Source organism: Streptomyces axinellae, from assembly GCF_039532135.1.
Classification (GTDB): domain Bacteria; phylum Actinomycetota; class Actinomycetes; order Streptomycetales; family Streptomycetaceae; genus Streptomyces; species Streptomyces axinellae.
This window is the reverse complement of the sequence record NZ_BAAARJ010000013.1, coordinates 111,388-168,396: the sequence shown is the minus strand read 5'-3', so window position 1 is coordinate 168,396 and position 57,009 is coordinate 111,388. Positions and strand designations below refer to the sequence as shown.

General features: G+C 71.1%; 47 protein-coding genes, 1 tRNA gene and 1 pseudogene (1 of these 49 only partly in view). 29 read left to right on the top strand and 20 right to left on the bottom strand.

Going from position 1 to position 57,009, the window contains the following annotated elements; genetic code table 11:
* The first annotated feature begins 85 nt into the window (after positions 1-85).
* From ABD339_RS20615 to ABD339_RS20595, 5 genes are all read left to right on the top strand, one after another.
* Positions 86-823 (top strand): response regulator transcription factor, encoded by a 738-nt coding sequence (locus tag ABD339_RS20615; RefSeq protein ID WP_344567865.1) that lies wholly within the window; start codon positions 86-88, stop codon positions 821-823.
* A gap of 167 nt (positions 824-990) precedes the next feature.
* On the top strand, positions 991-2,433 hold the full coding sequence (locus tag ABD339_RS20610; RefSeq protein ID WP_344567864.1) for a HAMP domain-containing sensor histidine kinase: 1,443 nt from the start codon (positions 991-993) through the stop codon (positions 2,431-2,433).
* A gap of 70 nt (positions 2,434-2,503) precedes the next feature.
* Positions 2,504-3,403 (top strand): mycothiol synthase, encoded by a 900-nt coding sequence (gene mshD / locus ABD339_RS20605; protein ID WP_344567863.1) that lies wholly within the window; start codon positions 2,504-2,506, stop codon positions 3,401-3,403.
* A 423-nt stretch (positions 3,404-3,826) separates the two neighbouring features.
* The gene (locus ABD339_RS20600) at positions 3,827-6,211 is read left to right on the top strand and encodes an RNA degradosome polyphosphate kinase (RefSeq protein ID WP_344567862.1); all 2,385 of its coding nucleotides are present in this window, start codon (positions 3,827-3,829) and stop codon (positions 6,209-6,211) included.
* A gap of 99 nt (positions 6,212-6,310) precedes the next feature.
* Positions 6,311-7,468 (top strand): CHAD domain-containing protein, encoded by a 1,158-nt coding sequence (locus ABD339_RS20595; protein WP_425576041.1) that lies wholly within the window; start codon positions 6,311-6,313, stop codon positions 7,466-7,468.
* Between the two features lie 153 nt (positions 7,469-7,621).
* Here the strand turns inward: ABD339_RS20595 and ABD339_RS20590 are convergent, their stop codons facing one another.
* A complete protein-coding gene (locus tag ABD339_RS20590; RefSeq protein ID WP_344567861.1) occupies positions 7,622-8,806 on the bottom strand; it encodes a hypothetical protein in 1,185 nt (394 codons plus the stop codon).
* A 290-nt stretch (positions 8,807-9,096) separates the two neighbouring features.
* Between ABD339_RS20590 and ABD339_RS20585 the strand changes: the two genes are divergently transcribed.
* Positions 9,097-9,309 carry a hypothetical protein gene (locus ABD339_RS20585; protein WP_344567860.1) on the top strand — a complete coding sequence of 71 codons (213 nt, stop codon included), beginning with the start codon at positions 9,097-9,099 and terminating at the stop codon, positions 9,307-9,309.
* A 260-nt stretch (positions 9,310-9,569) separates the two neighbouring features.
* Here ABD339_RS20585 and ABD339_RS20580 read toward each other — a convergent pair whose 3' ends face one another.
* A complete protein-coding gene (locus tag ABD339_RS20580) occupies positions 9,570-9,926 on the bottom strand; it encodes a hypothetical protein (protein ID WP_344567859.1) in 357 nt (118 codons plus the stop codon).
* Positions 9,923-10,135 (bottom strand): hypothetical protein, encoded by a 213-nt coding sequence (locus tag ABD339_RS20575; RefSeq protein WP_344567858.1) that lies wholly within the window; start codon positions 10,133-10,135, stop codon positions 9,923-9,925. Before ABD339_RS20575 ends, ABD339_RS20580 begins: the two co-directional genes overlap by 4 nt.
* A 128-nt stretch (positions 10,136-10,263) precedes the next feature.
* On the opposite strand from ABD339_RS20575, the gene ABD339_RS20570 reads away from it, so the two are divergent.
* From ABD339_RS20570 to ABD339_RS20560, 3 genes are all read left to right on the top strand, one after another.
* A complete protein-coding gene (locus ABD339_RS20570; RefSeq protein WP_344567857.1) occupies positions 10,264-11,097 on the top strand; it encodes a helix-turn-helix domain-containing protein in 834 nt (277 codons plus the stop codon).
* The gene (locus tag ABD339_RS20565; protein WP_425576040.1) at positions 11,072-11,278 is read left to right on the top strand and encodes a DUF397 domain-containing protein; all 207 of its coding nucleotides are present in this window, start codon (positions 11,072-11,074) and stop codon (positions 11,276-11,278) included. The genes ABD339_RS20570 and ABD339_RS20565 overlap by 26 nt, the downstream gene beginning before the upstream one ends.
* An 877-nt stretch (positions 11,279-12,155) precedes the next feature.
* Positions 12,156-12,740, top strand: a complete 585-nt coding sequence (locus ABD339_RS20560) for a CHAD domain-containing protein (RefSeq protein ID WP_344567856.1) — start codon at positions 12,156-12,158, stop codon at positions 12,738-12,740.
* A gap of 914 nt (positions 12,741-13,654) precedes the next feature.
* Here the strand turns inward: ABD339_RS20560 and ABD339_RS20555 are convergent.
* The 5 genes from ABD339_RS20555 to ABD339_RS20535 all read right to left on the bottom strand — a co-directional run bounded on the left by ABD339_RS20555 (position 13,655) and on the right by ABD339_RS20535 (position 18,794).
* Positions 13,655-15,178, bottom strand: a complete 1,524-nt coding sequence (locus ABD339_RS20555) for a hypothetical protein (protein ID WP_344567855.1) — start codon at positions 15,176-15,178, stop codon at positions 13,655-13,657.
* 136 nt (positions 15,179-15,314) lie between these two features.
* A complete protein-coding gene (locus ABD339_RS20550) occupies positions 15,315-15,626 on the bottom strand; it encodes a hypothetical protein (protein ID WP_344567854.1) in 312 nt (103 codons plus the stop codon).
* A gap of 106 nt (positions 15,627-15,732) precedes the next feature.
* Entirely contained in the window at positions 15,733-17,475 is a 1,743-nt protein-coding gene (locus ABD339_RS20545) for a hypothetical protein (protein ID WP_344567853.1), read from the bottom strand.
* A 777-nt stretch (positions 17,476-18,252) separates the two neighbouring features.
* The gene (locus tag ABD339_RS20540) at positions 18,253-18,585 is read right to left on the bottom strand and encodes a hypothetical protein (RefSeq protein ID WP_344567852.1); all 333 of its coding nucleotides are present in this window, start codon (positions 18,583-18,585) and stop codon (positions 18,253-18,255) included.
* On the bottom strand, positions 18,582-18,794 hold the full coding sequence (locus ABD339_RS20535) for a hypothetical protein (RefSeq protein ID WP_344567851.1): 213 nt from the start codon (positions 18,792-18,794) through the stop codon (positions 18,582-18,584). The genes ABD339_RS20540 and ABD339_RS20535 overlap by 4 nt, the downstream gene beginning before the upstream one ends.
* A gap of 143 nt (positions 18,795-18,937) precedes the next feature.
* On the opposite strand from ABD339_RS20535, the gene ABD339_RS20530 reads away from it, so the two are divergent.
* Positions 18,938-19,756, top strand: a complete 819-nt coding sequence (locus ABD339_RS20530; RefSeq protein ID WP_344567850.1) for a helix-turn-helix domain-containing protein — start codon at positions 18,938-18,940, stop codon at positions 19,754-19,756.
* Complete coding sequence (locus ABD339_RS20525) at positions 19,746-19,952, top strand: DUF397 domain-containing protein (RefSeq protein WP_344567849.1); 207 nt, start codon at positions 19,746-19,748, stop codon at positions 19,950-19,952. Before ABD339_RS20530 ends, ABD339_RS20525 begins: the two co-directional genes overlap by 11 nt.
* A 1,459-nt stretch (positions 19,953-21,411) precedes the next feature.
* Here the strand turns inward: ABD339_RS20525 and ABD339_RS20520 are convergent.
* From ABD339_RS20520 to ABD339_RS20510, 3 genes are all read right to left on the bottom strand, one after another.
* Entirely contained in the window at positions 21,412-22,032 is a 621-nt protein-coding gene (locus tag ABD339_RS20520; RefSeq protein WP_344567848.1) for a hypothetical protein, read from the bottom strand.
* Between the two features lie 85 nt (positions 22,033-22,117).
* Entirely contained in the window at positions 22,118-22,750 is a 633-nt protein-coding gene (locus ABD339_RS20515; protein WP_344567847.1) for a hypothetical protein, read from the bottom strand.
* A 1,175-nt stretch (positions 22,751-23,925) separates the two neighbouring features.
* Positions 23,926-24,813 carry a class I SAM-dependent methyltransferase gene (locus ABD339_RS20510; RefSeq protein ID WP_425576039.1) on the bottom strand — a complete coding sequence of 296 codons (888 nt, stop codon included), beginning with the start codon at positions 24,811-24,813 and terminating at the stop codon, positions 23,926-23,928.
* Between the two features lie 635 nt (positions 24,814-25,448).
* Here ABD339_RS20510 and mshA point away from each other — a divergent pair.
* Together mshA and ABD339_RS20500 are read left to right on the top strand one after the other, a co-directional pair.
* The gene (gene mshA / locus ABD339_RS20505) at positions 25,449-26,741 is read left to right on the top strand and encodes a D-inositol-3-phosphate glycosyltransferase (RefSeq protein ID WP_344567937.1); all 1,293 of its coding nucleotides are present in this window, start codon (positions 25,449-25,451) and stop codon (positions 26,739-26,741) included.
* Entirely contained in the window at positions 26,734-27,336 is a 603-nt protein-coding gene (locus ABD339_RS20500; RefSeq protein WP_344567846.1) for a type III secretion system chaperone family protein, read from the top strand. The genes mshA and ABD339_RS20500 overlap by 8 nt, the downstream gene beginning before the upstream one ends.
* 52 nt (positions 27,337-27,388) lie before the next feature.
* On the opposite strand, the gene ABD339_RS20495 is transcribed toward ABD339_RS20500, so the two are convergent.
* Entirely contained in the window at positions 27,389-28,834 is a 1,446-nt protein-coding gene (locus tag ABD339_RS20495; protein WP_344567845.1) for an MDR family MFS transporter, read from the bottom strand.
* Between the two features lie 258 nt (positions 28,835-29,092).
* Between ABD339_RS20495 and ABD339_RS20490 the strand changes: the two genes are divergently transcribed.
* Both ABD339_RS20490 and ABD339_RS20485 read left to right on the top strand, forming a co-directional pair.
* Entirely contained in the window at positions 29,093-29,947 is an 855-nt protein-coding gene (locus ABD339_RS20490; protein WP_344567844.1) for a 3-hydroxybutyrate dehydrogenase, read from the top strand.
* 11 nt (positions 29,948-29,958) lie between these two features.
* Positions 29,959-32,364, top strand: a complete 2,406-nt coding sequence (locus ABD339_RS20485) for a GAF domain-containing protein (protein WP_344567843.1) — start codon at positions 29,959-29,961, stop codon at positions 32,362-32,364.
* Here ABD339_RS20485 and ABD339_RS20480 read toward each other — a convergent pair.
* Positions 32,326-33,948, bottom strand: coding sequence for an MFS transporter (locus tag ABD339_RS20480; protein WP_344567842.1), 1,623 nt, complete (start codon positions 33,946-33,948; stop codon positions 32,326-32,328). The two genes, ABD339_RS20485 and ABD339_RS20480, sit on opposite strands and share 39 nt — an antisense overlap.
* Positions 33,949-34,051: 103 nt before the next feature.
* Here ABD339_RS20480 and ABD339_RS20475 point away from each other — a divergent pair, with 103 nt between their 5' ends.
* The 3 genes from ABD339_RS20475 (at position 34,052) to ABD339_RS20465 (ending at position 38,302) form a co-directional block, all read left to right on the top strand.
* Complete coding sequence (locus tag ABD339_RS20475; protein ID WP_344567841.1) at positions 34,052-34,810, top strand: phosphoglyceromutase; 759 nt, start codon at positions 34,052-34,054, stop codon at positions 34,808-34,810.
* A gap of 1,432 nt (positions 34,811-36,242) precedes the next feature.
* Positions 36,243-37,535: a sensor histidine kinase gene (locus tag ABD339_RS20470; RefSeq protein ID WP_344567840.1), complete on the top strand. Its 1,293-nt coding sequence runs from the start codon at positions 36,243-36,245 to the stop codon at positions 37,533-37,535.
* A complete protein-coding gene (locus ABD339_RS20465) occupies positions 37,532-38,302 on the top strand; it encodes a response regulator (RefSeq protein ID WP_344567839.1) in 771 nt (256 codons plus the stop codon). Before ABD339_RS20470 ends, ABD339_RS20465 begins: the two co-directional genes overlap by 4 nt.
* 249 nt (positions 38,303-38,551) lie before the next feature.
* Here ABD339_RS20465 and ABD339_RS20460 read toward each other — a convergent pair whose 3' ends face one another.
* Together ABD339_RS20460 and phoU are read right to left on the bottom strand one after the other, a co-directional pair.
* Positions 38,552-38,713 carry a hypothetical protein gene (locus ABD339_RS20460; protein WP_344567838.1) on the bottom strand — a complete coding sequence of 54 codons (162 nt, stop codon included), beginning with the start codon at positions 38,711-38,713 and terminating at the stop codon, positions 38,552-38,554.
* 270 nt (positions 38,714-38,983) lie between these two features.
* The gene (phoU, locus tag ABD339_RS20455; protein ID WP_344567837.1) at positions 38,984-39,688 is read right to left on the bottom strand and encodes a phosphate signaling complex protein PhoU; all 705 of its coding nucleotides are present in this window, start codon (positions 39,686-39,688) and stop codon (positions 38,984-38,986) included.
* A gap of 194 nt (positions 39,689-39,882) precedes the next feature.
* Here phoU and phoR point away from each other — a divergent pair, with 194 nt between their 5' ends.
* Together phoR and phoP are read left to right on the top strand one after the other, a co-directional pair.
* On the top strand, positions 39,883-41,184 hold the full coding sequence (gene phoR, locus ABD339_RS20450) for a two-component system sensor histidine kinase PhoR (protein WP_344567836.1): 1,302 nt from the start codon (positions 39,883-39,885) through the stop codon (positions 41,182-41,184).
* Positions 41,181-41,861: a two-component system response regulator PhoP gene (gene phoP, locus ABD339_RS20445; RefSeq protein WP_344567835.1), complete on the top strand. Its 681-nt coding sequence runs from the start codon at positions 41,181-41,183 to the stop codon at positions 41,859-41,861. The genes phoR and phoP overlap by 4 nt, the downstream gene beginning before the upstream one ends.
* A 126-nt stretch (positions 41,862-41,987) precedes the next feature.
* Here the strand turns inward: phoP and ABD339_RS20440 are convergent, their stop codons facing one another.
* Entirely contained in the window at positions 41,988-42,713 is a 726-nt protein-coding gene (locus tag ABD339_RS20440; protein ID WP_344567834.1) for a DUF461 domain-containing protein, read from the bottom strand.
* Between the two features lie 717 nt (positions 42,714-43,430).
* Between ABD339_RS20440 and ABD339_RS20435 the strand changes: the two genes are divergently transcribed.
* From ABD339_RS20435 to ABD339_RS20400, 8 genes are all read left to right on the top strand, one after another.
* A complete protein-coding gene (locus tag ABD339_RS20435) occupies positions 43,431-43,913 on the top strand; it encodes a CarD family transcriptional regulator (protein WP_016472332.1) in 483 nt (160 codons plus the stop codon).
* A gap of 369 nt (positions 43,914-44,282) precedes the next feature.
* Positions 44,283-45,077: a 2-C-methyl-D-erythritol 4-phosphate cytidylyltransferase gene (gene ispD / locus ABD339_RS20430; protein ID WP_344567833.1), complete on the top strand. Its 795-nt coding sequence runs from the start codon at positions 44,283-44,285 to the stop codon at positions 45,075-45,077.
* On the top strand, positions 45,067-45,570 hold the full coding sequence (gene ispF / locus ABD339_RS20425) for a 2-C-methyl-D-erythritol 2,4-cyclodiphosphate synthase (RefSeq protein ID WP_344567832.1): 504 nt from the start codon (positions 45,067-45,069) through the stop codon (positions 45,568-45,570). Before ispD ends, ispF begins: the two co-directional genes overlap by 11 nt.
* Before the next feature lie 1,103 nt (positions 45,571-46,673).
* Positions 46,674-47,723, top strand: a complete 1,050-nt coding sequence (locus ABD339_RS20420) for a zinc-binding dehydrogenase (RefSeq protein WP_344567831.1) — start codon at positions 46,674-46,676, stop codon at positions 47,721-47,723.
* Positions 47,724-47,936: 213 nt separating this feature from the next.
* A complete protein-coding gene (locus ABD339_RS20415; RefSeq protein WP_344567830.1) occupies positions 47,937-48,338 on the top strand; it encodes a PPOX class F420-dependent oxidoreductase in 402 nt (133 codons plus the stop codon).
* Positions 48,339-48,470: 132 nt separating this feature from the next.
* Positions 48,471-49,874 carry a cysteine--tRNA ligase gene (gene cysS / locus ABD339_RS20410; RefSeq protein ID WP_344567829.1) on the top strand — a complete coding sequence of 468 codons (1,404 nt, stop codon included), beginning with the start codon at positions 48,471-48,473 and terminating at the stop codon, positions 49,872-49,874.
* 135 nt (positions 49,875-50,009) lie between these two features.
* Positions 50,010-50,924, top strand: a complete 915-nt coding sequence (gene rlmB, locus ABD339_RS20405) for a 23S rRNA (guanosine(2251)-2'-O)-methyltransferase RlmB (RefSeq protein ID WP_344567828.1) — start codon at positions 50,010-50,012, stop codon at positions 50,922-50,924.
* Between the two features lie 126 nt (positions 50,925-51,050).
* The gene (locus ABD339_RS20400) at positions 51,051-53,048 is read left to right on the top strand and encodes a DoxX family protein (RefSeq protein ID WP_344567827.1); all 1,998 of its coding nucleotides are present in this window, start codon (positions 51,051-51,053) and stop codon (positions 53,046-53,048) included.
* A 265-nt stretch (positions 53,049-53,313) separates the two neighbouring features.
* On the opposite strand, the gene ABD339_RS20395 is transcribed toward ABD339_RS20400, so the two are convergent.
* The 3 genes from ABD339_RS20395 to ABD339_RS20385 form a co-directional block, all read right to left on the bottom strand.
* A complete protein-coding gene (locus tag ABD339_RS20395; RefSeq protein ID WP_344567826.1) occupies positions 53,314-54,027 on the bottom strand; it encodes a nucleotidyltransferase family protein in 714 nt (237 codons plus the stop codon).
* A gap of 198 nt (positions 54,028-54,225) precedes the next feature.
* The gene (locus ABD339_RS20390) at positions 54,226-54,654 is read right to left on the bottom strand and encodes a hypothetical protein (protein WP_344567825.1); all 429 of its coding nucleotides are present in this window, start codon (positions 54,652-54,654) and stop codon (positions 54,226-54,228) included.
* Between the two features lie 467 nt (positions 54,655-55,121).
* Positions 55,122-56,258 carry an ABC transporter ATP-binding protein gene (locus tag ABD339_RS20385; protein ID WP_344567824.1) on the bottom strand — a complete coding sequence of 379 codons (1,137 nt, stop codon included), beginning with the start codon at positions 56,256-56,258 and terminating at the stop codon, positions 55,122-55,124.
* Between the two features lie 184 nt (positions 56,259-56,442).
* Here ABD339_RS20385 and ABD339_RS20380 point away from each other — a divergent pair.
* A tRNA-Thr gene (locus ABD339_RS20380) sits at positions 56,443-56,519 on the top strand.
* A gap of 103 nt (positions 56,520-56,622) precedes the next feature.
* Here the strand turns inward: ABD339_RS20380 and ABD339_RS20375 are convergent.
* Positions 56,623-57,009: pseudogene (locus ABD339_RS20375) on the bottom strand (site-specific integrase) (it continues 863 nt past the right edge of the window).

Here is a 57,009-nt window from a genome sequence, read left to right as displayed (position 1 = left end):
CGCCCCGGACCCGGACCCGCCGGCCACCGCACCCGCCGTACCGGCCTGGGCCGAAGCGGGCGGCGAGGGTGCCAAGCTTGGGGCCATGCCCGCTGAGTCCATGCCCTCGCCCGAGTCCCGGAAGATCCTCATCGTCGATGACGAGCCCGCCGTGCGCGACGCGCTGCGCCGCAGCCTCAGCTTCGAGGGGTACGCCACCGAGCAGGCGGCGGACGGCGCCGAGGCGTTGGAGAAGGCCGAGGAGTACCAGCCCGACCTGATCGTGCTGGACGTCCTCATGCCCCGGATGGACGGCCTCACCGCCGCCCGGCGGCTGCGCGCGGCCGGGCAGCGGGTGCCGGTGCTGATGCTGACCGCCCGGGACACGGTCGGCGACCGTGTGACCGGACTGGACGCGGGGGCGGACGACTACCTTGTCAAGCCGTTCGAGCTGGACGAACTCCTCGCCCGGGTCCGCGCCCTGCTGCGGCGCAGCTCCTACGCGCGGGCCCAGGCGCTGGCCGAGGCCGAGGAGGGGCCGGAGACGCTGTCCTTCGCCGATCTGCGGATGGATCTGCGCACCCGCGAGGTGACCCGGGGCACGCGGCAGGTGGAGCTGACGCGTACCGAGTACACGCTGCTGGAGATGTTCCTCGCCCACCCCCGGCAGGTGCTCACCCGGGAGCAGATCCTCAAGGCGGTGTGGGGCTTCGACTTCGAGCCCTCGTCCAACTCCCTGGACGTCTACGTGATGTATCTGCGGCGCAAGACCGAGGCCGGGGGCGAGGGGCGGCTGGTGCACACGGTGCGCGGGGTGGGCTATGTGCTGCGGGACGACGCGTGACCTCTGATCCGCCCCCGTCTTCGTCTCCGTCTTCGTCTCCGTCTTCGTCTTCGCCCCCGCCCTCGTCCGAGGACCGGCGTACGTTCCCGGACCGCTTCCTGCGCGGTCGCGGTCGCGGTCGCGGTCCCGGCCCTGGCGGCGGGGGCGGGGGCGGGCGCGCCGTCTCCATGCCGCTGCGCGGCAGGCTGGCGCTGCTGGCCGCTGCCACGGTGGCGCTGGCGGTGGCCGCCTGCGCGGTGGCCTGCTGGTTCCTCGTCCGCGCGCAGCTGCTGAACTCGCTGGACGACTCGCTGCGTGACAACTCCGTGCCGCCGAGCACCGTCGTGGACCGGGTGCAGTCCGGGCAGTGCTCGCCGCCCGACCAGCCGTCGCCCAACCCCTTCGGTGCCACCGTGCAGGTCGTGGACGCCTCCGGCACCAACTGCGTGATCGTCGGCAACAAGCTGGACGTCAAGGACGCGGACATCGCCGTCGCCAAGCGGGAGCGCCGCGAGGTCATCCATGAGACGCAGGCCGCCAACGGCACCGGGTACCGGGTGCGCACCACGCCTGTGGCGGGCACCGGGCTCGCGGTGTCGCTGGCCAGGCCGATGACGGAGATCGAGGAGTCGCTGCGCAAGCTCGCGCTCATCCTCAGCCTGGTCGGCGGCGCGGGCGTGCTGGGCGCCGCCGGGGCCGGGGTGGCGCTGGCCCGCGCCGGGCTGCGCCCCGTGGACCGGCTGACGGAGGCCGTCGAACACATCGCGCGCACCGAGGACCTGGCCGTCCGTATCCCCGCCGAGGGGGACGACGAGATCGCGCGGCTCTCCCGCTCGTTCAACGCCATGACCGAGGCGCTGGCCTCCTCGCGGGAGCTTCAGCAGCAGCTCATCGCGGACGCCGGGCACGAGCTGCGCACCCCGCTGACCTCGCTGCGCACCAACGTCGATCTGCTGGTGCGCAGCGAGGAGACCGGCCGCCCGCTGCCCGAGCAGGACCGCAGGGAACTGCTCGCCTCCGTCAAGGCGCAGATGGCCGAACTCGGGGAGCTGATCGGCGACATCCAGGAGCTGTCCCGCCCCCAGGCCGGGCCCGCCGAGCAGGAGCGGGCCCAGATCGTGGGGCTGCACGACACGGTGGCGCGGGCCGTGGAACGGGTGCGTCCGCGCGGGCCGCGGGTGACGCTGACGACGGAGCTGTCGCCCTGGTACGTGCGTGCCGACCCGGCGGCGCTGGAGCGCTCCGTGGTCAACCTGCTGGACAACGCGGTCAAGTTCAGCCCGGCGGGCGGCACGGTGCGGGTCACGCTGCGGCAGGGGTGGCTGAGCGTGCGCGACGAGGGTCCCGGTGTGCCCGCCGAGGAACTCCCGTACGTCTTCGACCGGTTCTGGCGCTCCCCGTCCGCGCGGAGCATGCCCGGCTCGGGGCTCGGCCTGTCGATCGTGGCCCGTACGGTGCGGCAGGCCGGCGGCGAGGTCGAACTGCGGCTGCCCCGGGACGGCCGCCCCGGTACCGAGGCCGTACTGCACCTGCCGGGCGCCCCCACGGCCCCGCCCGACCTGTCGGACCCGCCAGGGCCGCCGCCCGAGCCCTCGTCCGGTCCGGACGCGAAGCACCCGGGAGCGGGCTGAGAGCAGGGGCTTCCGGCGCCGGGGCGCCCGGCAGCACCGCCCGCGCCGCCGCGGCCGTAGGGTCGTCCCCATGAGTGACGTGGATGTTGTGGACGAGGTGCCCGCGGAGGTCGTACGCGAAGTCCTCGCGCTGATCGATACCGCGGCCCGCGAGGACGGCCAGCCCGCCGTCTCCGAACAGGGCAGGCTCCAACTGCGCGGCGGCCCCCGGGAGGGCGTGCGCCACCTCCTGCTGCACGCCGGGGACGGCGCCCTGGCCGGTTACGCCCAGCTGGAGGACACCGACCCGGTCGAAGCGCCCGTCGGCGAGCTGGTCGTCGCGCCCGACCACCGGGGCAACGGCTACGGCCGGCGGCTCGGCCAGAGCCTGCTCGACCTGTCCGGCAAGCGGCTGCGCGTGTGGGCGCACGGTGGGCACCCGGCGGCCCGGCACCTGACCCGGACCCTGGGGCTGACCCTCTTCCGCGAGCTGCGTCAGCTGCGGCGCCCGCTGACGGGCCTGGACCTGCCCGAGCCCGTCGTACCCGACGGGGTGAAGGTGCGCACCTTCCGCCCCGGCGAGGACGACGCGGCCTGGCTCGCCCTCAACGCCGAGGCGTTCGCGCACCACCCCGAACAGGGCGGCCTCACCCAGCGCGACCTGGACGACCGCAAGGCCGAACCCTGGTTCGACCCCGCCGGGTTCTTCCTCGCCGAGCGGGACGGCGAACTGGTCGGCTTCCACTGGACGAAGGTGCACGAGGAGGCGGACCTCGGCGAGGTCTACGTCGTCGGCGTCAGCCCCCGCGAGCAGGGCGGCGGCCTGGGCAGGGCCCTCACCGCCGTCGGCCTGCGCTACCTGTCCTTCGAGCGGGGCCTGCCCACGGCGATGCTGTACGTGGACGCGGACAACACGGCCGCCGTACGGGTCTACGAGCGCCTCGGCTTCCGCACCCACGAGGTGGACCTGATGTACCGCACGGAGACCTGAGCGGTCCGCTTCTACCTGTGCACGGCGCCCCGCCGTGGGGCCTTTTGTTTGTTGCCGTTCGCGGGGTGCGCCGTGGTCGCTCGCGCCGTTCCCCGCGCCCCTTTCGGGGCGGGCCCCGGTTTGAGGGGCGCGGGGAACGGCGCGCTCAGGCGGGTACGGGCCGCAGACAGGGGGCGGGGTCGGCCCCCGCGGCGGGGTGCGGCCCCGAAGGGGTGGGGGAACCGGTAGGCCGGGAGGCCGTGCCCGCCCGGACGAGGCGGCAACCTGGGGACCCCCGGGATGCCATGTGCGCGTAACCGGCGATTCAACCTCGCTTGCGACGCTCACCCAATGGCCCGCTCCCTCGCGACAGAGAGCTTCGACCCCCCACCCCCCGGTGCACGGAACCCGCTCCGTGTCACCGGCACGCGGAACAATGGAGGCATGAGCCAGCACGCTCCGCGCAGTACGCCCGCCTCGCAGGGTGCCCCCGTTCCCCAGCCCTCGGTCGGTTCGATCGCGGCACACCGCACCGGCACGGGCACCGGCGGTGTGCCCGGCGCCGGCCCGCACCTGGGTGCGGGCCTGGGTCTGGAGCCGGACATCGACTCCGATGTGGATCTCTACGAGGAGGGCCAGGGGCCCAGGGAGGCCGCCGGGGATCTGCCCGCCGACCGGTTCCTGGACCGCGAGCGCAGCTGGCTCGCCTTCAACGAACGTGTTCTCGAACTCGCCGAGGACGCCGAGACCCCGCTTCTCGAAAGGGCCAACTTTCTGGCGATCTTCGCCAGCAATCTGGATGAATTCTTCATGGTGCGGGTCGCCGGTCTCAAGCGCCGGATCGCGACCGGTGTCGCCACCCGCAGCGCCTCCGGCCTTCAGCCGCGCGAGGTCCTGGACCTGATCTGGAACCGTTCGCGTGAACTGATGGCCCGTCACGCGGCGTGCTACCAGCAGGACATCGCGCCCGCGCTGGCCGACGAGGGTCTGCATCTGCTGCGGTGGCACGAGCTGACGGAGCAGGAGCAGGCCCGCCTGTTCACGCTCTTCCGGCAGCAGGTCTATCCCGTGCTCACCCCGCTGGCCGTCGATCCCGCGCACCCGTTCCCGTACATCTCCGGGCTGTCGCTCAACCTCGCGGTGGTCGTCCGCAATCCCGTCAGCGGGCACAACCACTTCGCGCGGGTGAAGGTCCCCCCGCTGCTGCCGCGCTTCCTGGAGGCGTCGCCGCACCGCTACGTCCCGCTGGAGGACGTCATCGCGGCGCATCTGGAGGAGCTGTTCCCCGGCATGGAGGTGCTGGCGCACCACATGTTCCGGGTGACGCGCAACGAGGACCTGGAGGTGGAGGAGGACGACGCAGAGAACCTTCTCCAAGCCCTGGAGAAGGAGTTGATGCGGCGCCGTTTCGGGCCTCCGGTGCGGCTGGAGGTCGAGGAGTCGATCGACCCGTACGTGCTGGATCTGCTGGTGCGCGAGCTGAAGGTGAGCGAGGCGGAGGTGTATCCGCTGCCGGGTCCGCTGGACCTGACGGGCCTGTCGGGGGTCGCCTCGGCACTGGACCGGCCGGAGCTGAAGTACCCCAAGTTCGTGGCGGGCACCCACCGCGACCTGGCGGAGGTCGAGTCCGCCTCGGCGCCCGACATCTTCGCGGCGCTGCGCGAGCGCGACGTTCTGCTGCACCATCCGTACGACTCGTTCTCCACTTCCGTACAGGCGTTCTTGGAGCAGGCCGCGGCCGACCCGGATGTGCTGGCCATCAAGCAGACGCTGTACCGGACGTCCGGAGACTCGCCGATCGTCGATGCGCTGATAGACGCGGCGGAATCCGGCAAGCAGGTGCTGGTGCTGGTGGAGATCAAGGCGCGCTTCGACGAGCAGGCCAACATCAAGTGGGCCCGGAAGCTGGAGGAGTCGGGCTGCCATGTGGTCTACGGGCTGGTGGGGCTCAAGACGCACTGCAAGCTGTCGCTGGTGGTGCGCCAGGAGGGCGAGACGCTGCGCCGCTACGCGCATGTCGGCACCGGCAACTACCACCCCAAGACGGCACGCCTGTATGAGGACCTGGGGCTGCTGACGGCCGACCAGCAGGTGGGCGCCGACCTGTCCGACCTGTTCAACCGGCTGTCCGGATATTCCCGCCGGGAGACCTACCGCCGCCTGCTGGTCGCGCCCCGTTCGCTGCGGGACGGGCTGGTCTCCCGTATCCAGAAGGAGGTCACCCACCACAGGGCGGGCCGCCCCGCGTATGTGCGCATCAAGGTCAACTCGATAGTGGACGAGCGGATCTGCGACGCGCTCTACCGCGCCTCCATGGCGGGCGTCCCCGTGGATGTGTGGGTGCGCGGCATCTGCGCGCTGCGGCCGGGCGTGCCGGGGCTGAGCGACAACATAAGGGTGCGCAGTGTGCTGGGCCGCTTCCTGGAGCACTCGCGGGTCTTCTGTTTCGGCAACGGCGGCGAGTCCGAGGTGTGGCTGGGCAGCGCGGACATGATGCACCGCAATCTGGACCGCAGGATCGAGGCGCTGGTACGGGTCACCGACCCGGCACACCGCGCCTCGCTCAACCGGATGCTGGAGACCGGCATGTCCGAGGCCACCGACTCCTGGCATCTGGGCCCGGACGGCGACTGGACGCGGCACGCGTACGCCGAGACGGCCGACGGAGCGGACGGAACCGATGGAGCGGACGGAACCGACGGGGCGGCAGGGACCGGTGGTGGCGCGGCCGACGGGACCGGCGGGCGGGTCACGGCGGGGCAGCGCCTGCCCAACGTCCAGGAAATGCTCATCGAGGGGCGGCGGCGCAGGCGTGGACCAGCGACATGAGAAGCGCGTCCGCGGCACGCACGGTGACGCGGCGCGCGTGGAGCACGCAGACAGCACAGACAACACAGACAACATCAATTCCGCGGCAAAGGGGCTGTGATGGCGGGGCGGAGCCGGGACTCGGTTGTCGAGTCCGGGCACGGGACGGAGGCCACGGCGACGATGACGGCGATGCGGGCGGCGGACACGGCCTCCGACGTGCTCGGCGACTACCTCCGGGCCCGTGCGGCCGAATTCCTGCGCGGACTGCGCGTACACGCGGAGAGCGCGGGCAGTGCGGAAGGGGCGGCACGGGCCGCCGAGGCGGTGGACTCGTTGCGCGCCGCCGCTCGCAGGCTGAACGGAGCCCTGCACACCTACCGTCCGCTGCTGGATCCGTCCTGGGCCGACCAGTTGCGCGGCGAACTGAGCTGGCTCTCGGGCACCCTGGCCCGCGAATACGCGTACGCGGGGCAGTTGGAGCGGCTGCTGGGCGCCTTGCACCGGCTGGCCACCGGCGCCCCCACCGGGACCGTCGCCCCCACCGGGGACGGCGCCCCCACCGGGGACGGCGCCCCCACCGGGGACGGTCCGCTGCCGGTAGGGGCCGCCCGTGCGGGCGCGCTGCTGGACCGGCGCCTGACGCTCTCCCGCACCCGCGCCCACTCGGCCGCGCTCCAGGCGCTTGGCTCGGCCCGCTTCCACGCTGTCGCCGACGCGGTGGCGGTGCTCGCCTCCGAGGTGCCCTTCCGCACCGACGCCAAGGTGGCGGCCGACCAGTCGGCCGCCACCGTGCTGCCCCCGTTGGCCGAACAGGCCCGCGCGCACCTGTCCGAGGCGGTGGGAGCCTTGCCGCTGACCCGCGCGGGAGCGCCGTACAACGCGGACGCGCTGACCCGTTCCCTGGCCACCGAGGCACGGCAGGACGCCGCCTGGCACCAGGTGCGGGTCATGCTGCGGCTGCACCGTTACGCGCGGGAGGTGCTGGGGCAGCCCGCCGACGCCGACCCGCGCCTGCTGCCCGCCGGAGCGGCGCTGGAGAGGCACCGGGACGCGGCCGAGGCGGCGGCAGCGGCGGCATCGGCCGCCGGGACCCCGCGTATCGCGCCCGCCACCGCGTACGCGCTCGGCGTCCTCCACGCCGACCAGCGGCACGAGGTGGAGGCGGCCCGCTTCGTCTTCGGCCGCCTCTGGGGCCAGTCGCACACGTCACCTACGCCGCCCCCGCCGCCCGCGCCTTGTGCGCGGGAGCCGCGCGAGGAGGGGCGGGCCTCGTGATCAGGGCGGATGCGGAGTGACCGATGCCTCGGTGAGGGGGGTTGCTGGAGGTGCGGGAGGCGGCTTCCCGGGTGAGGGCGGAGGAGCTTCGCGCGGAGAAAGAGCCGATCCGTGCCTGGTCTGCCGTGTACGGGCTCGTTGAGTCGGCTTCGCTCATCGCCTCTGCTTTTTCTCCCTGGTTCCGGGAGGCTGGAACGTTGCCGGAGGCTGGAACGGGGTTTGCTCGGCGGCTCCCGACGGGCCGGCAGGCCAGTACTGGGGACCGGTGGGGAGGTTGGCCCATGCCGGCACCGGATTCACCAGATACGGGTATCCATCCGCGCCGTAGTAGCCACCGCCCGGGTCGGTCGTCCTGTGCGCAGCAGGAGCATCCAAGGGGGGCGGGGCCATCGGAGCAGTGACTGGCAGTCCCCCCATGCCCTGGGGTATCGCAGCAGGCTCGCAGGGATACCCCAGCGGCGGATCGGTGAACGGGGCATAGTGCTCAGGGATTTCCATGGGGTGCCACGGGTGCGCCTGCTCGTTGTCGGCCCTTTCGGCCCACCCGGCGCTTTCTGCTTGCGTGGTGGTGCCCTCGATCATCCATTTGTCCCCCCGCCGGACGGGTTGCAGGCCATGCAGTTTCAGCGCCTCTCTCAGTCCGGCCTCCAACGCCTCTTTGCGCCCCCGGTTTCGCATCGCGTGCAGGAATTGGCCGATGGGGACATTGAAGGTGAATGTGTCGTCGACCACTATCTGCTGACAGTCCCTGTGCTTGGGTGGGTTTCCCGGTTCCCGGGCGTTCAGGGCGGCCGCGTAATCCTCGTCCCTCCACGTGGTCCTTTTTCCGGTCTGCGGGATCTTCCACAGACCTTCTGAGTTTTTCCAGGGCTGCAGGCCATGCAGTTCCAGCGCCTCGATCAGGACCGCCTTCAATGCCGTTCCGCGTCCCTGGTGTCGCAGCGAGTGGAGGAATTGGCCGAGGCGGACGTTGGCGCTGCCGCCGCCGATGTCTACCGTCTCGTTCTTCTTGGGCAGGTCTCCCGGCTCCAGGGCGTTCAGCGCGGCGGCGTATTGCTCGTCGCTCCACCTGGTCCTTTTTCCGGTCTGCGGGATCTTCCACCGGTCGTCTGAGTTTTTCCAGGGCTCCAGGTCATGCCGTTTCAGCGCCTCTATCAGGCCCCGCCCCAACGTCTTGCGCCCCCGGCTTCGCAGCTGGCTCAGGAATGTGCCGAGGGGGACGTCGACGGTGCGGCCGCCGATGTCTAGCTCCACCTTGCCCGTCTGCTGGGGCAGGTGTCCCGGCTCCAGGGCGTTCAGCGCGGCTGCGTAGTGCTCGTCGGTACATATTTTCGGCACGGTTCAATTCCTTCCAGTTCCATTAAAAACTGCCTGTACGGGGTGCTTTCTGTTTACCTGGCCGTCTGCCGGACAGTCCGCATAAGCGAAGCGGGTGGGGTGGTTATTGCCGGCGTGGTTCTGGTCGATGATGGCTGACGGCCTCGGTGGAGGGGCACATACGGGCGCGCTCCGGCCCTGGGCGGGCGGTGCGAATCGTCCGGCCGTGCCGGGCTGGCCAAAGCCGCCGTAGCTTCCGGCGTGACCGCAACCATGGGATTGTCCGTACCCCCTAGGGCTGCTGGGAGGGCGTGTCCGCCGGCCTGGACGCGGACGGTCTCAGACTCGGTTCCAAGAAGCCGGTCCTGCGGCGGGTGGGCGGCCTCTGCCGCCGCGAGTTCGGCAGCGATCCGCTCCTTCTCCGCGCGAAGCTCCTCCGCCCTCACCCGGCAGCCGCCACCCGCTCCTCCAGCAACCCCCTCACCGGTGGCATCGTCACCTCCGCACCGCCGAGAACGAACTGATTGTCCGAACTCTCCCGCGACCACACCGAAACCATGCCCGAACAACGGGAACTCAACGCTCACATCCGGAAAGACAACGGCTTCTCAAACAGGTCAACTACTGTCCCCCGGGGCGGCGGTGCGGCCCGTTCACCGCCAACGACCAGGAGGACGCCCTCCTCTGGCTTTCCCGGCCCCGCACGCGCCCGCGACCGCCTCACCCACGACCAGGACCGCGACCTGGGAACCGACCTGCTGGCCGCCCTCAGCCGGACCTGCTCTCACAGGTAGAGCCGCACCCCGCAAGTGCCGCAGTGCGTACGGCCGTTGCGCACCACCGTCACCTGATGCGGGCAGCCGGGGGAGGCCCCGCGCGCGCCCGGCGGCTCCACGAGCCGCACCGACTCCGGTGCGGCGACGTACTCCAGACCGCCGCCCTGCGGCCGGATGAACACCGCCACCGCGCCCTTCGGGGCGGAAGCGCCGAACGCGCTCCCGCACGCGCCGCCGTACGCGTCGCGGGACAGTTGGGGATCGACGTAATCCACCACCACATCCATCAGGATCCCGACGATCCCGGACTCCACATCCCGCACCATCGCTCCCCGCCACCGCTGGAGAGCCGCCACGTCCGTCATCGCGCCGCCGCTCCCCTCAGCAGCACGGCCGCCAGGTCCCGGGCGACGGGCGCGGAGATCTCGCCCAGCACCACCAGCCCGTGCGTGGAGGTGCGCCGCATGTCCATCGCCGGAAACTGAATCCCGGCCACCTTGAGGGCTGCCGCGAGCTCCAGTCTGGCGTCCGTCGCTTCGCCGATCTTCCTGTGCGCCCGCGTCCGCGCGTCCACGCCCATGTCCTCACACCTCTCCACTGCTCCGCTGTGTATCGATCCGCTTACAGCGTGCGCATGGGATCGCTAGGCTTCCAGGGGGGGAGGGCTTGACAAACGCCGGATCAACCAGAGGAGTTGGGGGCATGGCCGAACGGACCCACCTGACGCCGCGCCAGAAGTACGGCGAGGAACTGCGTCGCAGGCGGCTCGCCGCCGGGATGACACAGCAGGAGCTGGCCGAAAAGGTCATCTGCTCCCACACGCTCATCAGTCACATCGAAGCCGGCCGCAGGCTGCCGCAGCCGGAGGACGCGCGGCGGCTGGATCAGGTGCTGGGGGCGGACGGGTGGTTCGAGCGTTGGCTGTTGGATCTGGAGAACCGCTACGCCGACCACTTCGCGGAAGCGGCTGAGCTGGAGCAGCAGGCGGTCGAGATCAAGGAATACGCGGCGACCCTGGTGCCGGGTCTGCTCCAGACCGAGACATACGCGCGGGCGGTCTTCCGGGCGTTCAGCCCGAACTACCGTGCGGAGGAGCTCGAACGGCGGGTTGTCAATCGCATAGAGCGAGCCCGAGTTCTGGACAACCCGGCGTCTCCTGTCGTGTGGACGGTGCTCTGTGAAGGCGTGCTACGGAGGCGCGTCGGTGGAGGGGCTGCCATGGCCCATCAGCTGGGCGAGATCGCAGACCATGCCGAAGCCGGCCGCATCCGGCTGCACGTCATCCCCTTCTCCACCGGTGCCCATGCGCTGATGGAGAGCATGGTCTCGCTCATGACCTTCGCCGACATGGCGCCTGCGGCGTACGTCGAGGGACTGCTCACCGGCCAGCTCATGGACGAACCATCTCGCGTGCGCAACTGCCAGGCCGCCTATTACCTTGCACTGGGCGACGCCTTGTCACATCGGCAATCTCTGGCCCTGGTCAGGGCCGCAGCAAGGGAGCACGAACATGGTGAACGAGTACAGCATCCGTGAGGCCGCCGGGTTGGGCGGCTGGCGCAAGTCCAGCTACAGCGGGGGTAGCAACGGAAGTTGCCTGGAGGTCGCCGACGGCCACGACTTCGGTGTTCCGGTGCGGGATTCGAAGGATCCGCACGGGCCCGCACTCGTCTTCGGGGCTGCTGCGTGGTCCTCGTTCGTCAACGCGCTGCGATAGGAGAGTGCGGGGGCGCTGTCCACCCTCACGTGGGCAGTGCCCCCCGCATCGAGCAGTTCGGTTGGGAATCGGCCGGTGCTGACGTTCTCACTCGGCGCTGCCTGCCAGGGGCCTGCCTCGTCCCCCTCGGGGTTTTCGACCGGCTACTGCTTCCTTCCGGACTTCTTCAGGGCAGCGACGCGCTCGGAGTAGCTGCCGCCTGTGGTGGACGATCGCACGGTCGTGTCTGACGTGGTGTACGGGCTAGTGGGCTGCGTACTACGGTCAGCTATCGGTGCGCCATGGTCGCCGACCGAGCCCCTCTTGTGCCTGAGGGGCGGCCGAGGTGCAGTCCCTTGCGCCACCGTTCCTGTCCCCTGCGTGTATTGCGGGACCGGGTCTGCGGCAGGTCCCTGCGGCTGTCGGCCGGGCTGTGCCTCTGACGGAGCGTTTCGCAAGTCATCTGGATACTGCCGGGTCGGGGAAGTGAAAACAGAGGTCGAGGACCCCATAGTGGGCGACTGTATAAAGTCATTCGCCCTGCTGTACCTCCTGTCCAAATACTCGTCTGTTACCAGTCGACTGGGCTGCCCCGGGTCCTGCTGATCAGGCATGAGTGCCACTCTCCCTCTGGAATTTCGGAGTACGGGGCAACGTGACGCCCTGCACGTCAACATCAACCGGGCGGGTCACGGCGGGCCGGCGCCTGCCCAATGTCCAGGAAATGCTCATCGAGGGGCGGCGCAGGCGTGGACCGGCGACATGAGACGCGCGCCGGTGGCGCGGAGCGCCCGGGGCGGACAGGGCGCTCAGGGCGGACAGGGCGCCCGGGGCGGACAGAGCGCTCAGAGGGCGGGGAACGCGGAGAACGCATGAACTGGGCGGCAAAGGGGCTGTGATGGCGGGGCGGAGCCGGGACTCGGTTGTCGAGTCCGGGCACGGGACGGAGGCCACGGCGACGATGACGGCGATGCGGGCGGCGGACACGGCCTCCGACGTGCTCGGCGACTACCTCCGGGCCCGTGCGGCCGAATTCCTGCGCGGACTGCGCGTACACGCGGAGAGCGCGGGCAGCGCGGAGGGGGCGGCACGGGCCGCCGAGGCGGTGGACTCGTTGCGCGCCGCCGCTCGCAGGCTGAACGGAGCCCTGCACACCTACCGTCCGCTGCTGGATCCGTCCTGGGCCGACCAGTTGCGCGGCGAACTGAGCTGGCTGTCGGGCACCCTGGCCCGCGAATACGCGTACGCGGGGCAGTTGGAGCGGCTGCTGGGCGCCTTGCACCGGCTGGCCACCGGCGCCCCCACCGGGACCGTCGCCTTTGTCAGCACGTCTGCCAACGTATTTACGCGCGTGCTCCTTCGCAGGGTGTCCAGGAATTGGCCGATGGGGACGTCGGCGGTGCGGCCGTCGATTTCCACCTGCTCCTTCTCCCCCTGCTTGGGCAGGTGTCCCTCTTGCCTGGCGTCCAGCGCGGCTGCGTAGTGCTCGTCCTTCCACATGATTTGTGTTCCGGCCTGGGGGATGAACCACCGGCCGTTTACTTCCTGGGGCGACAGGTCATGCTTTGACAGCGCCTCTTTCAGCACGTCTCCCAACGGATTTACGCGCCCCTTGCTTCGCAGTGTGTTCAGGAAGATGCCGATGGGGACGTTCTCGAGGCGTTCGCCGATCATCACCTCCTGTTTCTCCGTGGACCCAGGCGGGTTTCCCTTCTCCCGGGCGTTCAGTGCGGCCGCGTAATCCTCGTCCCTCCACGTGGTTTTTTTCTGGATCTGTGGAATCGTCCACCGGTCGTCTGGTTGTTGCTCGGGCGGCAGGCCATGCTGTTGTAGCGCCGCTGCCGGCTCGGCTCCAAATGGGGGGACATCGGCGAGTCTGCCGCCGATCTCCCACTGCGTGTCCGGCTGATCGGGCAGGTCTACTGGATTCCAGAGGTTCAGTGCGGCCGCGTATTCCTCGTCGGAATATTCATTCGGCATGGTTCATCCCTTCCCGTTCCATGTGAAGCCGCCTGTATGGGCGCTTTCTGTTCACCTGACCGACTGCCGGGCAGCTCGGGGGCCTTCGGGCCGGGCCCGGGCCTGCTTGCTGCGGCACATCCCCCCCGCATCCGTTCACGACGCGGCCCCGGAATCCGGCCCGACCTCACTGCTCCTGCCGGAAGCGACGGCGCGACGGCGCTCACCGGGCCACCACGAGAAATAGACGTGGCACGCTGCCAAGGCGGAATCCGGAGCAAGCCGAAGAAGCTTGGGGGGCTGGAGCTTGAGCACGCCCGCCGACTGCGGAGTCGGTGGAAACGGCGAGCCGGCCTCCATGAAGCACCGCTCAGACTCAGCTGCTGCCACCTCACCCATTGACAACTCAACTCATTGCGTTAGCCGCTGTGAATTCGCTCATGTCCGTTTCCGCTTTCTCGGGCTGTTGGGGGGCTGGTGCGGAGTTGGCTCGGTGGTCCGCGTCGGGGCGGCGGGCCAGTGCCGGTGGCCGTCGGGGAGGTTGGCCCATGCTGGCACCGGATTCACCAGATGTGCACTCCGGTCGGGATAGTCACCGCTCAGGGTGGTCGTTCCCCGCGCGGCAGAAGCGTTCCAGGCGGGCGGAGCCACTGGAGCAGTGAACGACTGCGAGGGCGCCTGCTCGTTGGCGGACCGTCCGGCGCTTTCTGCTTGCGCGGTGGTGACGATCTTCCATGTGCCCTCCTGCAAGGTGGGCGACAGGTCATGCTGTTTCAGCGCGTTTGTCAGCACCTCTTCCAACGCCCTTTTGCGCCCATTGTTTCGCAGGTTGTGCAGGCATTTGCCGATGGGGACGTTCTGGGGACGGCCGTCAATCATCACCTTCTGTTTCTCTGTGGGCCCGGGCAGGTTTTCCTTCTCCCAGGCGTTCAGTGCGGCCGCGTAATCCTCGTCCCTCCACATGGTTTTTTGCGGGACCTGCGGGAGCTTCCACCGGCCGTCTACTTCCCGGGGCCACTGGTCATGCTTTGACAGCGCATTTGTCAGCACGTCTTCCAACGCCTTTTTGCGCCCTCTGGTTCGCAGATTGTGCAGGCATTGGCCGATGGGGACGTTCTGGGGACGGCCGCCGATCATCACCTTCTGTTTCTCTGTGGGCCCGGGCAGGTTTTCCTTCTCCCAGGCGTTCAGTGCGGCCGCGTAATCCTCGTCCCTCCACATGGTTTTTTGCGGGACCTGCGGGATCGTCCACCGGCCGCCTAGTATTTGTCCGGGCGGCAGGCCATGATCTGTCAGTGCCTGTGTCAGTACTTCTCTCAACGGATTTACGCGCCCTTCGTTTCGCAGCGTGTGCAGGAATTGTCCGATGGGGACTTTCTCGAGGCGGGATCCGATCATCACCTCCTGTGTCTCCTTGGACCCGGGCAGGTTTTCCTTCTCCCAGGCGTTCAGCGCGGCCGCGTAATCCTCGTCCCTCCACCTGGTTCTTTTCGGGACCTGCGGGAGCTTCCACCAGCCGTCTCCTTCCAGGGGCGACAGGTCATGCTTTGACAGCGCATTTTTCAGCACGTCCCCCAACGCCTTTTTGCGCCCTTTGTTCCGCAGATTGTGCAGGAATTGGCCGATGGGGACGACGAGGCGTTGGTCGCCGATCATCACCTCCTGTTTCTCTGTGGATCCGGGCAGGTTTCCTTCCTCCCGGGCGTTTAGCGCGGCCGCGTAATCCTCGTCCCTCCACGTGGTTTTTTTCCGGGTCTGCGGAACTGTCCTCCAGTCGTCTGGTCGTTGCTCGGGTGGCAGGTCATGCTGTTGTAGCGCCGCTGTCGGCTCGGCTCCAAATGGGAGGAGATCGGCGAGTCTGCCGTCGATCTCCCACTGCATGTCCGGCTGATGGGGCAGGTCTACCGGATTCCAGAGGTCCAGTGTGGCCGCGTATTCCTCGTCGGAATATTCATTCGGCATGGTTCATCCCTTCCCGTTCCATGTGAAGCCGCCTGTATGGGCGCTTTCTGTTTCCCTGACCGACTGCCGGACGGCCCGGGGCCCTCGGACCGGGCCCGGGCCTGCTTGCTGCGGCACATCCCCCCCCCGCATCGGTTCACGACGCGGCCCCGGAATCCGGCCCGACCTCACTGCTCCTGCTGGAAGCGACGGCGCGACGGCGTTCACCGGGCCACCACGAGAAACAGGCGTGGCACGCTACCGAGACGGAACCCGGAGCAAGCCGAAACAGCATGGAGAACCGGAGATTGAGCACGTCTTCCATGATTCCGAGGACGACGTCCTGCGGCACACGGTCACCGTTGCCCCCGGCCGCGTCGGCCCCCTGGCACGTCACGAGCCCGGGGGCCTCCGGATGCCAGAACTCGCGGGTGAACTTCGGCAGGTAGTCGGTGCGGTCGCTGCGCAAGAGCGGGTGCGGTCGGCGCCGCTGAGGGCACCGCCGGTAGTGCCGCCGTTCGCCCGCGCCTGGTCTCGCGTGTCTGCTGTGCACGGGCTCGTTGAGGCCGCTTCGCTCATCGCCTCCGCTTTGTCGGCCTGTTCTCGGGAGGCTGAACCGGGGTTTGCCCGGCGGCTGGCGGCGGGCCGGCAGGCCGGTTCTCGCCCCCGCTGGGGGGGTAGGCCCCTGCTGGCTGACCGTTGGGGAGGTTGGTCCATGCCGGCACCGGATTCACCGGATACGGATATCCACCCGCGCCGGAGTAGCCACCCGCGCCGGAGTAGCCACTGCTCAGGGTGTTCGTCTGCGCAGCAGGATCATCCCAGGGGGGCGGGGCCACCGGAGCAGTGACCGGCAGTCCCTCCATGCCCTGGGGTATCGCACCAGTCCTGCTGCTGTCCCCCAGCGGCGGATAGGTGAACTGGGCAGAGTACTCAGGGAAACCCACCGGGTTCCACGGGAGCGGCGCCTGCTCGTTGTCGGACCGTTCGGCCCATCCGGCGCTTTCTGCTTGCGTGGTGGCGCCGCCGATTATCCATTTGTTCCCCTGCCAGGTGGGCGACAGGCCATGCAGTTCCAGCGCCGCTTTCAGCCCCTCCTCCAACGCCTTTACGCGCCCCTCATTTCCCATCCTGTTCAGGAATCGGCCGATGGGGACATTGAGGGTGAACTTGTCGACCACTATCTCCTGCGTTTCCTTCTGTTTGGGCAGGTCCCCCAGCGGCCAGGCGTTCAGCGCGGCCGCGTAGTGCTCGTCGCTCCATAGGGTCTTTTGTCCGGTCAGCGGGATCGTCCACTGGCCGTTTTCGTTTTTCCAGGGCGGCAGGCCATGCAGTTCCAGCGCCGCTTTCAGTCCCGCCTCCAACGCCTTTACGCGCCCCCGGCTTCGCAGCTTGTTCAGGAATTGGCCGATGGGGACGTTCTCGGGGACGCCGTCGATCTCTACCCTCTGCGTCTCCTCTTGCTTGGGCAGGTCCCCCAGTGGCCAGGCGTTCAGCGCGGCCGCGTAGTGCTCGTCGCTCCATGTGGTCTTTTTTCCGGTCTGCGGGATCGTCCACTTGCCGTCTAGTCTTTGCAAGGGCGTCAGGCCGTGGGCTTTCAGCGCCTTTGCCAGCCCCGCCTCCAACTCATTGCGTCCCTGGTGTCGCAGCCTGTTCAGGAATTGGCCGATGGGGACGTTCTCAGGGACGCCATCGATCTCTACCCGCTGCGTCTCCTCTCGCTTGGGCAGGTTTCCCGGCCGCCGGGCGTTCAGCGCGGCCGCGTAGTGCTCGTCGCCCCACATGGTCATTTTTCCGGTCTGCGGGATCCTCCACTGGTCTTTTTCGTTTTTCCAGGGGGGCAGGCCGTGCCGTTCCAGCGCCTCTATCAGGTCCTTCCCCAACTCTTCTTTGCGCCCCCGGCTCCTTCGCAGCTGGGCCAGGAGTTGGCCGAGGGGGATGTCGACGGTGAAGTCGCCGATGTCAATCTTCACCGTTTCCTTCTGTTGGGGCAGGTGTCCCGGCTCCAGGGCGTCCAGCGCGGCCGCGTATTGCTCGTCGCTCCACATGGTCTTTTGTCCGGTCTGCGGGATCACCCAATGGTCTTTTTCGTTTTTCCAGGTCGGCAGGCCGTGCCGTTCCAGCGCCTTTTTCAGGCCCTTCCCCAACTCCTGTTTGCGCCCCCGGCTTCGCAGTAGTGCCAGGAATGTGCCGATGGGGATGTCGACGGTGCCGCCGCCGATGTCTACCTCCTGCTTCTCCGTGTGTTTGGGCAGGTGTCCCGGCTCCCGGGCGTTCAGCGCGGCTGCGTATTGCTCGTCGGAATATTTTGACGGCACGGTTCATTCCTTCCATTCCATTGAAAAACTGCCGGTTCGGGGGCTTTCTGTTTACCTGGCCGCCTGCCGGACAGCCCGCATCAAGCGAAGCGGGTGGTGGTTATTGTCGGCGTGGTTCTGGTCCCGATGGTGGTTGGCGGCCTCGGTGGAGGGGGCACGTACGGGTGCGCCCCGGCTCTGGGCGGGCGGTGTGAATCGTCCGGCCGCGCCGGGCTGTCCAAGCCGCCGTAGCCTCCGTCGTGACCGCAACCATGGGCTTGTCCGTACCTGCTAGGGCTGCTGGCATGGGCGGGTTCGCCGGCCTGGACGCGGACGGTCTCGGACCCGGCTTCAACTGGTCCTGCGGCGGGTGGGCGGCCTCTGCCGCCGCGAGTTCAGCAGCGAGCCGTTCCTTCTTCGCGCGAAGCTCCTCCGCCCTTACCCGGCAGCCGCCTCCCGCTCCTCCAGCAACGCTCTCACCGATGGCCTCGGCACTTCCGCGTCGCCGAGAACGAACTGATTGTCCGAACTTCCCTTCGACCACGCCGAAATCATGCCCGAACATTAGGAACTCAACGCTCATATCGGGAAAGACAACGGCTTCTCAAGGAGGTCAGCTACTGGTCCGCCGAGGCGGCGGGCGGCACCTTCACCGCCGACGACGAGGTGGACGCTCTCCTCCGGCTCCCTCCGGTCCCGGCCCGCACCCGCCTCACCCACGACCGGGACCGCGACCTGGTGACCGACCTGCTGACGGCCCTCGGCCTGCCCCCCCCCACAGGTAGAGCTGCCCCGCCCTCACAGGTAGAGCTGCACCCCGCAAGCCCCGCAGTGCGTACGGCCGTTGCGCAGTGCCGTCACCGGGTGCGGGCAGCCGGGGGAGGCCCCGCGCGCGCCCGGCGGCTCCACGAGCCGCACCGCCTCCGGCGCGGCGGCGTACTCCAGACCGCCGCCCTGGGGCCGGATGAACACCGTCACCGCCCCCTTCCGGGCGGAGCCGGCGCACGTCCCGCGTGGCTGCTGGGGATCGACGTAGTCGACCACGACATCCATCAGAATCCCCACGAGCCCCGTCTCCTCATCCCGCACCATCGCTCCCCGCCACCGCTGGAGAGCCGCCACGTCCGTCATCGCGCCGCCGCTCCCCTCAGCAGCACGGCCGCCAGGTCCCGGGCGACGGGCGCGGAGATCTCGCCCAGCACCACCAGCCCGTGCGTGGAGGTGCGCCGCACGTCCATCGCCGGGAACTGGATTCCGGCCGTCTTCAGCGCCATCGCCAACTCCAGCCTGGCGTCCGTCGCTTCGCCGATCTTTCTGTGCGTCCGCGTCCGCGCGTCCACGCCCATCTCCTCACGCCTCTCCACTGCTGTGCTGCTCCGATGCTCCGCTGTGTATCGATTCGCTTACAGCGTGCGCATGGGATCGCTAGGCTTCCAGGGGGGAGGGCTTGACAAACGCGGGATCAACCGGAGGAGTTGGGGGAATGGCCGAACGGACCCACCTGACGCCACGCCAGAAGTACGGCGAGGAACTGCGCCGCAGGCGGCTCGCCGCCGGGCTGACGCAGCAGGAGCTGGCCGAAATGGTCGTCTGCTCCCACACCCTGATCAGCCACATCGAGGCCGGTCGCAGACTGCCCCAACCGGATGACGCACGGCGGCTGGACCAGGCGCTGGGGACGGACGGGTGGTTCGAGCGGTGGCTGTTGGACCTGGAGCGGCGGTACATCAGTTACTTCGCGGAAGTCGCCGAACTCGAAAAGAGCGCTGCCGAAATCCGTTTGTTCGCGTCGATGCTGGTTCCAGGGTTGTTGCAGACCGAGGATTACGCGCGTGCGGTCTATCGCGCGTACAAGACCAACTTCACGTTGGAAGAGGTTGACCAACTCGTAGTCAACAGGCTGGATCGAGCGCGCATCCTCAGCAACCCGACCAGCCCCGTAGTCTGGGCGCTGTTGGACGAAGCCGTGATCCGACGCCCGGTCGGCGGCGGACCGGCGATGGCAAAGCAACTCCTCCACGTAGCCGACACTGCCGAGAGCGGACGTATCCGCCTGCATGTGCTCCCGTTTTGCTCGGGGGCGCACGCTCTCATGGAGGGCGTTCTGACGCTCATGAAGTTCGAAGACTCGACTCCGGTCGCCTATACCGAGAGCATCGTGACGGGAAATCTGATGGATGATCCCGCTCTGGTGGCGGAGGCCCGCGCGGCTTACGATCTCGCGTTGAGCGACGCGCTGTCGCACCACGAATCACTGGCCCTGATCAGGGAATTTGCAGAGGGACACGCACATGAACGTTGAGCACTTCATCCCCGACGCGTCGGCCCTCCGCGTGTGGCGCAAGTCCAGCTACAGCGGAGGCAACAACGGCGAGTGCCTGGAGGTCAGCGACGGTCACGCCATCGGCGTTCCGGTGCGGGATTCCAAGGATCCGCACGGGCCCGCGCTCGTCTTCGGGGTCGCCGCGTGGGCGTCGTTCGTCAACGCGTTGCGGTAGGAGAGGGGCGGGGGCGCTGTCCACCCTCACGTGGGCAGCGCCCCTGTTTCAAACAGTTCGGTTCGGCATGGTCCGGTGCTGACGGTCTCACCGGCCGCTACCGCGCCAGGAGCTTGCCTCGCTTCCCCTCGGGGCCCGCCCTTGGATGGGCTACTTGCTCATTCCGGGGCCCTTCTTGGCCGCAGCCTCGCGCTCGGCGAAGCTGGCGCCCTTCGTGGTGGACCGTTGCACATTCGCGGCTGACGTGGTGTATGAGCTAGTGGGCTGCGCACTACGGTCGGCTATCGGTCCGCTCATGCTGCGGGTGGCGTCCCCGACCGAACCCGTCATGTGCCTGAGGCGCGGCCGATGTGCAGCCCCTTGCGCCACCGTTCCTGTCCCCTGCGTGTATTGCGTGGGCGGATCTGCGGCAGGTCCCTGCGGCTCTCGGCCGGGCTGTGCCTGTGACGGAGCGCTCTGGAAGTCTTCTTGAGGGTACTGCCGGGTCGGGGAGGTGAAAACAGAGGTCGGGGACTCCATAGTGGGCGACCGCATAAAGTCATCCGCACTGCGGTACCTGGCGGCCAACGCCGTTTGCAGCCGACTGGGCTGCCTCGGGTCCTTCTGATCAGGCATGCGTGCTACTCCTTCTTCTGGGGTTCCGGAGTACGGGGCAACGTGATGCCCTGCACGCCAATATCAACGAATCGTGCAGCTTGCTGGTTCAACTAGGCATTTGTCGCGTCGAGTTGCGGCCGTGCGTGCGTTCCAGGGAGGGCGGGGCCGCCCCGGTGCGCCGGTCGGCGGGGCGGGTCAGCCGCGTCCGCTTCCAGGCCCGCGTCCCTGCCTGGTCGGGGAGCGGTTGGGGTCCCGGTAGGTCCGCTGAGGGCCGGACGTCGCGGCGGGTGCGCTTCCGTTGCTGTGCGCCTGGTCGCCGAGGACCGGTGAGGGCAGCCTCAAGGCGGCCATACTCAGCGCGAGTTCGCCGTCGAGGGGCGGAGTCGGAAACGCCCTGAGAAGCCGAGCGTTGCTACCGCCTTGGTCAGGGGCGGCTTCTCGTGCCGCCTCGTCGCGGCCCTCGTTGCTCCTCTGCGCGTTGCCTCCCTGCGCGTTGCCCCCGTTGGCCGCCAGGGCGGCCAGCAACTCAGCGGCGGGAGTGGCCATCCCGAGCCGGCGACGGCGCCCGTCCGAGTTTCCTTCCACGGGCCTCGCCGGTGTCTGCTCCTCCCCCGGCCGCGACATTGTCGGCGCGGGACGGTCCAGCTGACCCTCCGGCCGTTGGTGCCGCACCAGCGGCACGGTCCACTTGTCTCCCTCGGGCCGCTGACTTGGCATGAGTCCAACTCCTTCTTCCGGGCACCGGAGTGCGGCGATACGGGGCGCTCCGCACACCAGTGTCACGGGCTCCGCCGCACGTCGATTCAGCGGGGCCCTTCGTGCGGAGTCGAGGAGTGCGTCTCTTGAGGGCGGGTGGAGCCGGTCAGCGTCCGCGTACCTGCCTGGTCGGGGAGGGGCTGGCGTCCCTCTGCCTCCGTGACGGGCCGGATGGCGTGGGGGGCGCGCTTCCGGTGCCGTGCGCCTGGACGCGTGGCGTCGGCGAACCCGGTCCGAACGCGGCGCGTTGTGTGTCGCGGACCCCGCGCAGCGGGTTGGACGGCAACTGACCCGGGGTAGCGGTGTTGTTCCGGGTGTAATAGTCGACCACTTCCGCCCCCGGGTTGCTGGGCCCGTCCACCTCTTCGTCGCGGCGGGCGCGTTCTCCGGCTTCTCTTGCCCAATCGGGGAGATAGCTCATCGGGCGTTCCAGGACGACCCGTTCACCCGTTTCCGACCCCAGTCCGCTGACGGTGCTCACGTCCGAGCCGCGCCTGTCGTTCCTGGCATCGGCCAGCCAGGCGGGCAGATCGCTCGGCCGGCTCTCCTGGCCGTTCCCCGTGGTCTGCGGGGTGGGGCTCTGGGACGGCTGGTCCGCCCACGGCGGCGTGGGGTCCACCCACGGCGGCGTGGCCGGCCTGGCAAGTGCCGGACGGCGCCCACCTGACTGGTGCGGCATCAACGGCACGTCCCACTCTTCGCCTTCGCCGGGCAGCTTGGTTGGCATGGGCCCCACTCCTTGTTCCGGGTACCGGAGTGCGGCGGCATCGGTGCCCCGCACACCGATGTCACGGGCCCTGATGCTTACCGGTTCAGCCGCGTCCGCCGCCGGGCCGGTGACCCTGCCTCCGTCCGTTCCGGGAGACATCGGAGCGTCTGGGCGCCGGTGGCGTGCTGGAACCCGTGCCGTTCGTCTGACCGTTCGAGGTCGGCGAACCCGGCCCGAACGCGGCGCGCCGCGTGTCGCGGACTCCCTGAAGGGGGTTGGGCGGCAACTGACCGGCGGACTCTCGCGCCGCGTGCTCCCTCGCGGCACGGGCTGCCCCGCGTTCGACGGCGCGGGACCACTCGGTGTTCAGGAGGGTCGTCTCCGCGGCGACGAGCGCTTGGACGGACTCCGGGCCGGAACCCGTATCGCGAGCGAGGACCCGCTCTTCCGCCAGTCCGCGAATCTCCGCCTGAACGTAACTTTCATCGGCCGAGCCGAAGTACGCGTCACGCTCCCACCGTACGGAGTGCAGCCTCAGCTCTTCCTCCTGAACGAATGCCAACTCGACTCCGGTTACCTGGGCCGATTCCTGCCCTTCCCACCGCTGTGTCCCGCCCGGTCCGTCTCCCGGGGATCGCGTCCACTCCTGCTCGCGTTCCGGCGACGGGGCCTCCTCCCAGTGCTGCTCGTATGCGGGTGGGGGCGCGGTCCATTTGCCGTCCCACGGGCCGGGCATAAGCGTGACTCCTTCTTCCGGATATCGCGTCGCGGGGCCGTATTCGGCCCGCATGCGGATATCACGCGCCGCCCCGTTCGTCGGTTCAACTGCGTTTTCGTTCAGTCAAGTTGGGCGCGGGGCGCGCACGTCGGGGCGGTGGTTACCGGGATCCGTGCCCGCGCCGCTGACCTGGTCTCGACCCCTGTCCGGGGTTCCCTCCCCGACCGCCGCCGCGCCCGTAGGGAGAGCGCGGCGGCGGTGGGGGTGTCACGGGCGGCGGTGGCGGTGGCGGCGGCACCCAGTTGGGCGGTGGCGGCAGTGGCGGCAGCCGGTTGGGCGGTGGCGGCAGTGGCGGCAGCCGGTTGGGCGGTGGCGGCAGTGGCGGCAGCCGGTCGGGCGGTGGCGGGCGAACTGCGTAGGAGTCGCTGGAGTCTGCGTTTTCCGTACGGCCTTGTGCCGGTGAAGCCCGCCCGTACGCGGCCTGTCGAAGCTCGCGGATGCCTTCGAGGGGGCCGTCCGGTATCGCATCGGGGAAGTCGTCGAAATCGAATGACTCGGCATCGGAATCGGTAGGGGAACCGGAATCGGACGCCCCGAGAGGGGATGGCGGCTGGGCGGGAGCGTTCGCCCGCAACTCCATCAGCCGCGCCCCGGCCTGTGCGTGTCCCCTGCCTGCGGCGACAGCGGCGGACCGGGCGGCGTTCAGATCGGATGCTTCCCGCTCGATGAGCGCCGGGATGTTCGCGCCCGGGCTCGGTCGCCGTTCCTCCACCCGAGCCTCGGCCACCCGGCGGACCCGGTCGTCCTCCGCCGTGCCGTTGGGCAGACCGTGGAAACCGAGGTTTTCCCAATGAGTGGTCAAAGCGTGCAGCTCGGATTCCTGCCGGGTCGCCACGTCCGGCTGCGCGTACAACAGCAGTGGGTCTGATTCCGAATCCGAATCCGAGCCCGCCTGCGGAGGCCCCACTTGACCCGGCCGCTCGCCGGGCAGCGGCCGACGAGTCCACATCCCGTTCCATTTGCCAGGCATGAGCTGCCCCTCTCTGGCGTACCGGCATGCGGGCCTGTCCGGCGCCTGCATCCTGAATATTCACGGGCGGTGCCGTCGCCCGGTTCAATCGAGGCCCGGGGCGGGACGGCCGGGGGCCGGCAACGAAGCCCCCGAGGACCGGCCGGGGCGGCGACGGCAGCTCTCAGCGCAGCGGCGCCGGCGCCGCCCACCACAGCGGCGCCAGCGCCTCCCAGCGCACCGTGACCTCGCCCTGGCGCCAGCGGCGCGGGCCGTCGGCCAGGGGCCAGGTCTCCGAGAGGGCGCGCACGGCGCGCACCCAGCGCTGGCGGGCGCTGAGTGCACCGTAGGGCGCGGCCGTGGCCCAGGCGCGGTCGAAATCCTGCAGGAAGGCGTGCACCGGCTCGCCGGGCACGTTGCGGTGGATGAGCGCTTTGGGGAGGCGTTCGGCCAGGTCGGAGGGGGTGGAGAGGGTGGCCAGGCGGGCGGCGAAGGTGACCGTCCGGGGGCCTTCCGGGCCGAGCGCGATCCACACATGACGGCGGCCGATCTCGTCGCAGGTGCCCTCGACGAGCAGACCCCCGGGCGCGAGCCGCGCGCACAGGCGTGCCCACGCCGGGGCGACGTCGTCCTCGGCGTACTGGCGCAGTACGTTCGCGGCGCGGATGAGCGCCACCCCCGGGGCCCCGGCCCCGGAGGGCAGCGGGATCTCGAAGCCGCCCCGGACGAAGGCCAGCCCCTCCCGCTCGTAGGCCCGCGCCGCCGCGACCCGGCCGGGGTCGATCTCGACGCCGTAGACGCGCGCGTCGGCCCGTACCTTCCGCAGCCGCTCCAGCAGTTCGACCGCCGTCCACGGGGCAGCGCCGTAGCCCAGATCGACGGCGGACGGCGGGGCGGGGGAGCGGCGCAGCGCGGGGCCGTGCACGGCGGTGATCCAGCGGTCCATGCGCCGCAGCCGGTTCGGGTTCGTCGTCCCGCGCGTGATCGTCCCTTCGGGCCGGGCGGACCTCGTCCCTTCGGGCCGGGAGGACCTCGTCCTCTCGGGCCGGGAGGACGGGGCGCGGGAAGGCATGCCACGAGGGTACGGCGGGCACCCGGCGGGGCCGCCGCCAGCGTCCGGTGGACCGTCTGCCGCGTGTGCCGCGTGTGCCGCGCGTGCCGCGCGTGCCGCGTCTGCCGGGTGTGCCGCGTGTGCCGGGTGTGCCGCGTCTGCCGGGTGTGCCGCGTCTGCCGGGTGTGCCGTGGCGCGTCGGCGGCGCCGACCGGGACGATCCTCCGCCGTAACCGGCTGAACCGGTGACGGCTCGGCTGCCATCGCCCCGCCATCACCCGACCATCGCCCTGGCGTCGTCCCGCCAGCGTCCGGTGGGGCCCCCGCCAGGCAGGCATTGTCACAATTCGGCAAAGTGGGAAGGGGAGGCAACCTTTTGCCGTTGTAGCGCCAGGGCCGCTTCCAGCCCCGCTTCATGATCCGGAGGAGGCATCGGCACCGTGAGCCATTACGTGTCCCGGCTCGGTCAGCGGCGCGGACGGTCGGCACCAGGATCGGCGGGCTCAGCGGGCTCGGCCGCCCCTGGGCAGCGGGCGGCGGCACCGGCATCCGGAACCCCGCCGCAAGGCACCCCGCCGCAGTCGGCCTCGGCCCGGCCGACCCCACAGCCGCAGCCGACCCGACAGCCCCAGCCCCCCCGACAGTCCCGGCAGCCCCTGCTGCGGCTGCCGGGCTCGCGCCGCCCCCGCCGGGTGGCCATGTTCAGCGTGCACACCTCGCCCCTCCACCAGCCCGGCACGGGCGACGCGGGCGGCATGAACGTCTACATCGTCGAGCTGGCACGGCAGCTCGCGGCCCAGGGGATCGAGGTCGAGGTCTTCACCAGGGCCACCACGGGCGCGCTCGAACCCACGGTCGAGCTGGCCCCCGGCGTGCTCGTCCGGCACATCGACGCGGGCCCCTACGAGGGGCTCTCCAAGGAAGAGCTGCCCGCACAGCTGTGCGCGTTCACGCACGGGGTGATGCAGGTGTGGGCCGGTCACCGGCCCGGCTACTACGACCTGGTCCACTCGCACTACTGGCTCTCCGGACACGTGGGCTGGCTGGCCTCCCAGCGCTGGGGCGTGCCCCTGGTGCACGCCATGCACACCATGGCCAAGGTCAAGAACGCCGCACTGGCCCAGGGCGACGCCCCCGAACCGGCGGCCCGCGTCATCGGCGAGACACAGATCGTGCGCGCCGCCGACCGCCTCATCGCCAACACGGCCGAGGAGGCCGGCGAGCTGGCGCACCACTACGAGGCACCGGCCGGCCGCACCGCGATCGTCCACCCGGGCGTCAACCTCGACCGCTTCTGTCCCGCCGACGGCCGGGCCGCGGCCCGCGACCGGCTCGGACTGCCGCAGGGCGCCCTGATCCCGCTGTTCGCCGGGCGCATCCAGCCCCTCAAGGCGCCGGACATACTGCTGCGCGCCGCCGCGCTCCTGGTGGACGAGGACCCCTCGCTGCGCCGCCGCCTCGTCGTCCCCGTGGTGGGCGGGCCCAGCGGCAGCGGGCTGGCCAAGCCGGAGGTCCTGCAAAAGCTCGCCGCCAAGCTGGGCATCGCCGACCTGGTGCTCTTCCGCCCACCGGTCGGCCAGGAGCAGCTCGCCGACTGGTACCGGGCCGCGTCCGTGCTGGTGATGCCGTCCTACAGCGAGTCCTTCGGGCTGGTGGCCGCCGAGGCACAGGCGTGCGGCACCCCCGTGGTCGCCGCCTCCGTGGGCGGGCTGCCGGTGGTCGTACGGGACGGGGCCAGCGGCTACCTCGTGGCCGGGCACGACCCGGCCGAGTACGCGCGGGCGCTGCGCAGGTTCGCCGCCGACGAGGCGCTGGCCGCGCGGCTGGGCGGTGCGGCGGCCCGGCACGCGCAGGGCTTCGGCTGGGGCGCGACTGCCGAGGCGACCGCCGATGTCTACACCGACGTGCTGCAAGAACGGCGCCGTCGCCTACGATCGCCCCATGGGTGAGCCGCGCACACATGACCGGGCCGCCGCCGCGCGCGCGGTGATCGAGCAGGCGCTCAAGGAGGCCGGGCTGGAGTGGGAGACCCCGGCGGACGGCACCTTCGTCGTCACCCTTCCGGGTACGCGCAAGCTCTCGACCACGTGCTCGCTGGCGGTCGGCGCGCACTCCCTGTCGGTCAACGCCTTCGTCGTCCGCAACCCCGACGAGAACCACGCCGCAGTACACCGCTGGCTGCTGGAGCGCAACACCCGCATGTACGGGGTGAGTTACGCGATCGACCGGCTCGGCGACATCTACCTGGCCGGCCGGCTCCCCCTCGGCGCCGTCACCGCGGAGGAGATCGACCGGATCCTCGGCAGCGTCCTGGAGAACGCGGACGGGGCGTTCAACACCCTGCTGGAGATGGGCTTCGCGACCGCGATCCGCCGCGAGTACGCGTGGCGCACCTCGCGCGGGGAGTCCACCCGCAATCTGGACGCGTTCACGCATCTGACGAGGCGGGACGAGGGTGCGGGTGCGGACGCGGGTGCTGATGCCGGTGCGGGTGCCGGTACGGGGGCTGATGCTGACGCTGACGCTGGTGGAGGTCAGGAGTAAGAGCGTGCGGGGCGGATGCGAGGAACAGGGCTTCGCGGTGCCCCGGGCGGGGTCAGCCCGCGGGATCGGCACGGGACGCCGCACCGTCGGTGGGGGCCGTCTCCCGCCGAGCGGGTAGCGGCTCCGGTACGAGCCCCGCGGGGGCGGGCGCCGTCCGACTGGGCGCCGTCGGTGCCGTCGGCGCCGTCGCGCTCGTGGCGGTCGGCGGTACGGCCGCCGGCTCCTCCGGCAGATACCGCAGCAGCAGCCCGTAGCCCAACGCCGCGAGGGTGCCCACCACCGCGCTGGCGGCCCACAGGGTGGCCGCGCCGAAGCGGTCGATCACGAAGCCGCCGGCGAGCGGGGCACCGAGCGAGGCGACGGACCACGACATCGAGTACATGCCCTGGTAGCGGCCCCGGCCGTGCGTCGGCGAGAGACTGACGACGAGGCCCATCTGCGTCGGCGAGTTGACCATTTCGCCCAGGGTCCAGACCACTACGGCCAGCGCGTAGAAGGCGGCGGAGTGCGCGAACGCGTTGAGTCCGAAGCCGTATCCCGTCAGCAGCGCGGACACGACCAGCAGCCGGGCCGGGTCGCGGTGCTCGATGAAGCGGGTGAGGGGGAGCTGCAACAGGACGATCAGCACGCCGTTGAGGGCGATGACCGTGCCGAAGTCGGTGCTGGTGAGGCCCTGTTGGCCCATGGCTATGGGGAGTGAGACGAACGCCTGCTGAATGAGGCTTGCCAGCAGCAGGTTGAGGGCGACGACGATCATGAAGCGGGTGTCCCGCGCCACCGTCCACAGGGAGACCGCGGCGGGGGACTCCTCGGCCGTTCTCGGACCGGCCCGGTCGCCGGGCCCGTGACCGTCCTCGCCCTCGATCCCGCCCCCGGCCCCGGCCCCGGCCTCGGGCCGGGACTCCGACAGCTTCCAGAAGGTGAGCAGCGCGGTGACCAGCACCATCGCGGCTTCGCCGAAGAACAGCAGGTGGTAGCTGTACTGGGCGATGAGCCCGGCGCTGGTGGAGGAGACGGCGAAACCGAGGTTGATGGCCCAGTAGTTGAGCGAGAAAGCCCGCACCCGGTCCTCGGGGCGCACGATGTCGGCCATCATCGCCTGCACGGCAGGCCGCGAGCCGTTGGTGGCCATGCCGACGAGTCCCGCGACGACCGCGATCGCCACCGGGTGGGTGACCAGGCTGAGCGAGGCGACGGACACGGCGGTCGCCAACTGCGCGATCAGCAGCGTCGGCCGCCGCCCGATGCGGTCCGTCAGCACTCCGGCCCCGATGGACGAGACGACACCCCCGAGCCCGTAGAGCGCGCCGACGAGCCCCGCGTACGAGGCCGAATAGCCGCGCTCGACGGTGAGATAGAGCGCGAGGAACGTCGAAACGAACGCCCCCAGCCGGTTGACGAGGGTGCTCGTCCACAGCCACCAGAACTGCCGGGGCAGCCCGCCCACGCTCTCGGCGACGGCCCGCCCGAGCCCCTTCGACCACGCCCTGTCGGCCATACCCGCCCCCCTGAACCGTAAGTGGCCACCCGTGAGACGCAACGTACGCACCACGTCCGGGACGGGCCACCGAATTGACGCCGCCCGTCAACCGGGGCCGGGAGGGGAGGGGACGGGGTGGGACGGCTTGCGGCGGGGGCGGTGCGGGACGGCTTGCGGCGGGGGCGGTGCGGGCGAGGGACGGGGCACACTCCCGCCACCCCCACCATGTGGGGCAGCCACATCCACTCGCCGCCCGGCACGTCCTACGTTGGCGCCATGACACAGCCCGTCCCCGCACCCCCGCCCCGCCCCCCGTCCCCGTCTCGCCCCCGGTCCCCTTCCGTCGCCCTTCTGGACCTCACCGGCCGCACGGCCCTGGTCACCGGCGCCGCCAGTGGCATCGGCCGGGCGTGCGCGCTCAGACTGGTGGCGGCGGGGGCCGCGGTCCGGGTGGTGGACCGCGACGCGGCGGGCCTGGCCGCCCTCTGCGAGGAGGCGGCCCCCCTACGCAGCAGGGCTCGCACCGCCATGGAGCAGCACTCTGTGGACCTGACCACCCCCGACGGCCTGGCGCGGGCCGAGCGGGCCGCAGCCGGGGTGGACATCCTCGTCAACGCGGCGGGCACCCAACTCGTGTGCTCCGTACACGAGTTCCCGGCCGATGCGTTCGGCGCGATGCTCACCCTCATGCTGGAGGCCCCGTTCCGCACCACGCGGGGCGCCCTCCCGGGCATGTACGAGCGGGGCTGGGGCCGCGTCGTCCACATCTCCTCCGTACACGGACTCCGTGCCTCCGCGTACAAGTCGGCCTACGTCGCGGCCAAGCACGGGCTGGAGGGCCTGTCCAAGACGACGGCCCTGGAGGCCGCCCCGTACGGCGTGACCTCCAACTGCGTCAGCCCGGCCTATGTGCGCACGCCCCTGGTCGAGCGGCAGATCGCCGACCAGGCCCGTGCCCACGGCATCCCGCCCGAGCGCGTCGTCGCGGAGATCCTGCTCGCGGACTCGGCCCTCAAGCGGCTGCTGGAGCCGGACGAGGTGGCCGAGGCGGTCGCCTACCTGTGCACCCCGGAGGCGGCCTTCCTCACCGGTGTCTCCCTGCCCCTCGACGGCGGCTGGACCGCGCACTGACCCTGGTGCCCATGCCCCGCACCCCCGCCCCCGGCTCCCCGACGGCCGCCGCCTGCCTCGGCTACCTCGAACTGCTCACCAAAGACGCCCCAGCCCAGGCGTACGAGCACCCGGCGCCACCCGCCACCGACCCGGACTCCGGTTCCGCTCCCGCTCCCGGTTCCGCTTGCGCTTCCGGTTCCGGTTCCACTCCAGGCTCCGCTCCCGCTTCCGATCTTGATGCGGGGCCGGAGACGGAGGCCGCCGGTATCGAACGGGGCAGACGTCTGGCACTCCGCATCCGGGCCGAACTCGAAGGCAGGCGGCGCCGCGAGGCGGAGCTGACGGCGCTGTTCGACACCGTCCACGACCTCGCCGGGCTGCGCGACCTGGACGACGTGCTCCAGGCGATCGTGCGGCGCGCCCGCCGCCTGCTGGGCACCGAAGTCGCCTACATGACGCTCACCGACCCCGAGCGCGGCGACACCTGCATGCGGGTGACGGCGGGCTCCGTCTCGGCCCGCTTCCAGCAGCTGCGGCTCGGCATGGGGGAGGGGCTGGGCGGCCTCGTCGCACAGACGGCCCGCCCCTACGTCACCGAGGACTACCCGCGCGACGCACGCTTCCAGCACACCGACGCCATCGACGCGGGCGTCGGCGAGGAGGGGCTGGTCGCCATCCTCGGCGTGCCGTTGCTGCTCGGCGGGCGGGAGGTGATCGGCGTGCTGTACGCGGCCGACCGGCGCGAGCGGGTCTTCGAACGCGAACAGATCGCGCTGCTGCGCTCGTTCGCCGCGCACGCCGCCGTCGCCATCGACAACGCCCGGCTGCTCACCGAGACGACGCAGGCGCTCGACGGTCTGCGCGAGGCGCACGCGACCAGTCGGCGCGCCTCGGAGGTGCACGACCGGCTGACCGAACTGGTGCTGCGCGGCGGCGGCGTGGACGACGTGACCCGGGCGCTGGCCGAAGTGCTGGGCGGCCACGTCGTTTTCACCGACACTCCGGACGCGGCACTCGCACCCGCCGTCGAACGGTCCCGGCGCGCCGGGCACGCGGTCCGGGCGAGCGGAGCCGAGGGCGACGACGCGGCGGGCGACGACGTGGCGGGCGACGACGTGGCGGGCGGTGGCGAGCGCGGTAGCGGGGACGGCGACGAGCACCGTGGCGGGAGCGCCATATGGGTGGCGGCCGTCTCCGCCGGAGGCGAACTGCTGGGCGCGCTGCTGCTGCGCGGCCATCCGGCGCTCGCGCCCGTGGACCAGCGCACCCTGGAGCGCGCCGCGATGGTCACCTCGCTCCTCCAGCTCGCGCGGCGCTCGGCGGGCGAGGCCGAACAGCGCGTACGGGGCGAACTGCTGGACGACCTGCTGGACGCCGCCCCGCGCGACCCCCGCCTGCTGCGCGAGCGCGCGGCCCGGGTCGGCGCCGACCTCGGCGTCCCCCACACGGTACTGAGCGCCCGGCTCGACGCCCCTTCGCCGACCGCACCGGATACCGCGCACGTTCCGCTCGCACCGGATACCGCGCACGTTCCGCTCGCACCGGATACCGCGCACGTTCCGGTCGCACCGGATGCCCCGCGAAAACCGCTCCCACCGGACCCCGCCCAACCCGCCGCCCCGGCCATGGAGGCGCCCGCCCCGGCCGTGGGAGTGTCCGCTTCGGCCATGGGAGTGTCCGCCCCGGCCGTGGGAGTGTCCGCCCCGGCCGTGGGAGTGTCCGCTTCGGCCGTGGGGGTGCCCGCCGCGGCCGAGGGGGCGCGCTCGGGTGCCGACCGGCAGCGGCTGTGGGCCGCCGCCTCCCATCTGGCGGCCACCCGGCACGGCTTGGCCGCAGCCCGGGACGGGGGCGCCGTCCTCCTGCTGCCCGTAACGGGACAGCGGGGCACCACACCGTGCCCCTCCGACAGGACGGCGGCCGAGGAGATCTCCCGTACGGCGCGGCAGGTCGCCGCCGAACTGGGCCGTGCGGTCGGCGTCCCCGTCACCGTGGGGGCCTCGGCGCCGGTACCGCCGCCCGCCGCGCACCCCGGCGCGGTCGCCGCCGCCTACCCGCAGGCCCGCCGCTGCCTGGAGGCGCTCAGCCTGCTGGGCAGACAGGGAGAGGGCGCGGCGGCCGAAGACCTGGGCTTCCTCGGCCTGTTGCTGACCGACACCCGCGACGTGCCGGGCTTCGTACGCCGCACCCTGGGGCCCGCGCTGGACTACGACGCGCGCCGTGGCACCGAGCTGATCGCCACCATGGACGCCTACTTCAGCTGTGCCATGAGCCCTGTCCGTGCCAAGGACGTGCTGCACGTCCACGTCAACACCGTCGCCCAGCGGCTGGAGCGGGTGGCCCGGCTGCTGGGCGAGGACTGGCAGGCGCCGCACCGCGCACTGGAGATCCAGCTCGCGCTACGGCTCCACCGGCTCTCGGCCGCGCTCGGCACCTGACCCGCTGCCGTTGCCGTTGCCGCTGCCGTTGCCGCTGCCGCTCGTGGTCCTAGTCCTAGTCCTGGTCCGGCCGGGGTCCGCCGCGCCGTCCGGTCGCCTCTCTCCGACGGTCCGCAGGTCGCGATGGCGCGTCTCGGTGGCGCAGGCCAGCGCGACGACCGTCAGCAGCGCGGCGGCGATCACGTACAGCGAGATCGCCGCCGAGCCGTCGTACTCCGCGAGCAGCGCCGTCGCGATCAGCGGGGCCGGTGCCCCGGCCGCGACCGAGGAGAACTGCGCGCCGATCGAGGCCCCCGAGTAGCGCATCCGCGTCGCGAACAGCTCGGAGAAGAAGGCGGCCTGCGGCGCGTACATCGCCCCGTGCAGCACCAGCCCGATGGTCACGGCCAGGGCCATCGGCCCGAACCGTCCGGTATCCAGCAGCGCGAAGAACGGGAAGATCCACGCGCCGACGCCCACCGCGCCCAGCAGATAGACGGGCCGCCGCCCGACCCGGTCCGAGAGCGCGCCCCACAGCGGAATGGTGGTGAAGTGCACAGCCGAGGCGATCAGTACGGCGTTGAGCCCGGTCTGCTGGGAGAGGCCCAGGTGGTCGGTGGTGTAGACGAGGATGAAGGCCGTCAGCACGTAGAAGCTGATGTTCTCGGCCATCCGGGCACCCATGGCCACCAGCACATCCCGCCAGTGGTGCCGGAACACGGCGACGAGCGGACGCTCTTCGGTGCGGGTATCCGGTGCATCCGAGGATTCCGGAGCATCCGGTGCGGGGGACGCCGCCCCGGCCTCGCGCACGGTCCCCGCCTCCCGGACGGCTTCCCGGTCGGCTTCCCGGGCGGCCTCCCGGGCTTCCGCGCGGGCCCGCGCCTCCTTGAAGACGGGTGACTCGTCGACCGCGAGCCGTATCCACAGCCCGAGCCCCACCAGCACGCCCGACAGCAGGAACGGCACCCGCCAGCCCCAGCTCTCGAACGCCGCCTCCGAGAGCAGCGCGGTCAGCGCCGCCAGCACCCCGGTCGCCAGGAGCTGCCCGGCGGGCGCGCCGGTCTGGGGCCAGGACGCCCAGAAGCCGCGTCGCCGCGCGTCGCCGTGCTCGGACACCAGCAGCACGGCCCCGCCCCACTCGCCGCCCAGCGCGAAGCCCTGCACCAGCCGCAGCGCGGTCAACAGCACGGGTGCCGGCGCTCCGACGGTCGCGTGGGTGGGCAGCAGCCCGATCGCGAAGGTGGCGCCTCCCATCATCAACAAGCTGATGACCAGGAGCTTCTTACGGCCGATCCGGTCGCCGTAGTGGCCGAACACCAGCGCGCCGATCGGCCGCGCCGCGAAGCCGACGGCGTAGGTGAGGAACGACAGCAGCGTGCCCACCAGCGGCTCGGAGCCGGGGAAGAACAGCTTGTTGAAGACCAGCGCGGCAGCCGAGCCGTAGAGGAAGAAGTCGTACCACTCGATGGTGGTCCCGACCAGGCTCGCGGCGACGATCCGCCGCAGCGAGCGCGGAGCGGTGTTCGCAGCCGCGGTCGGCGACGTGGGGGGCGGCGGCGTGGGGGTCGGTGACGGGGAAGCGGGATCGGATGGGGAGGCCATGCCGCCGCACGCTAGGCAGGAATCCCCCGCTCACCCATGTGCGCGGGGGCCACAGCCGATGGCCCGGATATCCGCCGGAACCACACGCAGTAGGCTCGGCGGCATGGCCGACGCACCGTACAAGCTGATCCTCCTCCGCCACGGCGAGAGCGAGTGGAACGCGAAGAACCTGTTCACCGGTTGGGTGGACGTCAACCTCACCGAGAAGGGCGAGAAGGAGGCGGTCCGCGGCGGCGAGCTGCTCAAGGACGCCGGCCTGCTCCCTGATGTGCTGCACACCTCCGTGCAGAAGCGGGCCATCCGCACGGCCCAGCTCGCACTGGAGTCCGCCGACCGCCTCTGGGTCCCCGTCCGCCGCTCCTGGCGTCTCAACGAGCGCCACTACGGCGCCCTCCAGGGCAAGGACAAGGCGCAGATCCGCGACGAGTTCGGCGAGGAGCAGTTCATGCTCTGGCGCCGCTCCTACGACACCCCGCCGCCCGTGCTGGAGGACGGTTCGGAGTTCTCGCAGAGCGACGACCCGCGCTACGCCGGCGTCCCCAGCGAGCTGCGCCCGCGCACCGAGTGCCTCAAGGACGTCGTCGAGCGGATGCTGCCGTACTGGTTCGACGGCATCATCCCGGACCTCCTGGCCGGCCGCACCGTCCTGGTCGCCGCCCACGGCAACTCCCTGCGCGCCCTGGTCAAGCACCTGGACGGGATCTCCGACGAGGACATCTCCGGCCTCAACATTCCCACCGGCATCCCCCTCGCCTACGACCTGGACGCCGACTTCCACCCGGTGAAGAAGGGCGGCACCTACCTCGACCCCGAAGCCGCCAAGGCGGCCATCGAGGCAGTGAAGAATCAGGGCAAGAAGTAGCAGCACCACGCATAAGCCCCCTGCCTGCGAGTGCTCTACCGGTAGGGGGCTTATGCGTGGTTCAGGGTGCGCCTGGGGGCCGTGAACCACTGGCTATGAGCGAGCGCTGTGAGGGGAAGGTTCGCCGGGTCGGTGGCTGTGGCGGACGCACCCTCGCGCCCACAGCCTGAACCCCCCCGGTGAACCTATGCGGTCACCGTCTCAGCGCGCCTCTCTTGGGGCCACAGCACACCACCCTGGCATTCCCGGAAACCGGTATGCCAGGTGCGGAAGCCGGCCGGGAAAGGGCTTCTGGCGTCCACTCGGCGAATGCCCCGCCAGGCATGGGACTTTCAGAGCTGGTCACCTTCCCTGTCCACCCTCTTATCGGGACATGGAACAACGGTCGGCCAGCCCGGATGGTTCCACCGCTCTCATCGGCCTACCGGCTCCGACGCGGGGGACGGGAAGCAGGAGAATAGGGCGGCGGAGCAGGGGAGCCGGGCCGGGCGCCGGCCTGAACGCCGGGCCGGGTGCCGACCTGAACGGAGGACTCGGGGGCAGCTCCAGCAGGCAGATACTGCCCAGCGGCGTAGGGAGGCGGAGCGACGTTCGGATTGGGCCGCGGGTTGGATGAGTGCTCGTTCGCAAAACTTGTAATGTGCTGCATGTCCTCGACCGACGCCCACGGGAATGCCTCAGGAAGTGGGCCACCCTTGTAGTTCGACGCCTCCATAGCGGCACGAATGTTGGTGAGGCGTTCCTGACTGGTGGAAAGGTACAGGATTGCCTCTTCCTTTCGATGCTGCATCTCCAGATGATGCGGGCGAGGGGGGCCGTCTTCAACGGTTTCTCCCTGGCGTCGCCCACGTTGCCTGTGCCAATCCTCAGTTGCGGCTAGATAAGCAACCGCGAATTCGAGCTCGAGGGGGGTGAAATCTCCCGGCATAGCACTTCCTTCTCTCAGCTCATTTCACAGACCATCACCCTCGTAACGTGGCCTGGGACCAACCGGTTCACCTCTGGCCTGTCCTCCTGCGTCACCGTGAACCGCGGACGGTGGCCGCCGCCCGTGCGCCCCTCCTGTCGCGCCAAGGCTGTGACCGCGGCCCGGCACGTCGGTTCCGCCGCGGCGGTCGGTTCTGCCGCGAGACGGTCGCGCCGGCCGCGGACAACCGCAGTCAGTCGGCAGTTCATCGCCGACTTGGCCGACGCGGCTCAGCGGGCAGGGAGGCCGGCGTGCGGGCTCTCGTCTTTCGACCAGAGGTGTCTTCATTCCAGCTTCGGTGCCGATTGCTGACCAGGCGGCGGCGTAGGTGAAGTCCCCGGGGGTGCACGGCCCGGCCGGAACCTGGCCGGTGGACTCCCTGGCCCGGAACCCTGGCCGCCTGGACAGCTTTCCCTGGCCGTCCGGCCGAGGCGGCGCGTCCCGTAGCCCGCCTACTCTCGGGGTATGACTTCCACCCACCCCTCCCCGCGCGTCCTGCGGCGCCTGCTACCGGGGGAGCTGACCACGCTCGGCCCGCACTCCCGGGGGCGCCGCAGCGCCCGCGACTGGGCGGTGGACGTCGCAGTCTTCGCCTGGGCCGCGCTGTGCTGGGCGCTGCTGTACGACGGGGTCGCCGACAAGACCTACCTGCCCCACTGGATGCTCCAGGCGGACGCCCCGCTCGGTGCGGTGGCCTGTCTGTCGTTGTGGGTGCGCCGGCGCTGGCCGGTGGGCGTCGCGCTGGCCGTGCTGCCCGCCGCCGTGGTGTCGGACACGGTGATCGGCGCCCTGACGGCCATCGTCTTCAACCTGGTGCTGCGCGTCCCGCCGCGTACGGCGATGGCGGTGCTGCTGCTCCACCTGGGGCTGGCGCTGCCCTTCGTCTACTTCGTGGCCGCCCCCGAGGCGGACCGGTGGGTCACCGTCGCGCTGGTCCTGGCCCTCTATGTCATCGCCTACACCTGGGGCAGCGCCGCCCGGGTCCGGCGCCAGCTCGTGCTCAAGCTCCGCGAGGACGCGCTGCGTGCCCGCGCCGACCACGAGCGGCGACTGGGTGACGCCCGCCGCGCCGAGCGCCGCGCCATCGCCCGTGAGATGCACGACGTGCTCGCACACCGCGTCTCCCTGCTGTCCGTCCACGCGGGCGCCCTCGCCTACCGCACCAAGCAGACGGCGGCCGGGAAGGGCTCGGCCCTCGACGACGCGGAGATCGCCGAGAGCGCCACCGTCATCAGGGACAACGCACACCAGGCGCTGGAGGAGCTGCGCGAGGTGCTGCACGTGCTGCGGGAGGAGGAGGCCGAGAAGGGGGAGAGGGAGCCGGGAGCCGCAGGCGGAGTCACCCCTCAGCCCGGCCTCGACCGCGTCGGCGCACTGGTGGACGAGGCCCGCGCGGCCGGCCAGCCCGTCCAGCTCGATCTGGGGCTGGACCCGACCCCGGATGCGGAGGGTACCCATCCGCTGCGCCCCCAGCTCCAGCGCACCGTCTACCGCGCGATCCAGGAGGGGCTCACCAACGCCCGCAAACACGCCCCCGGCGCACAGGTGCACATCGTCGTGACGGGCTCGCCCGGCGACGAGCTGACCGTACGGGTCAGCAACCCGCTGCCCACCGGACCGGCCGCCTCCGGGATTCCGGGCGCCGGCGCCGGGCTGACCGGGCTGCGGGAGCGCCTGGAGATCGAGGGCGGCACCCTCCAGCACGGCACGGCTGACGGCTTGTTCACACTGCGGGCCCGGCTACCGTGGCCCCCATGACGCCGCACGCGCCGCCGCCCCCGGACCCGCCGTCGCCTCCTGGCCAGGGCCAAGGGGCGCGGCAGGGGCGGCCCGTCCGCGTCCTCCTCGCCGACGACGACCCGCTGGTGCGCGCGGGCCTGAAGATGATGCTGCGGGGCGCGCCCGGCATGGAGGTCGTGGGGGAGGCGGCGGACGGCGCCGAAGTACCGGCGGCCGTACGGGAATTCACCCCGGATGTCATCTTGATGGACATCCGGATGCCCACCACCGACGGCATCGCGGCCACTCGCGAGCTGACCGCCTCCCCGCCGCCGGGGACCGCGCCGCCGCAGGTGATCGTGCTGACGACGTTCGACTCGGACACGGAGGTCCTGGAGGCCGTACGGGCCGGAGCCGCCGGATACCTGCTCAAGCACACCGACCCCGAGGAGATCGTCGCCGCCGTGCTGCGCGCCGCCCGGGGCGAGCCGGTGCTCTCCCCCTCGGTCGCGCGCACCCTGATGGACCACGCGGCGAACGGGGCCGGCTCGCGGGCCGGCGGGGACGCGGCCGGGGGCCGCGCCGAGACGGCGCGGGCCCGCATGGCGACGCTGTCCGAACGGGAACGGGAGGTCGCGGGCGCGGTGGCCGACGGCCTCGCCAACTCCGAGATCGCCGAACGCCTCTACATGTCGGTGGGCAGCGTCAAGGCCCACATCTCCAGCGCGCTGGCCAAGCTGGGCCTGGACAACCGCATCCGCCTGGCCCTCCTGGCCCACGACGCGGGGCATGACGGCAGGTCGTGACGGCAGGGCATGACGGCAGGGCATGACGGCAGGGCACGACGAGGGCCCTGGCCCGTCGAACCGGCCAGGGCCCCGCGCCGCACCCGTGTGGGGGTTCATTCGTACGGGGTTCGTTCCGCGCACGCACCCAGCGCCGGCGGCCGGACGCACCCGCGGCCGGGCGGCTACCGACCGTCAGCCGTCACCGGTTCAACCAGTGACGGTTCGACCGGTGGCCGTCCGGCGGCAGCGGACCGCGCGGCCGACCGCTCAGCCGCAGGAACCGCCGCACTGGCAGGGCCCGCCGGACTGACACCCGCACCCGCAGCCCGAGCCGCAGCCGCACGCCCCCAGCAGCGGCAGCTCACGTGCCGCGCGCGAGTCGGCCGTCGGCTGGTCGTCGGTCCTGGGCGGCTTCGGTGTCTCAGCCATCTTTCCTCCTCGGCAAGGACAGGCATGACACCCCTATTGCACGCCGCACCGGCCCAGGCGCATCAAGGGCGCGCAGGCGCACACACAGCGTGCTCACCAGGCCGATGACCTGCGGGGCATATGACCCCAGCACCCCCCCGGGAACGGAACCCCGGACTCCACCCCCGCCGGCCCCGGCCTCCGGCAACCCCGGCCTCCGGCAACCCCGGCCTCCGGCAACCCCGGCCTCCGGCAACCCCGGCCTCCGCCGGCCCCGGCCCGACGGCCGGGTCACCTGCCCTCGACCGGCGCCGTCCCGTCGCTCTCGGCCACGGCGGCCGCCGGGTCGATCTCGTCGGCGTAGTCGCCGGTCACCAGGTAGACCACGCGGCGCGCCACCGACACCGCGTGGTCCGCGAACCGCTCGTAGTAGCGGCCCAGCAGCGTCACGTCCACGGCCGTCTCGATGCCGTGCTTCCAGCGGTCGTCCATCAGGTGCTGGAAGAGAGTGCGGTGGAGCAGGTCCATCGCGTCGTCGTCCTGTTCGAGCTGGAGCGCGAGATCGACGTCCTTGGTGATGATGACCTCGGCGGCCTTGGCCATCAGCCGCTGCGCGAGCTGCCCCATCTCCAGCAGCGTGGCCTGGAGGTCGCGCGGCACCGGGGATTCCGGGAAGCGCAGCCTCGTGACCTTCGCCACGTGCTGGGCCAGGTCCCCCGAGCGCTCCAGGTCGGCGCTCATCCTCAGCGAGGTGACGACTATCCGCAGGTCGGTGGCGACGGGCTGCTGCCGGGCGAGCAGCTGTATGGCCCGGGTCTCCAGGTCACGCTGGATGTCATCGACCTTCTCGTCGGCGGCGATGACGCTTTCGGCGAGCTTCAGGTCCGCGTCCAGCATCGCCGTGGTGGCGCGCCCGATCGCGGAGCCGACGAGCCGGGCCATCTCGACCAGGCTGTCCCCGATCGAGTCCAGCTCCTCGTGGTACGCGTCCCGCATGGCTGTCCTTCCGTTGCACGGATCTTCAGTGGGAGCTTCCGGCCCCCACGGTCCCACGGTGCGCCCGAAATGCGACCGGATCAGTCCGCGACGGTGAACCATAGACCCCCTCCGGGTAAACACTGGGCGACAGCTCGTGCGGACGGCCTCCCCAGGGCTGGGGTGCTGTCCCAGCAGGCGCATAACCTGGATGTATGGACGTGAATGCGGCGGTGGCCGCAGCAGCAGCGATCGCCGGGGTGTGTACCGGCGTCATCGCCGTGCTGGCGTTCCGCTGGAGCGAGCGCGAGCAGGCCCGCCCCACCCGCACCTCCCTGCACACGGACGCGGTGCTGCCGCCGGGCGTCGATACGGTCTTGTCGGTCCTGCGCTCCTCCGCCGTCGTGCTGGACGAGAGCGACGCGGTGGTCAAGGCCAGCTCCGCCGCCTACGCCCTCGGGCTGGTGCGCGGCGGCAGGCTGGCCGTCGATCCCATGCTCCAGATGGCAAGGGACACGCGCCGTGACGGAGAGATACGCCAGGTCGAGCTGGATCTGCCCCGGCGGGGCACCGGAAGGGGTGACGCCCTGGCGGTCTCCGCGCGGGTGGCTCCCCTCGGCTCCCGGCTGGTGCTCTTGCTGGTGGAGGACCTGACCGAGGCCCGCAGGATCGAGGCCGTGCGCCGCGACTTCGTCGCCAATGTGAGCCATGAGCTGAAGACCCCGGCCGGCGCGCTCTCGCTGCTGTCGGAGGCGGTGATGGACGCGTCCGACGACCCCGAGGCGGTGCAGCGCTTCGCCGGCCGGATGCAGAACGAGGCGACGCGGCTGACCAACCTCGTCCAGGAGCTGATCGACCTCTCCCGGGTGCAGAACGACGACCCGCTGGAGGATTCGGAGTCCGTCCGCGTGGACGAACTGGTGACCGAGGCCATCGAGCGCAGCCGCCAGAGCGCGGAGGGCAAGCAGATCACGCTGGCCACCGGCGGCACCGAGAGCCTGCACGTATGGGGGAACAGGGGCCAGCTGGCCGCGGCGCTCGGCAATCTCGTGGAGAACGCCGTCAACTACTCCCCGGCACGTACCCGGGTCAAGGTCGCGGGCCGCCGGATCGCGGCGCCCGGCGGCGATCTGATCGAGATCGCCGTCACCGACCAGGGCATCGGCCTCTCCGAGCGGGACCGCGAGCGGATCTTCGAGCGGTTCTACCGCGTCGATCCGGCCAGGTCCCGGGCCACCGGAGGAACGGGCCTCGGCCTCTCCATCGTCAAACACGTGGCCGCCTCGCACGGCGGGGAGGTCACCGTATGGAGTGCCGAGGGCCAGGGCTCCACCTTCACGCTGCGGCTGCCCGAGGCGGGCAGCGCACGCGAGAGGGCCGCGATCGACAGGGCCGACCGGCGCGACCGGAACGGCCTGTCAGGCGCACTCAAGGAACCGGCCGCCTTCGACGAAGAAGAGCGGCCGTATGTCGACCAGGCAGATGAACAACTTTCCGCCCCGGAGGTCCTCCCGTGACCCGAGTGCTCGTCGTCGAGGACGAGGAATCGTTCAGCGACGCACTGTCCTACATGCTCCGCAAGGAAGGCTTCGAGGTCGCCGTGGCGGCCACGGGACCTGACGGGCTCGATGAGTTCGAGAGGAACGGCGCCGACCTGGTGCTGCTGGACCTGATGCTGCCGGGGCTGCCCGGCACCGAGGTCTGCCGCCAGCTGCGCGGCAGGTCGAACGTCCCGGTGATCATGGTGACCGCCAAGGACAGCGAGATCGACAAGGTCGTCGGCCTGGAGATAGGAGCCGACGACTATGTGACCAAGCCCTTCTCCTCCCGCGAACTGGTGGCCCGCGTCCGCGCGGTGCTGCGCCGCCGCGGCGAGCCGGAGGAGGTCGTTCCGACGGCTCTGGAGGCCGGCCCGGTCCGCATGGACGTGGACCGGCACGTGGTGACGGTGGGCGGCGGCAAGGTCGATCTCCCGCTCAAGGAGTTCGACCTGCTGGAGATGCTGCTGCGCAACGCCGGCCGGGTGCTGACCCGGATGCAGCTGATCGACCGCGTCTGGGGCGCCGACTACGTGGGCGACACCAAGACCCTCGATGTCCACGTCAAGCGCCTGCGCGCCAAGATCGAGCCCGACCCGGGAGCACCCCGCTACCTGGTCACGGTGCGCGGCCTCGGCTACAAGTTCGAGCCGTAAACCGACCCCTCGCCCCGCAAGGCGACGACGGGAGGCCGCACCCCGTGCAGGGGCGCGGCCTCCCGTCGTCGTCCTACGCGGCCGTCGTCCTACGGCCTACGCGTGCGGCCTGGTCAGTGACCGGTGTCAGTGACCGGCCCCGGCGCCCTCCTGCGAGTTCGCCCCGTCCTGACCGTTGGTCTTGTCGCCGCTCCCGGCGCTGCCCGCACCCGCGGTGTCCTTGGCGCTGTCGCCGCCCCGCTGGTCGCCACCCTGCCCGTTGTGCCCGTTCTTCCCGCCCTCGGCGGAGGAGGAGGCGGAGGACGAGGGCGAGCCGGAGGGGCTGCCGCTCGCGCTCTGGCTCGGCTCGGCGGTCGGACCCACGCTCGCGTACGCGTGCTTGGACGGCACGACCGTCGCACGCAGCTTCACGGAGCCGGTGCTGCTGAGGTCGAAGGTGAGCGGCTGGGCGTTGCCGTCCTTGATGCCCACCGACTCGAAGTCCTTGAAGAGCGCGGCGGCGTTGTTCTTGCCGCCCAGCGCCAGCGAGCCACCGGCCGGGACGGTCAACTGGCGCTCACCCTTGGCGGGGCTCAGCTTGGCGCGCTGGCCCTTGACGGCGACACCCTTGAGGGTCTGGTCCTTCGTGCCGTTGTTGAAGATCCGCACCGCGACGGTGGCCTGGCCCGAACCCTGGGTGTCCGTAACGATGTTGGCGTTCTGGACCTTGATGGCGCCGACCCGCGTCGCCGCGTTGTCGGGCTTGACCTCCAGCGTCTGCGCGTCGTTCCCCGCTCCGCAGGCGGTCAGCGTGACGACGGAGAGCGCGAGGGCGGTGGCGGCGAGAGTGCCGCGTCGAAGGCTGCTGCTCACGGCGGCGGCAACTCCTATGCGAGCTATGGCGGCGGCACGATCGCGAGCGCGTGCCGGTCGCGGGCGGATGGGCTTTTCGCGTGCGCGATCAGGTTACCGACAGCATGTGGAGCCCCCGCACCCGACCCTCCGGCTCCGCCCGCCCCACCGGTCACGGCCGCACACACGTCCGCACGACCCGCCCCGCCCGGCGCACCGGCGGACGCACGGAGCGACCGGCCCGCCGACCGGCCTCATCCGGCCTCGCCCGATGAGAACCAGCGAGCACCAACGGCATCCGGCGAGATCCAACGGCATCCGGCGAGATCCGATGAGATCCGGCGGGATCGGATGAGATCCGGTGGACATACGGCGGACATCCGTACGGGCGATTCCACGGAATGCGAGTGGATGATGAAGAATTGATCAACAGGCCCTTACATCGCCTTTGATCAATTCTTGGGAAAGGCGGAAGTGGTGGCGAAGTCGCCGCTCCCTACACGGGGACAAAACGGGCATCGACCTCGTGTCGCGAGCCTCTTCCGGCCGGATCGGGGGCGTGTTTCGGGGGGCGTGCAGAACCGCTCCGACCTGCGAATACCCGCGTGCATTGACCGCTCGCAGCACGATACAGGGTCGGTTGTCAAGCCCCGAGATATGCCCTGACCTGCGAAAACGCCATTCAGGAGAAGGCGTTCCCGTGTTACCCTGGATAGCCACGGAAGGGGTACCTGACACATGACGTTCAAGGTTGGCGACACCGTGGTCTATCCCCATCACGGGGCCGCGCTGATCGAGGCTATCGAAACTCGCCAGATCAAAGGCGTGGACAAGACCTACTTGGTTCTGAAGGTTGCGCAGGGCGACTTGACGGTTCGTGTGCCAGCGGACAATGCGGAGTTCGTGGGCGTACGCGACGTCGTCGGTTCGGATGGGCTGGACAGGGTCTTCGAGGTGCTCCGCGCGCCGTACGCCGAGGAGCCGACGAACTGGTCCCGCCGCTACAAGGCGAATCTTGAGAAACTCGCGTCCGGAGACGTGATCAAGGTGGCGGAGGTCGTGCGCGACCTGTGGCGCCGTGAGCGTGAGCGTGGTCTCTCCGCCGGTGAGAAGCGGATGCTGGCCAAGGCTCGGCAGATTCTCGTCAGCGAACTGGCTCTCGCGGAGAACACGAACGAGGACAAGGCCGAGGCCCTGCTCGACGAGGTCCTCGCTTCCTGACCACCCACCATGCCGCCTGACAAACAATGCCGCGGTGCCCGGATGACATAGGTCGTCGCCGGGCGCTGTGGCATGTCTGTTCTTTTGGCCTGCCTGCTCTGTACCGGCCCAGCCGCTCTATGTCCTGATGTCCTGGCTGTCGCCAGTTGTCGTCTGCCCTGTTACTGCGTTACTGCGGGCGACTGTGGTCCCTGCCCCCGCGTCCCCGCGGGGGCTGTGGCGTGCCGGGCTCGGGCAGCTTGCTCGACCGGTGATCACGGAAGGGCCCGGTCGGAGCGGTCGCGCCCGGCACTCCCCCAACCTACGGTCGGGGGCACCCCCAGGCCATACCCATCTCGGTTGAGGACACAAACCCTGAACGCGCTACCGATGTCAATCGATTCCACCGACTTCGCCACTTCCGGGGGTACGGCGCCCCCCGACCGCTCCACCGGCAGTACCGCCGTGGTCATCCCCGCGGCCGGCAGGGGCGTACGCCTCGGCCCGGGAGCCCCCAAAGCGCTGCGTGAGCTGGGTGGCGCACCCATGCTCGTGCACGCGGTACGGGCGACGGCGCGGGCGCGTTCCGTCACCCTCGTCGTCGTGGTCGCCCCCTCGGACGGCGTCCGGGGTGTGCGCGCCCTTCTGGACGAGGCGCTCCTGGAGGAGCGGGGCCTGCCCGACATCGTCGTCGTCCCCGGCGGCGAGACCCGCCAGGACTCGGTGCGCCTCGGCCTGGAAGCGCTCCCCGAAACGATCGGGACCGTACTGGTGCACGACGCGGCCCGGCCCCTGGTGCCTGCCGACACCGTGGAAGCCGTAGCCGCCGCCGTACGCGACGGTGCGCCCGCCGTGGTGCCGGCGCTGCCCGTCACCGACACGGTCAAGGAGGTCGAGCCGCGCGGTGCGGGCCGCCCCGAGCCCGTCACCGGCACCCCCGACCGCTCCCGGCTGCGCGCCGTCCAGACCCCGCAGGGCTTCGCCCGCAAGGTCCTCGCCGAAGCCCACGCCCGGATCGCGGCGGAGGGCGAGGGTGCCACCGACGACGCGGGCATGGTCGAGCGGCTCGGCGTGGACGTCGTCGTCGTACCCGGCCACGAGGAAGCCTTCAAGGTGACCCGCCCCCTCGACCTCGTACTCGCCGAGGCCGTACTCGCCCGCAGGAGGGCCCGCGATGAGTACTGAACGACCCGCGCCGCGCCCCGTGCTCCCCCGCGTGGGGACCGGCACCGATGTGCACGCCTTCGAGGAGGGCCGCGAGCTGTGGTGCGGCGGCCTGCTGTGGCCCGGCGAGCGCTACGGGCTCGCCGGGCACTCCGACGGTGACGTCGCCGCCCACGCCGCCTGCGACGCGCTCTTCTCGGCCGCCGGGCTCGGCGACCTGGGCGCGCACTTCGGCACGGACCGCCCCGAATGGTCCGGCGCCTCCGGCGCCGCGCTCCTGACCGAGGCGGCCCGCATCGTGCGGGCGGAGGGCTACGGCATCGGCAACGTCGCGATCCAGGTCATCGGCGTCCGCCCCAAGATCGGCCGCCGCCGCGCCGAGGCGGAGGCGGCCTTGTCGGCCGCGATTGAAGCCCCCGTCTCCCTGTCGGGCACCACCACCGACGGCCTGGGCCTCACCGGCCGAGCGGAGGGCCTGGCGGCCCACGCCACGGCCTTGGTCTACCCCACCTGATCCTGGTCGGGCAGCCCCAGACAGGCGGGGCGGGGAAGAGCAGCGCAGGGCAGGGGAGGGCAGGCTTTGACTGGCCCGGCCGGGATCGGCTCGGATCGGCCCGGCCTGATTGCCTGGCCTGGTCCGGCTTGACGCTGCCTGCCTGGTTGACCTGACTGCCTGACCTGGCCGCGGCTCGCTCGGCCCTGCTGGGCCCGGGGCCGGTTCAGTCCAGGATCTGCCCGACCTGACTGCTCGGCCTGGCCCCTGACCGGCCCGTTCCGTCCTGGCCTGACTGACCGGGCCGGCCCTTGATTGCTTCGCCTGGCCAGGCCCGCCCCTGGCCTGGATCGGGCCGACTTGGCCTTGTCGGGCTGGTTCTGCCTGCCGTTGACCGGCCGACTCGCCGGCCCCGGGCCGGCCCGTTCCGTCCTGGCCTGGCCTGGCCTGGCCCGCGGCCCTGACCTTCCTGGCCCGGCTCGTACTGGCCCGACCCTGCCCGGCGGGCCCGGTCCGGGCCCCCACTGGCCGCCGCCAGAGCCCTTTCGCCGCCGCGCCGCCGCCTGCCGAGGGGCCCCTTCGCACCGGCACCGCACCGCACCGCGCCCCGTCGGGCGGGGCGGCCCTCTCCCTCTGCCGCGGCGGCGCTCGTCCGGCTGGAACGGTCGTCCCCGCCCCCCGAGGTGCCTCTCATCGGAGCGGAGGCGGCCCCTCCCCTTTTTCCGCTCCCTTTTTCCGCGCGACGACGCTCAGTTGGAATGCCGGGTTCGGGGGTGTCATGCGAGCCCGGCTGGTCGAGCCCCGGCGGCTGCCCGTCGGCGGGGGCGCATCCACTCCCGTCCCGCCGCGACCGCCCCGCCGGGGGCGCGGGGCGGTCCCTCCGCTGTGGCGGCGCTGAGACGGAGCGGCCGTGCTCGGCCACCGGCCGTCAGAGGTCAGCGAATCAGAGCACGCCGAGCGCCGGGGGTCCCGGCAGCGCATGCGCTCATGCGGCATGCGCTCATGCGCTCATGCCGCATGAGCGCGCCGCACGGCACACGCCGCCCAGCGCATGCCGAACTTGACAGGTCGGTATACCGTAAGAGAGGTATACAGATCGGTTTACTCGCGAGGAGGTTGGAGCGATGAGCGTGTCCGAGTCCATGCGTGCGGTGCGCATCACAGGGCATGGAGGGCCGGAGGCCCTGGAGCTGGTGGAGGTGGCCGTGCCCGCCCCGCGGGCGGGAGAGGTGCTGGTCCGGGTCGGTGCGGTAGCGCTGAACAACACCGACCTGTGGACCCGGGAAGGGGCCTATGGACGGCCGGAAGATCCGAAGGCACTGTCGGGGTGGCGGGGCCCGGTGGACTTTCCGCGCATCCAGGGCGCGGATGTCGCCGGCCGGGTCGTGGCCGTCGGTTCCGGCGTGGACGAGAGCGTCGTCGGCCGCCGGGTGGTGGTCGATCCGGCGATCTACGAGACCGCAGGGCCGGATGCGAACCCGGTGGGCCTGATGGGCAGCGAGCGCGACGGCGGTTACGCCGAGTACGTGACCGCACCGGCGGAGCGCGCGCACGACGTGACGGACTCCCCGCTCACCGACGATCAGCTCGCGTCGCTGCCGACCGCCTACGGCACCGCGCTGGGCATGATCGAGCGGGGCCGGCTGCGGAAGGGGGAGACCGTGCTGGTCTCGGGGGCGTCCGGCGGGGTCGGCCTCGCGTTGACGCAGATCGCCCGTGCGCGCGGTGCGCGCGTCCTCGCCATCAGCAGCGGCACCAAGCTCGGTGCGGTACGAGAGGCGGGCGCCCACGAGGTCATCGACCGCGCACGGGACATCGCCGGGCAGGTGCGCGCCGCCGCCCCGGAGGGCATCGACATCGGGCTCGACGTCGTAGCCGGTGAGCTGGTGAGCGAGGGGCTGCCGCTGCTGCGCGAAGGCGGCCGGTGGGTGATCGCCGGGGCGCTCGGCGGGTATGGCGTGACCTTTGACGTGCGCCGTCTCTACCTGCACAACGCGCAGGTGATCGGCTCCGCGATGCACACGCCCGCGCACTTCGGCCTTCTCATGGATCTGGCCCGCCGGGCGGGGGTCCGGCCTGTCGTCGCCGCGGCGTTCCCGCTGGAGCAGGCCGCTCAGGCGCAGGAGGCGCTCGCCCGCAGGGATCACGTCGGGAAGATCGTCATGCACCCCTGAGCGCCGCCCCGCGGGAAACCGTGCGCCGTCCGTGGACCCCTGAGCGCCGTCCCGCGGAGGAGGGGTGGAGCCATCGGCGGTCAGTTGCGGCGGGGAGAGGCGAGGAATGGCGGGGGACGGCGGGTTGTTGGGTACCTTCCCCTGAAGTGTGAGGCCCTGTGGGGCGTCCGTCCGTTCACGATGTGCACGATGTGTGGGAAAGGGACCCTTCCTATGGCACAGCTCTCCGACAACCTCAAAAAAGTCCTCGACGGCAAGGTCTTCATCGCCGTGTCCACCATCCAGCCCGACGGCAGCCCGCAGGTGTCGCCGGTCTGGGTGAAGCGGGACGGCGACGACCTGCTGTTCTCCACCACCGTTGACCGCCGCAAAGCGCTCAACCTGCGGCGCGACCCGCGCGTGACGGTCCTGGTGCACCCGCCCGAGGAGCCGTACACGTACGCCGAACTGCGCGGCACCGCCACCATGACGACCGAGGGCGCGCAGGAACTGATCGACGAGCTGTCGTACAAGTATGCGGGCAAGAGTTACGCGGAGTTCAACCCGCAGTCCGACCAGGACGCCGAGCGCCTCGTCGTGCGCGTCGGGGTCCGCAAGCAGGTCGGCTGGATCTGACGTCGGCCCCGGACCGGACCGGTCCGGACTGGACCGGATCGGATCCGCACCGGGTCGGACGGGACCGGGGCGGTGCCCGCGCTGTCCACAGGGGCGGCACGGGCACCGCCGCGGCCCACTACCCTTGACCCCGTGACTCTTCGCCTGTACGACACCAGCGCCCGGCAGATCCGCGACTTCAGCCCCCTCGTGCCCGGCTGCGTCTCGATCTACCTGTGTGGCGCCACGGTGCAGGCGGCCCCCCATATCGGACATATTCGCTCCGGTCTCAACTTCGACCTCATGCGCCGCTGGTTCACCTACCGCGGCTACGAAGTGACGTTCATCCGGAACGTGACGGACATCGACGACAAGATCATCGTCAAGTCGGCCGAGCAGGGCCGCCCCTGGTGGGCGATCGGCTACGAGAACGAGCGCGCGTTCAACTCCGCGTACGCGGCGCTCGGTTGCCTGCCCGCCACCTATGAGCCGCGCGCGACCGGCCACATCCCCGAGATGGTCGAGATGATGCGCACTCTGATCGACCGTGGCCACGCCTATGCCGCCGACGGCAACGTCTACTTCGACGTGCGTTCCTTCCCCGAGTACCTCTCCTTGTCCAACCAGGAGCTGGACAACCTCCTCCAGCCCGAGGGCGAGGGCGAGACCGGCAAGCGCGACCCGCGCGATTTCGCGATGTGGAAGGCCGCCAAGCCCGGCGAGCCCGCGTGGGAGACGCCGTTCGGCCCGGGGCGTCCCGGCTGGCACCTGGAGTGCTCGGCGATGGCGCACAAGTACCTGGGCACCGCGTTCGACATCCACGGCGGCGGCGTCGATCTCGTCTTCCCGCACCACGAGAACGAGATCGCGCAGTCCCGCGCCTACGGTGACGAATTCGCCCGCTACTGGGCCCACAACGCGTGGGTCACCATGAGCGGCGAGAAGATGAGCAAGTCGCTGGGCAACTCGGTGCTGGTCAGCGAGATGGTCAAGAACTGGCGCCCGATCGTGCTGCGCTACTACCTGGGCGGCCCGCACTACCGCTCCACCGTGGAGTACAGCGAGGAGTCGCTGCGCGAGGCCGACGCCGCCTTCGGCCGCATCGAGGGCTTCCTCCAGCGCGCCACCGAACTGGCCGGCCCCACCGCGCCCGCCGGACGCGTCCCCGAGGCGTTCGCCGAGGCCATGGACGACGACTTCGCCGTTCCGCAGGCGCTCGCCGTCGTCCACACGACGGTGCGCCAGGGCAACGCCGCGCTCGGCGAGGGCGACAAGAGCGCCGTCGCCACGGCGCTGGCCGACGTCCGCGCCATGCTCGGCGTGCTCGGGCTCGACCCCCTCGACGCCTCGTGGGCCGAGGGCACGGGCCGGCGGGCGGAAGCCGACCTCCACTCCGTGGTGGACTCGCTGGTCGGCCTCGTTCTGGAGCAGCGGCAGGCCGCGCGGGGCCGCAAGGACTACGCGACAGCCGACGCGATCCGCGACGAGCTCAAGCGGGCCGGCCTCGCCATCGAGGACACCCCGGCGGGCCCCCGCTGGGAGCTGAGCCCGGAATAACCGCGCACCGGCCCCCGCCTCTCCCACGGCCCCTCCCACGCGCGGAGGCCGGGGGAGGGGCCGGGGGCAGGTACCGTTGGTGGGCGTACGTCGAACACTCATACCGCAGGAAACAGGAAACAGGTAGGTGCCCTGATGCCCGGGAAGAAGAAGGGCCCCCAGATCGGCAGTGGCGGAAACCGTCGGCGCGGTCTGGAGGGCAAGGGCCCCACCCCGCCCGCGGAAATGCGCAAGGGGCATGTCAAGCAGCGCGCGGCGCAGGCCAAGGCGCGCCGCGCCCATGGCCGCCCCCAGCAGCGCGGCAAGAGCCCCTCCGAGCTGGTCGTGGGCCGCAACTCGGTGGTGGAGGCCCTGCGCGAGGGCGTCCCGGCGAACGCGTTCTACGTCCAGCAGTTCATCGACAACGACGAACGCGTGCGCGAGGCGGTCCGCTACGCGGGCGAGCGCGGCGGTATCCGGCTGGTCGAGGCGCCCAAGCCCGAGCTGGACCGGATGACCAACGGCCTCAACCACCAGGGCGTCGTCCTCCAGATCCCGCCGTACGAGTACGCGCACCCCGAGGACCTGGCCGCCGCGGCGTTCGACGAGGGCGAGGACCCGCTGATCGTCGCGCTGGACGGGGTGACCGACCCGCGCAACCTCGGCGCCGTCGTCCGCTCCACCTCCGCGTTCGGCGGCCACGGCGTGGTCGTCCCGGAGCGGCGGGCCGCCGGTATGACGGCGGGCGCCTGGAAGACCTCGGCGGGCACGGCGGCGCGCACGCCCGTCGCGCGCGCCACCAACCTCACCCGCGCGCTGGAGGGTTACCAGAAGGCGGGCCTGACGGTGATCGGGCTCGCGGCCGACGGCGAGGTCGAACTCCAGGACGTCGCCGCGCTCGACGGGCCGCTCGTGGTGGTCATCGGCAGCGAGGGCAAGGGCCTCTCCCGCCTCGTGGGAGAGACCTGCGACCTGCGGGTGCGCATCCCGATGCCGGGTGGGGCCGAGTCCCTGAACGCCGGTGTGGCGGCGGGCATCGTGCTCTACGAGGCGTCCAGGCGCCGCAGCTGACAGAGCGGTTGGCGGACCGGTTGACAGCCCGGTTGGCAGGGCGGCTGACGGTGCAGTTGATCTTGACGGGTCTCGGACAGATCGGCGCGGTCAAGGCAGTGTCCTAAGCGTCCGTCACTCGGTTAGATGAGTGTGGACACCAGAACACCCCGCGCACCCGGCGCTCCGGGCCGCAGCTCTGGGGAGAGCCCAGGGGGAAGCCCGCGCGGTTTCTTCGACGACGAGCCGGTGCTGAGCACGGTCAAGGTCCCGTCCGACCCCGCTGAGGTGGTCGTCAACCACGCGAGTTTCCGCGTACGGCTCGGCTCGGCGTCCGCCGCCGCACCGGCCGCCGTGGCGCGCACGGTCGCGGCGCGTACCGCCGCGGCTCCCGCACGCGGCCCGGCGTTCGAGGACACCGAGCCGCTCCAGCCCGTCCCCGTCGCCGCCCCCCTCGCCCCCCTCGCTTCCTCCGCCGCTCCCGCCACCCGCGCCCAGGGCGCCCGGCCGGGCGGACGCCGGGCCCCGGTGGTCTGGAGCGGGCACGCCAACCCGGAGGACACCGGCGCGACGAAGCTGCTCCAGGCCGTCCGTACGGCAGGCATCACCGCGGAGACCGACGCGGCCTCCACCCAGACGCTGCCCCGCGTCAAGGAGCCCGTGCCCCCCGGCCGCGGCGGGGGCGAGGGCGGCGGGCGTCCCGGCCCCGGGCCCGGGCCCGTCCCGCCCACCGGCCGGGCCAGCGTGGTGGGCCCGCCCCGCGCGCCCCAGCCCTCGGAGGCCGAGCCGCTGTTGAAGGGCGTGCGCCCGGCGCGCGGCGCCTACGACGCACCGGATACCGGCGAGTTGGAGACCGTCGGCTACGCGGGCCCGCCCGGCTTCGGTGACGGGACACGCGACGGACACAACGGACGCCGTGGGCACAGCGCACACGGCGCACTCGGTGAACACGGCGACTACGGGGACCACGGCGACTACGGGGACTACGGCGACCGTATGTCCGCCTCCGGCCCCGGCAGCGACGCGCGCCGCCGCGAAACGGTCCGGCACGCCTACTACCCCGGACGCCGGATGAACCTCGGCGTCGTCCTCCTCCCGCTGCGCGTCTTCCTCGGCTTCATCACCGTCTACGCGGGCATGGGCAAACTGTGCGACCCCGTCTACTTCGACGGCGGGGAGCGCGGCTCCATGGTCACCTGGCTCCGCTCCCTCGAACCGTGGGCCATCGCCTCCCCCCTGCGGGACTTCGCGCTGGCCCACCCGGTCGGATCCGGGCTCACCGTGGCCTTCCTCCAGGTCATCGTCGGCGTCCTGACGATGTTCGGACTCTGGCAGCGGGTGGCCGCCTGCCTCGGCTCGCTCCTGTCGGCCGCGTTGCTGATGACAGTCAGCTGGAGCACTGTCCCCGCCTATGACGCGCCGGACATCATCTACCTCGCCGCCTGGAGCCCGCTGATCATCGCGGGGGCGCCCGTCTACTCCATCGACGGACGGCTCGCCGGCGACGCCTGGCGCCGGCTCGGCCCCCGCGTCGAGATCTGGGACCTGCGCCGCCGGGTGCTGCGCCGGGGCGCGGTCATCGCGACCGTCATCGTCGGCCTCGCGCTGCTCGTCGGCTCCCTGCTGGGCAGCGCGGTGCGCTCCTCGCAGACGGCCACCGTCCGCGAGCGCGAGCAGCTCCCCACCAACCAGCTGCCGGGCTCCCCGATGCCGCGAGTGCCGGGCGAGAGCGCCAGCTCAGGCCAGGCGACCCAGGGCCCGGGGAACGCCCCCGGCGAGCGCGGCGAAGCCGGGCACCGCCGCAAGGAGCGCCACCCCAAGGCATCCGAGACCCGGCCGGGCGAACAGCAGGCCACCAGCGGTCCGCAGACGACGCCCAGCGCGGGCCGGACACAGGGGCAGAGCCAGCCGGGCGGGACGACCCCGGCCCAGCAGCAGTCGGCTCCCACGCAGCAGCCGAGGACCCCCCAGCAGCCGCGTGCCACCTCGGGCGGCAGCTCGGGCCCGCAGAACGGCACGGCCAGGTCCTCGTCCTCCACGACCGGCGGCGGCTCCTCCTCCGGCGGCTCCTCGTCGGGCGGCGGAAGCGGAAGCGGTGGCGGCGGCGGTGGCGGCGGGGCCCTGGGGGGCCTGCTGGGCCGCTGAGGCGCCGCTGAGCGCTGCTGAGCGCGGATGTGAGCGGAGGGCCGTCGGCCGCCTCCTTCGGGAGGGGTCGGCGGCCTCCGCCGTGCTGTGTACGTCGTCCCGCGTACGTCGTCCCGCGTACGTCGTCCCGCGTGCGTCGCGCCTCGTACGGAGTGCCGACGCGGGAAGCGGAAGGCGGAAGTTGGAGCGGCAGCGGCAGCAGGAAGTGGGGGCGGAAGCGGAAGCAGCAGCAGGAAGCGGGGGCGGAATCGGATCGGAGGCGGGGTCAGCCGTTTCCGGCCAGCTCCTTCGCGGCCTCGGTGAGGTCCTTGGCGGTGTCGATGGCGCGCCAGTAGGAGCCCTGGGGGAGGGGGAAGCCGGCGAGGCTGCGGGCGCGGGCCAGACGGGGGAAGGTCGTCCGCTCGTGATCGCCGCGCTCGGGCAGCAGTTTGGTGAATCCGGGGGAGAAGACGTAGACGCCCGCGTTGATCAGGTACGGCGAGGGCGGTGCCTCGATGAAGTCGAGGACGTGGCCGAACTCGTCGGTCTCCACAGCGCCCCACGGGATGCGCGGGCGGGCCAGCGCGAGGGTGGCGGTGGCGTCCCGTTCGCTGTGGAATCCGGCCATCTCGCGCAGAGAGAAGCGTGTCCAGATATCGCCGTTGGTCGCGAACCAGGGCTCGTCCGGGCGCGGCAGCGCGCGGGCTGCGAACTTGAGACCGCCGCCACGGCCCAGCGGCTCACGCTCGATCACCGTCGTGACGCGGCAGGGCAGTTCGGTCCGGTCGAGCCAGTCCTGGAGTACCTCGGCGAGATGTCCGGAGGAGACGACGGCGTCCGTGACGCCCTCCGCTGCGAGCCAGGCCAGCTGGTGGCCGATGATCGGGACGCCCGTTCCGGGGATCTCCACCATCGGCTTGGGGCGGTCGTCGGTGTACGGCCTCAGCCGTGTTCCCTGTCCACCGGCAAGGATCACGGCCTGGGTCGGGTGCTGGGTCATGTGCCGCAGCTTATGCGCCCCTTGTGGGGAGGGGCGCGGATACGTTCGCGTTCACGGAGGGTCTTCGGGGCTCGGCTCCCGGAGGCCCGGTCCGGTCCGGGCCGGACCGGGGCCCGGCGGCGCCAGGGGGGCCGGTGTCGTTCCTGCCGGTGGAGGAGGGGGCGACTGTACGCGGGCCCGTCGGCGTACCCGTACGGCTCAGCTCAGTTGGGCGACCCCGTGGGCGAAGGAGGTGTCGCACACGGGGCGGGAGAAGCGCTGCGCGCGCTGTGCCCCGTACTTGTGCACCGCTGCCTTGCCGAGTGCGCGCGCGAGGAAGACGCAGTGACGGGCGAGCGACGGCTTGCGGGTGATCTCGCGCTGGAGGCTGGTGAGGGCGACGCCCGGGTCCTCCTCCTGGAGTTCGGCGACGAGACGGTCGCGCAGCACCTCTCGTGGGGCGCGCGGAGTCGCACGCGTCGAGGCGCTCTTGGACGACGCCTTCTCCGCGGAGGCGGTGAGGACTTGGGAGTCGGCGGGCGTGGTGCTCCAGGGGACGCGGGTGACGGCGAGGGTCCCGGACAGGACGAGCACGACCGGGAGTACGAGGGCGAGGGATCGGCCGATTCGGCGGGCTGCGTGGTTCACGACCGTGATGGTAGCGAGGGGTAGTGATTTGGCGACATTTTGTCACCATATCGAGCGACGGGAATTTTGCGCTGTTCGAGCGTGGACGGAGAAATCCCTGGTCGGGGGACGGCGTTGAGGCCGGGTTGGGACCGGGCCGTGGTCGGGTCGGGGCTGCGGTGCTGGACTCACGCGGCCCGGAAGCGGGTGGCCAGTGCCCTGGTCCGTGCCCTGCTCCGTGCCCTGGTACGTGTCCTGGGCGGGGCACGCGGTAGGCCAGGGGAAAGGGCCGTGACGGGTGCGCCGTCACGGCCCCTCCTGATCCGTTCCTCATCTGTATCTGTTCCTCGCCGACTCCTCATCCCCGCCTGGGCTCGCGCTGCGCTGCGGTGAGGCGGGGTGAGGCGAGGCGGGGCGGGGTCTTGCGAGGCTGCGAGAGTTCGGGCGCCCGGACTCCCGGGCGCCCTGTCACTCCGCCGCTGAGGCGCTCAGTCGCTGAGGCGCTCGCCGGAGGAGGTCGAGAAGACGTGGGTCTCGCCGCCGCGCGGGACCACGTGGACCGTGGAGCCCTTCTCCGGGACGTTGCGGCCGGAGACGCGGACAACCAGGTCGCGCGTCTCGCCGCCGACATCGGCGGTGCCGTAGACGTAGCCGTCGGCGCCCAGTTCCTCGACGACGTTCACCGTCACGGCGACGCCCGCGTGCTGGTCCTTGGAGAGCGTCTTGGCGCCGTCCGCGCCCCCGCCGTCCCCGTTGACCAGGTCGAAGTGCTCCGGGCGGACGCCGACCGTGACCGTCTTGTCACCCTTGTCGGCCGCGGTGGCGATGGCGTCCCGCTCGACGGGCACCACGCTGTTGCCGAACTTCACGCCGCCGTCGGTGATCGGGACCTCGACCAGGTTCATGGCCGGGGAGCCGATGAAGCCGGCGACGAAGAGGTTGGCCGGGCGGTCGTACATGTTGCGCGGGGTATCGACCTGCTGGAGCAGCCCGTCCTTGAGGACCGCGACCCGGTCGCCCATCGTCATGGCCTCGACCTGGTCGTGGGTGACGTAGACAGTGGTGATCCCCAGGCGGCGCTGGAGGCCCGCGATCTGCGTACGGGTCTGGACGCGGAGCTTGGCGTCGAGGTTGGACAGCGGCTCGTCCATGAGGAAGACCTGCGGCTCCCGGACGATGGCCCGGCCCATCGCGACACGCTGCCGCTGACCGCCGGAGAGCGCCTTGGGCTTGCGGCCCAGGTAGTCGGTGAGGTCCAGGATCTTGGCGGCGTCCTCGACCTTCTGCCGGATCTCCGTCTTCGGCACACCCGCGATCTTGAGCGCGAAGCCCATGTTGTCGGCCACGGTCATGTGCGGGTACAGCGCGTAGTTCTGGAAGACCATCGCGATGTCCCGGTCCTTCGGGGGAAGGTGGGTCACATCGCGGTCACCGATGCGTATGTTGCCGCCATTGACGTCCTCCAGGCCGGCGAGCATGCGCAGCGAGGTGGACTTACCGCATCCGGAAGGGCCGACGAGGACGAGGAACTCGCCGTCCTCGATCTCGATGTCGAGCTTGTCGACGGCGGGCGTCTCGGCGCCGGGGTATACCCGGGTCGCCTGGTCATAGGTGACCGTGGCCATGTTCATTTCTCCTTCACCGGCAGGTACGTGCCGGACGATCCGTCGTAAAGGGGGTGCGGTCCACTGTGAGGTGAAGTCCACTGCGTGAACCTGCGGTGACGCTAACCCCCCCACCCCCCGTTTGTCAGTAGTCCGGCCCAACCCGAACGACCTCCCCGGGTACACTGCACGAGCGACAGCCCCCGCCGCCTTAGCTCAGCTGGTTAGAGCATCTGTCTTGTAAACAGAAGGTCGTCGGTTCGAATCCGACAGGCGGCTCCACTTGCTTTATGCAGGTCAGAGGCCCTTTCCCAAATTTGGGGAAGGGCCTCTGTGGTGCCGTACAGCAGCGAAGTACAGCAACGACGATGATCGCTACGGACCGCTACGGCTTCTCTGGCGGCTCCGGCGAGCTGGGACCGAAACCCCTTGAGAGCCGTTGCAGTGCCTCGCGGATCTCCTCATCGCTCGCCTCTGAGTACACGTCGAAGGTCATCGTGAACTTGGAGTGCCGCAAGATCCGTTGCGCCACCTTGGGGTGCACCTTCATGGCGACGAGCAGCGAACCCGTGGTGTGCCGGGTGTTGCGGAGCGGGACGGCCCGGACGCCGGCCTGACGGATGCGGACGGCGAAGGCCCGAGTGAGGTTGCCGGGCTCGATCGGCGTCCCGTAGCGGGTGGTGAAGATCAGTCCGTGTACGTCCTGCCAGAGCTCCCCGGCTGCCTTCTGGTCCTCCTGTTGCTGCTGGCGGCGCTGGCGGAGCGCTGCGAG

Excerpts from the sequence above, each read along its gene's own strand:
- ABD339_RS20615 (WP_344567865.1), top strand. The coding sequence starts at position 86 with ATGCCCGCTGAGTCCATGCCCTCGCCCGAGTCCCGGAAGATCCTCATC.
- ABD339_RS20610 (WP_344567864.1), top strand. The coding sequence starts at position 991 with ATGCCGCTGCGCGGCAGGCTGGCGCTGCTGGCCGCTGCCACGGTGGCG.
- mshD (WP_344567863.1), top strand. The coding sequence starts at position 2,504 with ATGAGTGACGTGGATGTTGTGGACGAGGTGCCCGCGGAGGTCGTACGC.
- ABD339_RS20600 (WP_344567862.1), top strand. The coding sequence starts at position 3,827 with ATGAGCCAGCACGCTCCGCGCAGTACGCCCGCCTCGCAGGGTGCCCCC.
- ABD339_RS20595 (WP_425576041.1), top strand. The coding sequence starts at position 6,311 with ATGGCGGGGCGGAGCCGGGACTCGGTTGTCGAGTCCGGGCACGGGACG.
- ABD339_RS20580 (WP_344567859.1), bottom strand. The coding sequence starts at position 9,926 with ATGACGGACGTGGCGGCTCTCCAGCGGTGGCGGGGAGCGATGGTGCGG.
- ABD339_RS20570 (WP_344567857.1), top strand. The coding sequence starts at position 10,264 with ATGGCCGAACGGACCCACCTGACGCCGCGCCAGAAGTACGGCGAGGAA.
- ABD339_RS20565 (WP_425576040.1), top strand. The coding sequence starts at position 11,072 with ATGGTGAACGAGTACAGCATCCGTGAGGCCGCCGGGTTGGGCGGCTGG.
- ABD339_RS20560 (WP_344567856.1), top strand. The coding sequence starts at position 12,156 with ATGGCGGGGCGGAGCCGGGACTCGGTTGTCGAGTCCGGGCACGGGACG.
- ABD339_RS20555 (WP_344567855.1), bottom strand. The coding sequence starts at position 15,178 with ATGCCGAATGAATATTCCGACGAGGAATACGCGGCCACACTGGACCTC.
- ABD339_RS20540 (WP_344567852.1), bottom strand. The coding sequence starts at position 18,585 with ATGACGGACGTGGCGGCTCTCCAGCGGTGGCGGGGAGCGATGGTGCGG.
- ABD339_RS20530 (WP_344567850.1), top strand. The coding sequence starts at position 18,938 with ATGGCCGAACGGACCCACCTGACGCCACGCCAGAAGTACGGCGAGGAA.
- ABD339_RS20525 (WP_344567849.1), top strand. The coding sequence starts at position 19,746 with ATGAACGTTGAGCACTTCATCCCCGACGCGTCGGCCCTCCGCGTGTGG.
- ABD339_RS20520 (WP_344567848.1), bottom strand. The coding sequence starts at position 22,032 with ATGCCAACCAAGCTGCCCGGCGAAGGCGAAGAGTGGGACGTGCCGTTG.
- ABD339_RS20515 (WP_344567847.1), bottom strand. The coding sequence starts at position 22,750 with ATGCCCGGCCCGTGGGACGGCAAATGGACCGCGCCCCCACCCGCATAC.
- ABD339_RS20510 (WP_425576039.1), bottom strand. The coding sequence starts at position 24,813 with ATGCCTTCCCGCGCCCCGTCCTCCCGGCCCGAGAGGACGAGGTCCTCC.
- ABD339_RS20500 (WP_344567846.1), top strand. The coding sequence starts at position 26,734 with ATGGGTGAGCCGCGCACACATGACCGGGCCGCCGCCGCGCGCGCGGTG.
- ABD339_RS20495 (WP_344567845.1), bottom strand. The coding sequence starts at position 28,834 with ATGGCCGACAGGGCGTGGTCGAAGGGGCTCGGGCGGGCCGTCGCCGAG.
- ABD339_RS20490 (WP_344567844.1), top strand. The coding sequence starts at position 29,093 with ATGACACAGCCCGTCCCCGCACCCCCGCCCCGCCCCCCGTCCCCGTCT.
- ABD339_RS20485 (WP_344567843.1), top strand. The coding sequence starts at position 29,959 with ATGCCCCGCACCCCCGCCCCCGGCTCCCCGACGGCCGCCGCCTGCCTC.
- ABD339_RS20480 (WP_344567842.1), bottom strand. The coding sequence starts at position 33,948 with ATGGCCTCCCCATCCGATCCCGCTTCCCCGTCACCGACCCCCACGCCG.
- ABD339_RS20475 (WP_344567841.1), top strand. The coding sequence starts at position 34,052 with ATGGCCGACGCACCGTACAAGCTGATCCTCCTCCGCCACGGCGAGAGC.
- ABD339_RS20470 (WP_344567840.1), top strand. The coding sequence starts at position 36,243 with ATGACTTCCACCCACCCCTCCCCGCGCGTCCTGCGGCGCCTGCTACCG.
- ABD339_RS20465 (WP_344567839.1), top strand. The coding sequence starts at position 37,532 with ATGACGCCGCACGCGCCGCCGCCCCCGGACCCGCCGTCGCCTCCTGGC.
- ABD339_RS20460 (WP_344567838.1), bottom strand. The coding sequence starts at position 38,713 with ATGGCTGAGACACCGAAGCCGCCCAGGACCGACGACCAGCCGACGGCC.
- phoU (WP_344567837.1), bottom strand. The coding sequence starts at position 39,688 with ATGCGGGACGCGTACCACGAGGAGCTGGACTCGATCGGGGACAGCCTG.
- phoR (WP_344567836.1), top strand. The coding sequence starts at position 39,883 with ATGGACGTGAATGCGGCGGTGGCCGCAGCAGCAGCGATCGCCGGGGTG.
- ABD339_RS20435 (WP_016472332.1), top strand. The coding sequence starts at position 43,431 with ATGACGTTCAAGGTTGGCGACACCGTGGTCTATCCCCATCACGGGGCC.
- ispD (WP_344567833.1), top strand. The coding sequence starts at position 44,283 with ATGTCAATCGATTCCACCGACTTCGCCACTTCCGGGGGTACGGCGCCC.
- ispF (WP_344567832.1), top strand. The coding sequence starts at position 45,067 with ATGAGTACTGAACGACCCGCGCCGCGCCCCGTGCTCCCCCGCGTGGGG.
- ABD339_RS20420 (WP_344567831.1), top strand. The coding sequence starts at position 46,674 with ATGAGCGTGTCCGAGTCCATGCGTGCGGTGCGCATCACAGGGCATGGA.
- ABD339_RS20415 (WP_344567830.1), top strand. The coding sequence starts at position 47,937 with ATGGCACAGCTCTCCGACAACCTCAAAAAAGTCCTCGACGGCAAGGTC.
- rlmB (WP_344567828.1), top strand. The coding sequence starts at position 50,010 with ATGCCCGGGAAGAAGAAGGGCCCCCAGATCGGCAGTGGCGGAAACCGT.
- ABD339_RS20400 (WP_344567827.1), top strand. The coding sequence starts at position 51,051 with ATGAGTGTGGACACCAGAACACCCCGCGCACCCGGCGCTCCGGGCCGC.
- ABD339_RS20395 (WP_344567826.1), bottom strand. The coding sequence starts at position 54,027 with ATGACCCAGCACCCGACCCAGGCCGTGATCCTTGCCGGTGGACAGGGA.
- ABD339_RS20385 (WP_344567824.1), bottom strand. The coding sequence starts at position 56,258 with ATGGCCACGGTCACCTATGACCAGGCGACCCGGGTATACCCCGGCGCC.